At 59.1% G+C, this 54622-nt stretch carries 53 protein-coding genes, 2 pseudogenes and 2 riboswitches (1 of these 57 running past the window's edge); of the genes and pseudogenes, 20 read left to right on the top strand and 35 right to left on the bottom strand.

Features of this window, described 5'->3' with window-relative positions; genetic code table 11:
- Window positions 1-306 carry the start of a M23 family metallopeptidase gene (locus tag A7P95_RS12365; RefSeq protein ID WP_067594687.1) on the bottom strand. Its footprint begins 573 nt before the window's first position, so the window shows 306 of its 879 coding nt (coding positions 1-306); the start codon lies at window positions 304-306; its stop codon lies beyond the left edge, outside the window.
- Between the two features lie 307 nt (window positions 307-613).
- On the opposite strand from A7P95_RS12365, the gene A7P95_RS09800 reads away from it, so the two are divergent.
- From A7P95_RS09800 to A7P95_RS09785, 4 genes and pseudogenes are all read left to right on the top strand, one after another.
- Window positions 614-1144 (top strand): hypothetical protein, encoded by a 531-nt coding sequence (locus A7P95_RS09800; RefSeq protein ID WP_067594684.1) that lies wholly within the window; start codon window positions 614-616, stop codon window positions 1142-1144.
- A 90-nt stretch (window positions 1145-1234) separates the two neighbouring features.
- A complete protein-coding gene (gene smc, locus A7P95_RS09795) occupies window positions 1235-4717 on the top strand; it encodes a chromosome segregation protein SMC (protein WP_067594680.1) in 3483 nt (1160 codons plus the stop codon).
- Between the two features lie 112 nt (window positions 4718-4829).
- A complete protein-coding gene (locus A7P95_RS09790; RefSeq protein WP_067594677.1) occupies window positions 4830-5753 on the top strand; it encodes a LysR family transcriptional regulator in 924 nt (307 codons plus the stop codon).
- Window positions 5754-5886: 133 nt separating this feature from the next.
- Window positions 5887-6539: pseudogene (locus A7P95_RS09785) on the top strand (IS1595 family transposase).
- 126 nt (window positions 6540-6665) lie between these two features.
- Here A7P95_RS09785 and A7P95_RS09780 read toward each other — a convergent pair.
- On the bottom strand, window positions 6666-7649 hold the full coding sequence (locus A7P95_RS09780) for a phosphatidate cytidylyltransferase (RefSeq protein ID WP_067594674.1): 984 nt from the start codon (window positions 7647-7649) through the stop codon (window positions 6666-6668).
- A gap of 134 nt (window positions 7650-7783) precedes the next feature.
- Window positions 7784-8380, bottom strand: a complete 597-nt coding sequence (locus tag A7P95_RS09775; protein WP_067594670.1) for a phosphatase PAP2 family protein — start codon at window positions 8378-8380, stop codon at window positions 7784-7786.
- A 150-nt stretch (window positions 8381-8530) separates the two neighbouring features.
- Between A7P95_RS09775 and gloB the strand changes: the two genes are divergently transcribed.
- On the top strand, window positions 8531-9280 hold the full coding sequence (gene gloB / locus A7P95_RS09770) for a hydroxyacylglutathione hydrolase (RefSeq protein ID WP_067594667.1): 750 nt from the start codon (window positions 8531-8533) through the stop codon (window positions 9278-9280).
- Between the two features lie 244 nt (window positions 9281-9524).
- Here gloB and A7P95_RS09765 read toward each other — a convergent pair whose 3' ends face one another.
- On the bottom strand, window positions 9525-10100 hold the full coding sequence (locus A7P95_RS09765) for a TetR/AcrR family transcriptional regulator (protein ID WP_067594664.1): 576 nt from the start codon (window positions 10098-10100) through the stop codon (window positions 9525-9527).
- A 173-nt stretch (window positions 10101-10273) separates the two neighbouring features.
- On the opposite strand from A7P95_RS09765, the gene A7P95_RS09760 reads away from it, so the two are divergent.
- From A7P95_RS09760 to A7P95_RS09735, 6 genes are all read left to right on the top strand, one after another.
- Window positions 10274-11254, top strand: a complete 981-nt coding sequence (locus A7P95_RS09760) for an HlyD family secretion protein (protein ID WP_067594661.1) — start codon at window positions 10274-10276, stop codon at window positions 11252-11254.
- 9 nt (window positions 11255-11263) lie between these two features.
- On the top strand, window positions 11264-14020 hold the full coding sequence (rbbA, locus tag A7P95_RS09755) for a ribosome-associated ATPase/putative transporter RbbA (protein WP_067594658.1): 2757 nt from the start codon (window positions 11264-11266) through the stop codon (window positions 14018-14020).
- Between the two features lies 1 nt (window position 14021).
- Window positions 14022-15146 carry an ABC transporter permease gene (locus A7P95_RS09750; protein WP_067594655.1) on the top strand — a complete coding sequence of 375 codons (1125 nt, stop codon included), beginning with the start codon at window positions 14022-14024 and terminating at the stop codon, window positions 15144-15146.
- Between the two features lie 120 nt (window positions 15147-15266).
- Window positions 15267-16718, top strand: coding sequence for an efflux transporter outer membrane subunit (locus A7P95_RS09745; protein ID WP_067594652.1), 1452 nt, complete (start codon window positions 15267-15269; stop codon window positions 16716-16718).
- A gap of 168 nt (window positions 16719-16886) precedes the next feature.
- Window positions 16887-17330, top strand: a complete 444-nt coding sequence (locus A7P95_RS09740; protein WP_245636601.1) for an ankyrin repeat domain-containing protein — start codon at window positions 16887-16889, stop codon at window positions 17328-17330.
- 215 nt (window positions 17331-17545) lie between these two features.
- Entirely contained in the window at window positions 17546-17974 is a 429-nt protein-coding gene (locus A7P95_RS09735; RefSeq protein ID WP_067594649.1) for an SRPBCC family protein, read from the top strand.
- Window positions 17975-17991: 17 nt separating this feature from the next.
- Here the strand turns inward: A7P95_RS09735 and A7P95_RS09730 are convergent, their stop codons facing one another.
- Genes A7P95_RS09730 through A7P95_RS09720 form a run of 3 tightly spaced genes read right to left on the bottom strand, consistent with a single transcriptional unit; the run spans window position 17992 to window position 20429 of the window.
- Complete coding sequence (locus A7P95_RS09730) at window positions 17992-18660, bottom strand: lysophospholipid acyltransferase family protein (protein WP_067594647.1); 669 nt, start codon at window positions 18658-18660, stop codon at window positions 17992-17994.
- A gap of 4 nt (window positions 18661-18664) precedes the next feature.
- Window positions 18665-19045, bottom strand: coding sequence for a hypothetical protein (locus A7P95_RS09725; RefSeq protein WP_067594644.1), 381 nt, complete (start codon window positions 19043-19045; stop codon window positions 18665-18667).
- A 28-nt stretch (window positions 19046-19073) separates the two neighbouring features.
- The gene (locus A7P95_RS09720; RefSeq protein ID WP_067594714.1) at window positions 19074-20429 is read right to left on the bottom strand and encodes a phosphatase PAP2/dual specificity phosphatase family protein; all 1356 of its coding nucleotides are present in this window, start codon (window positions 20427-20429) and stop codon (window positions 19074-19076) included.
- A 263-nt stretch (window positions 20430-20692) separates the two neighbouring features.
- Here A7P95_RS09720 and A7P95_RS09715 point away from each other — a divergent pair, with 263 nt between their 5' ends.
- Entirely contained in the window at window positions 20693-21061 is a 369-nt protein-coding gene (locus A7P95_RS09715; RefSeq protein ID WP_067594641.1) for an ACP-like domain-containing protein, read from the top strand.
- Window positions 21062-21109: 48 nt separating this feature from the next.
- Here the strand turns inward: A7P95_RS09715 and A7P95_RS09710 are convergent, their stop codons facing one another.
- The 3 genes and pseudogenes from A7P95_RS09710 to A7P95_RS09700 form a co-directional block, all read right to left on the bottom strand.
- Window positions 21110-22852 (bottom strand): bifunctional alpha/beta hydrolase/class I SAM-dependent methyltransferase, encoded by a 1743-nt coding sequence (locus tag A7P95_RS09710; protein WP_067594638.1) that lies wholly within the window; start codon window positions 22850-22852, stop codon window positions 21110-21112.
- 81 nt (window positions 22853-22933) lie between these two features.
- Window positions 22934-23556, bottom strand: a pseudogene (locus tag A7P95_RS09705) (DUF2238 domain-containing protein).
- Between the two features lie 43 nt (window positions 23557-23599).
- Window positions 23600-24199 carry a CDP-alcohol phosphatidyltransferase family protein gene (locus tag A7P95_RS09700; protein WP_067594635.1) on the bottom strand — a complete coding sequence of 200 codons (600 nt, stop codon included), beginning with the start codon at window positions 24197-24199 and terminating at the stop codon, window positions 23600-23602.
- 275 nt (window positions 24200-24474) lie between these two features.
- On the opposite strand from A7P95_RS09700, the gene A7P95_RS09695 reads away from it, so the two are divergent.
- Window positions 24475-24840, top strand: a complete 366-nt coding sequence (locus A7P95_RS09695; RefSeq protein WP_067594632.1) for a diacylglyceryl transferase — start codon at window positions 24475-24477, stop codon at window positions 24838-24840.
- A gap of 330 nt (window positions 24841-25170) precedes the next feature.
- Here A7P95_RS09695 and secF read toward each other — a convergent pair whose 3' ends face one another.
- The 5 genes from secF to A7P95_RS09670 all read right to left on the bottom strand — a co-directional run bounded on the left by secF (window position 25171) and on the right by A7P95_RS09670 (window position 29639).
- A complete protein-coding gene (gene secF / locus A7P95_RS09690; protein ID WP_067594629.1) occupies window positions 25171-26112 on the bottom strand; it encodes a protein translocase subunit SecF in 942 nt (313 codons plus the stop codon).
- Between the two features lies 1 nt (window position 26113).
- Window positions 26114-27943 carry a protein translocase subunit SecD gene (secD, locus tag A7P95_RS09685; RefSeq protein ID WP_067594626.1) on the bottom strand — a complete coding sequence of 610 codons (1830 nt, stop codon included), beginning with the start codon at window positions 27941-27943 and terminating at the stop codon, window positions 26114-26116.
- Between the two features lie 67 nt (window positions 27944-28010).
- Complete coding sequence (yajC, locus tag A7P95_RS09680; RefSeq protein WP_067594711.1) at window positions 28011-28310, bottom strand: preprotein translocase subunit YajC; 300 nt, start codon at window positions 28308-28310, stop codon at window positions 28011-28013.
- Between the two features lie 240 nt (window positions 28311-28550).
- Window positions 28551-29285, bottom strand: a complete 735-nt coding sequence (locus A7P95_RS09675) for a UDP-2,3-diacylglucosamine diphosphatase (RefSeq protein ID WP_067594623.1) — start codon at window positions 29283-29285, stop codon at window positions 28551-28553.
- Between the two features lie 3 nt (window positions 29286-29288).
- Complete coding sequence (locus tag A7P95_RS09670) at window positions 29289-29639, bottom strand: arsenate reductase (protein WP_067594620.1); 351 nt, start codon at window positions 29637-29639, stop codon at window positions 29289-29291.
- Between the two features lie 88 nt (window positions 29640-29727).
- Between A7P95_RS09670 and A7P95_RS09665 the strand changes: the two genes are divergently transcribed.
- The 3 genes from A7P95_RS09665 (at window position 29728) to A7P95_RS09655 (ending at window position 32815) form a co-directional block, all read left to right on the top strand.
- Window positions 29728-30345, top strand: coding sequence for a hypothetical protein (locus tag A7P95_RS09665; protein WP_156503579.1), 618 nt, complete (start codon window positions 29728-29730; stop codon window positions 30343-30345).
- Window positions 30346-30849: 504 nt separating this feature from the next.
- Window positions 30850-32187, top strand: a complete 1338-nt coding sequence (locus tag A7P95_RS09660; RefSeq protein WP_067594613.1) for a sodium-dependent transporter — start codon at window positions 30850-30852, stop codon at window positions 32185-32187.
- Window positions 32188-32380: 193 nt separating this feature from the next.
- Window positions 32381-32815 carry a hypothetical protein gene (locus A7P95_RS09655; RefSeq protein ID WP_082890793.1) on the top strand — a complete coding sequence of 145 codons (435 nt, stop codon included), beginning with the start codon at window positions 32381-32383 and terminating at the stop codon, window positions 32813-32815.
- 200 nt (window positions 32816-33015) lie between these two features.
- Here A7P95_RS09655 and A7P95_RS09650 read toward each other — a convergent pair whose 3' ends face one another.
- The 3 genes from A7P95_RS09650 to A7P95_RS09640 are packed head-to-tail and all read right to left on the bottom strand — an operon-like array spanning window position 33016 to window position 34644.
- Window positions 33016-33921: a LysR family transcriptional regulator gene (locus A7P95_RS09650; RefSeq protein ID WP_067594607.1), complete on the bottom strand. Its 906-nt coding sequence runs from the start codon at window positions 33919-33921 to the stop codon at window positions 33016-33018.
- 6 nt (window positions 33922-33927) lie between these two features.
- On the bottom strand, window positions 33928-34230 hold the full coding sequence (locus tag A7P95_RS09645) for a hypothetical protein (RefSeq protein WP_067594604.1): 303 nt from the start codon (window positions 34228-34230) through the stop codon (window positions 33928-33930).
- A gap of 3 nt (window positions 34231-34233) precedes the next feature.
- Window positions 34234-34644 (bottom strand): DUF2251 domain-containing protein, encoded by a 411-nt coding sequence (locus tag A7P95_RS09640; RefSeq protein WP_067594601.1) that lies wholly within the window; start codon window positions 34642-34644, stop codon window positions 34234-34236.
- 125 nt (window positions 34645-34769) lie between these two features.
- Here A7P95_RS09640 and A7P95_RS09635 point away from each other — a divergent pair, with 125 nt between their 5' ends.
- Window positions 34770-35429, top strand: coding sequence for an NAD(P)-dependent oxidoreductase (locus A7P95_RS09635; RefSeq protein ID WP_067594599.1), 660 nt, complete (start codon window positions 34770-34772; stop codon window positions 35427-35429).
- 161 nt (window positions 35430-35590) lie between these two features.
- On the opposite strand, the gene A7P95_RS09630 is transcribed toward A7P95_RS09635, so the two are convergent.
- From A7P95_RS09630 to A7P95_RS09580, 11 genes are all read right to left on the bottom strand, one after another.
- Complete coding sequence (locus tag A7P95_RS09630) at window positions 35591-36121, bottom strand: hypothetical protein (RefSeq protein WP_067594596.1); 531 nt, start codon at window positions 36119-36121, stop codon at window positions 35591-35593.
- 66 nt (window positions 36122-36187) lie between these two features.
- A complete protein-coding gene (locus A7P95_RS09625) occupies window positions 36188-36856 on the bottom strand; it encodes a hypothetical protein (protein WP_067594592.1) in 669 nt (222 codons plus the stop codon).
- A 151-nt stretch (window positions 36857-37007) separates the two neighbouring features.
- Entirely contained in the window at window positions 37008-37367 is a 360-nt protein-coding gene (locus A7P95_RS09620) for a hypothetical protein (protein WP_067594588.1), read from the bottom strand.
- 194 nt (window positions 37368-37561) lie between these two features.
- Complete coding sequence (locus tag A7P95_RS09615; protein WP_067594586.1) at window positions 37562-38659, bottom strand: 5-methyltetrahydropteroyltriglutamate--homocysteine S-methyltransferase; 1098 nt, start codon at window positions 38657-38659, stop codon at window positions 37562-37564.
- 283 nt (window positions 38660-38942) lie between these two features.
- Window positions 38943-39791 (bottom strand): ABC transporter ATP-binding protein, encoded by an 849-nt coding sequence (locus A7P95_RS09610; RefSeq protein WP_067594583.1) that lies wholly within the window; start codon window positions 39789-39791, stop codon window positions 38943-38945.
- Window positions 39781-40641 carry an SDR family oxidoreductase gene (locus tag A7P95_RS09605; protein ID WP_067594580.1) on the bottom strand — a complete coding sequence of 287 codons (861 nt, stop codon included), beginning with the start codon at window positions 40639-40641 and terminating at the stop codon, window positions 39781-39783. The genes A7P95_RS09610 and A7P95_RS09605 overlap by 11 nt, the downstream gene beginning before the upstream one ends.
- 116 nt (window positions 40642-40757) lie before the next feature.
- Complete coding sequence (locus tag A7P95_RS09600; RefSeq protein ID WP_067594577.1) at window positions 40758-41711, bottom strand: zinc-binding dehydrogenase; 954 nt, start codon at window positions 41709-41711, stop codon at window positions 40758-40760.
- 42 nt (window positions 41712-41753) lie between these two features.
- Window positions 41754-42281 carry a DinB family protein gene (locus tag A7P95_RS09595; RefSeq protein ID WP_067594574.1) on the bottom strand — a complete coding sequence of 176 codons (528 nt, stop codon included), beginning with the start codon at window positions 42279-42281 and terminating at the stop codon, window positions 41754-41756.
- Between the two features lie 144 nt (window positions 42282-42425).
- Window positions 42426-43952 (bottom strand): ABC transporter permease/substrate-binding protein, encoded by a 1527-nt coding sequence (locus A7P95_RS09590; RefSeq protein ID WP_067594571.1) that lies wholly within the window; start codon window positions 43950-43952, stop codon window positions 42426-42428.
- A gap of 281 nt (window positions 43953-44233) precedes the next feature.
- The gene (locus A7P95_RS09585) at window positions 44234-46402 is read right to left on the bottom strand and encodes a heavy metal translocating P-type ATPase (protein WP_067594568.1); all 2169 of its coding nucleotides are present in this window, start codon (window positions 46400-46402) and stop codon (window positions 44234-44236) included.
- A gap of 214 nt (window positions 46403-46616) precedes the next feature.
- The gene (locus A7P95_RS09580; protein WP_067594565.1) at window positions 46617-46826 is read right to left on the bottom strand and encodes a heavy-metal-associated domain-containing protein; all 210 of its coding nucleotides are present in this window, start codon (window positions 46824-46826) and stop codon (window positions 46617-46619) included.
- Between the two features lie 108 nt (window positions 46827-46934).
- On the opposite strand from A7P95_RS09580, the gene cueR reads away from it, so the two are divergent.
- Window positions 46935-47327 carry a Cu(I)-responsive transcriptional regulator gene (gene cueR, locus A7P95_RS09575; RefSeq protein ID WP_067594562.1) on the top strand — a complete coding sequence of 131 codons (393 nt, stop codon included), beginning with the start codon at window positions 46935-46937 and terminating at the stop codon, window positions 47325-47327.
- A 162-nt stretch (window positions 47328-47489) separates the two neighbouring features.
- Here cueR and A7P95_RS11265 read toward each other — a convergent pair whose 3' ends face one another.
- A complete protein-coding gene (locus tag A7P95_RS11265; RefSeq protein WP_082890791.1) occupies window positions 47490-48584 on the bottom strand; it encodes a porin in 1095 nt (364 codons plus the stop codon).
- A gap of 372 nt (window positions 48585-48956) precedes the next feature.
- Between A7P95_RS11265 and A7P95_RS09565 the strand changes: the two genes are divergently transcribed.
- Together A7P95_RS09565 and A7P95_RS09560 are read left to right on the top strand one after the other, a co-directional pair.
- A complete protein-coding gene (locus A7P95_RS09565) occupies window positions 48957-49931 on the top strand; it encodes a PhoH family protein (protein ID WP_067594557.1) in 975 nt (324 codons plus the stop codon).
- A 98-nt stretch (window positions 49932-50029) separates the two neighbouring features.
- The gene (locus A7P95_RS09560) at window positions 50030-50620 is read left to right on the top strand and encodes an LURP-one-related/scramblase family protein (RefSeq protein ID WP_067594554.1); all 591 of its coding nucleotides are present in this window, start codon (window positions 50030-50032) and stop codon (window positions 50618-50620) included.
- A gap of 124 nt (window positions 50621-50744) precedes the next feature.
- Here the strand turns inward: A7P95_RS09560 and gcvH are convergent, their stop codons facing one another.
- The 5 genes from gcvH to gcvT all read right to left on the bottom strand — a co-directional run bounded on the left by gcvH (window position 50745) and on the right by gcvT (window position 54342).
- On the bottom strand, window positions 50745-51131 hold the full coding sequence (gcvH, locus tag A7P95_RS09555; protein ID WP_067594551.1) for a glycine cleavage system protein GcvH: 387 nt from the start codon (window positions 51129-51131) through the stop codon (window positions 50745-50747).
- Window positions 51132-51325: 194 nt separating this feature from the next.
- Complete coding sequence (locus A7P95_RS09550; RefSeq protein WP_067594548.1) at window positions 51326-51517, bottom strand: YqaE/Pmp3 family membrane protein; 192 nt, start codon at window positions 51515-51517, stop codon at window positions 51326-51328.
- Window positions 51518-51589: 72 nt separating this feature from the next.
- A complete protein-coding gene (locus A7P95_RS09545) occupies window positions 51590-52426 on the bottom strand; it encodes a hypothetical protein (RefSeq protein ID WP_067594545.1) in 837 nt (278 codons plus the stop codon).
- 54 nt (window positions 52427-52480) lie between these two features.
- Window positions 52481-53140 (bottom strand): DUF8095 domain-containing protein, encoded by a 660-nt coding sequence (locus A7P95_RS09540; protein WP_067594542.1) that lies wholly within the window; start codon window positions 53138-53140, stop codon window positions 52481-52483.
- Between the two features lie 101 nt (window positions 53141-53241).
- Window positions 53242-54342, bottom strand: coding sequence for a glycine cleavage system aminomethyltransferase GcvT (gcvT, locus tag A7P95_RS09535; RefSeq protein ID WP_067594539.1), 1101 nt, complete (start codon window positions 54340-54342; stop codon window positions 53242-53244).
- A 32-nt stretch (window positions 54343-54374) separates the two neighbouring features.
- Window positions 54375-54468, bottom strand: a riboswitch (glycine riboswitch).
- A 45-nt stretch (window positions 54469-54513) separates the two neighbouring features.
- Window positions 54514-54605: riboswitch (glycine riboswitch) on the bottom strand.
- Between the last annotated feature and the right edge of the window lie 17 nt (window positions 54606-54622).

Raw genomic sequence — 54622 nt, 5'->3', positions numbered from 1 at the left:
TACGGCTTTTTCCGATTGCGCCAGCTGGTTGAGTTTGGCGGAAACTTCGGCGGAACGCGCTTCTTTCAAGTCTTCGATTTCTTGGGCGAGCTGTTGCGTTTGCGCCTGCTGTTGGGCAAATTGATGGTAGCTTTGGTAGTAGCGCCAGCCTAGCGCCAGCAGGCCGGCCAGTAGCGCTGCCGTGGCGAGGGAAAGCCCGATAATGGTGGGTTTGATGGCACGCAGCCGTGATTCTTCGATCACAAAGGTTTCGGTGTGCTGTTCGTCCAGCACCATTACGGTAACGAGTTTCTTTTGCTTATCCATTGATTTCAATAGTAAATGAGTTGTTACTCAAGACGGGGCATTGTATTACAAAATGCTATCGTTTGGCAAAAACAAATCTATCGTTTGGCGGACGGTTTTGGGTTGGTCAGTCGGCAGTTTTCAGGTAGCCTTAAGCCCATGCATGGTTTATCTTGCTTGTTTCGCTATACAATTTGGCTGCTGAAATACAGGAGGCGGGATGGGCAATTTTTTTCACACCATACGGCAGATACAACAGAACAAAGAGCGACTGAACCGCGATTTTGCGAAGATTCAATTCAGCCTGCCTTGGCTTTAGCTGAGCGGCATGTTGGTAGCCGCAGGCGTGGGTATGGGCGCCTTGGTGTCGGCGGCGGAAAACCACAAGCGCTGGCAGCATTTGCGCACGCCCGTATCCTATGTGCGCTATGGCAGCGGCGAACTGACGCGGCGCCAATGGTATGACGATGACGACAATCCGCATATCGCCGGCACCATTCGTACGGCAGAGACGGCACGCAGCTCAATCTGGATTGCCGCAACCCGGCCGACCCGCTCTGCCAATACGATGAAGAGCTGTGGCAGCGGGAAGAGCGCCTGCCGATGCAGCGCGTGGTGCGGGCCGGGGCTGAGCTACCGCGTGATCACCGAGCTGGACTACACCAAAGACGGCATCGTGCGCCAATACCGTGCCGAATTCAGCCCGCAGCAGGAAGCCGAGCAGTGGCGGTGTTATGCGCGCGGCTGGACACGCGCTGCCTTGGTGGCTTGGGGATTGTGGCTGTGGCTGAGCATCGCCTGGTATCGGCGCGCCCGCAGGCAGCGTTTGCGCCGCAAGAAACAGCAAAAGGCTACCTGAAAACTTATCCGTAAAGCAGCGGATGTTTTCAGGTAGCCTCTCCCACCCGCTTCCGATAAAATACCGCGTTCCGTTTTTTCCACACCCTTCATGCGTTTAACCCACATCAAACTGGCCGGCTTCAAATCCTTCACCGATCCCACCACCATCCACGTTCCCGGCCAGCTCGTGGCCGTGATCGGGCCTAACGGCTGCGGCAAATCCAACGTCATCGACGCCGTGCGCTGGGTGCTGGGCGAAGCCTCCGCCAAACAGCTGCGCGGCGAAAGCATGCAAGACGTCATCTTCAACGGCGCCGCCACCCGACGCCCTGCCCCCCGCGCCTCCGTGGAGCTCGTATTCAGCAATGCCGACGGCAGCCTGCAAGGCGCATGGGGGCAATACGGCGAAATCAGCATCCGCCGCCAGCTCAACCGCCAAGGCGAATCCAGCTACTACATCAACGGCCAGCTAGTGCGCCGCCGCGACATCACCGACCTCTTCCTCGGTACCGGCGTGGGCGCGCGCGGCTATGCCGTGATCGAACAGGGCATGATTGCCCGCATCATCGAAGCCCGCCCCGAAGAGCTGCGCGCCCACATCGAAGAAGCCGCCGGCGTATCCAAATATAAAGAACGCCGCCGCGAAACCGAAAACCGCCTGCGCGACACCCGCGAACACCTCCAGCGCCTCGGCGATCTGCAAGCCGAGCTCGGCCGGCAAGTGGAAAAACTCCAACGCCAGGCCGCCGCCGCCGAACGCTACCGTAGCCTCACCGCCGAGCTCAACCACGCCCAAAACCAGCACGACTTCACCCAATGGCGGCACACCCTTGCCGCCGCCGACCAAGCCGCCGAAGCCCACGAACACGCCCGCGCCCGCCAAGACGAGCTCGCCCGCCAAAACCAAGCCCTCGGCGACGCCGTGCACATGCTGCGCCAAACCGAGCAAAACCAGCAGGCCGAGCAATACCGGCTGAACCAGCAACACGCCCTCCTGCGCGAGCAAAGCGCCCGCCTCGAAGAACAAATCCGCTCCCGGCAAAGCCAGCGCCAGCGCCTCGAGCGCGAGCAGGCCGCCGCCCAAGCCGCCATCCAAAAAATCGACAGCGAACACAGCGAGCTCCAGCAGCAACACCGCGCCGCCGCCCAAGCCGCCGCCGAACAGCAAGCGCAGCTTGAGCTCCTCAGCGCCGAAGCCGACGCCCTCGAAGAACAACTGCCCGCGCTTGAAAGCGCCGGCCGCCAAGCCGCCGAGCAGCAGCAAAGCCGCCGCGACGAAGCCGACCGACTGCGCCGCGAGCTCGCCCTCAAACAGCAGCAGCTGCAACACAGCCGGCAAAATATCGGCCGGCTGCAAGAGCGCCAAGCCAGGTTGCAGCAAGAAACCGCCGCCCTCGCGCCCGCCGACGGCGCCGCGCCCGCTGCCGCCCAAGTGCACACCGAAGCCCTTGCCGGGCAATACCAACGCGGCGAGCAGCAGCTGCAACAACTAGAAGAGCAAACAGGCTACCTGAAAACCGCCCTGCAAGCCGCCCGCGAACACGAGCAGGAACAGGAACGCCGCATCCTAGCCGCCCAAGCCGAGCAGCACACCCTCGCCGCCCTCCTGGCCGAGCAGGCCGGCCACGACTTCTGGCAGGGCAGCGGCCAAGCCGAAACCCCCGCCCTGTGGCAGCACATCCGCGTGCCCGAAGCCTGGCAGGGCGCGCTGGCCGCCGTGCTCGGCGAGCGGCTCAACGCCCGCGCGCTGCCCGCCGATTTCCGGCCGCCTTCTCCGCTGCCCGAAGCCGCCGCCGCCTGGTTCAGCCGCGAAGCCCATGCCCACCGCACCGCCAGCCCCGCCCAAGCCCTAATCCACCAAATCCAGGCCGAGCCGCCTTTTCAGGTAGCCCTCGCCCATTGGCTCGAAGGCATCCTGTGCGCCCCCGATTTAGACTACGCCCTCGCCCACCGCAGCCGCCTCGAGCCCGGCCAAGAATGGCTCACTCCGCAAGGCCACCGCATCGACCGCCTCGGCGTGCTGCTGCACCATGAAGCCGGCGCCGGCCGCCAAATGCGCCTGCACAGCCGCCACGACGAGCTCGCCGCCCAGCTGGCCGAATGGCAGCCGAAATTTCAGGTAGCCCAAGCCGAAGCCCGCAAGCTGGCACAGCAGCAGGCCGAAGCCGAAGCCGCGCTGCGCCAAGCGCAAAGCGAACAGCGCCGCCTTGCCGCCGAGCTCGCCGCCGCCCGCCAGCAGGCCGGCGAACAGGCCGCCCGTGCCGCCCAAGAGCAGCAGCGCCGCCAGCACATCGCCCAAGAGCAGGCGCAATTGGCGCAGGAAATCGAAGAACTGAGCCTCGCCGCCGAACTCTTGGCCGAAGAAAATACCGCGCTCAAAGAAGCCCTGTCCGAGCTGGAAGAAGGCAGCCGCGAGCAGGCCGAACACAGCCGGCAGGCGCAGCAAGCCCTGCGCCAAGCCCAGCAGGCCGTGCTCGAAGCCGCCCGACACCGCAACGCCGCCGAAATCGAAGCCCAGCGCCAGCAACAGCAGCTGCACTATCTCGGCAGCCGCATGGCCGCGCTGGTGCAGCAGAAAGCCGACTGGCAGCAGCGCCAGCACGAGCTCGCCCTCACCTACGCCGAAGACAGCGAAGACGAACAGCGCCTTCAGCTGGAAGCGCTTGCCGAATCCGCCTTCGCGCTGGAAGAGCAAATGCAGGCCGCCGCCGCCCAGCTGGCCGCCACCCAAGAGCAGGGGCGCGAGCAATACGCCCGCCAGCAGGCGCTGGCCGCCGAACTGCCCCAATGGCAGGCCGCCGCCCAAACCGCCCTGCTGCAACAGCAGGAAGCCCTGCTCAACGCCAAACACTTCCACGACAATTTATTAGCTCGCCAAGCCGATTTGCCCGCACTCGAAGCCGAGCAGCAGGCAGGCTACCTGAAAAAAGACTGGCCGCAGCAAATCGACAGCCTGTCCCGCCGCATCCAAGCCCTCGGCGCCGTGAACCTGGCCGCGCTCGAAGAGCTGGCCGAAGCCCGCGAGCGCGACGGCTACTACCAAACCCAGCGCCAAGACCTGCAATCCGCCATCGAACTGCTGGAAGAAGCCATCGCCCAAATCGACGGCGAAACCAAGCAGCGCTTCCAAACCACCTTCGATGCCGTAAACGCCAAAATGCAAACCTTCTTCCCCACCCTGTTCGGCGGCGGCGAAGCCGCGCTGCATATGACGGGCGACGACTTGCTCAGCGCCGGCGTTTCCATCATGGCGCGCCCGCCCGGCAAGAAAAACAGCACCATCCACCTCTTGAGCGGCGGCGAAAAAGCCCTCACCGCCATGAGCCTCGTATTCGCCCTGTTCAGCCTCAACCCCGCCCCCTTCTGCCTGCTCGACGAAGTGGATGCCCCGCTGGATGACGCCAACACCGGCCGCTTCTGCAAGCTGGTGAAAGAAATGAGCGCGCAAACCCAGTTTCTGTATATTTCCCACAACCGCCTCACCATGGAGATGGCCGAGCAGCTCATCGGCGTGACCATGCAGGAAAAAGGCGTGTCCCGCATCGTGGCCGTGGATATCAAGCAGGCGCTGGAAATGGCGGAAACCGATTGAGCGCAAATTTTCAGGTAGCCTCCGCACACGGCAAAGGCTACCTGAAAACTAAAAAATGCAAACAAAACAAAACGCCGGCACAATGCCGGCTGAGCAAAAGGCTACCTGAAAAATGGAATCCATCATCGAACTGCGCCACCTCAAAACCCTGCTCGCGCTGGCCGAAACCGGCAGCGTGTCGCTGGCCGCCAAGCGCGTGTTCCTCACCCAATCCGCCCTGTCGCACCAAATCCGCGCGCTGGAAAACTACTACGCCACGCCGCTGTTCGAGCGCAAATCCAGCCCGCTGCGCTTCACCCCCGCCGGCGAGCGCCTGCTCCAGCTGGCGCGCGAAATCGTGCCGCAGGTGGCCGCCGCCGAGCGAGACATGGCGCAGATTGCCGGCGGCGGCAGCGGCGAATTGCGGCTGGCGGTGGAGTGCCACACCTGTTTCGATTGGCTCATGCCCGCCATGAGCGACTTCCGCCCGCTGTGGCCCAAGGTGGAGCTGGATATCGTGTCCGGTTTCCAGGCCGATCCGGTGGGGCTCTTGCTGCAACACCGCGCCGACCTCGCCATCGTATCCGAAGCTGTGCCGCAGGCCGGCATCCGCTACCAGCCGCTGTTTGCCTACGAAATGGTGGGCATCTGCGCGCAAGATCACCCGTTGGCCGCCAAGCCGGTGTGGCAGGCGCAGGATTTTGCCAATGAAACGCTGATCACCTACCCCGTGCCCGACGATATGCTCGACCTGCTGCGCAAAATCCTGCTGCCCGTGGGCATCAACCCGCCGCGCCGCCACAGCGAGCTCACCATCGCCATCATCCAGCTGGTGGCCAGCCGGCGCGGCGTGGCCGCCCTGCCTTATTGGGCGGTGATCCCCTACTTGGAAAAGGGCTACATCGCCGCGCGCACCATCGGTAGCCCGCCGCTCACCAGCGAGCTCTACGCCGGCATGCGCAGCGACGACGCGCACAAAAGCTACCTCGATAATTTCTGCCAAATCGTGCGCGAGCGCGGCTTTGCCGATTTGCCCGGACTGAGCGTGCTGGAATAGCGGCACGGGCGGAGGCGTGTCGGATTTTTCGGCACAAGCGGTATTCGGAGAGATATGGGAAAGGGTTGGCTCATGCGCCAAGGCGATTTTTTAAGGGGCTGTACTAGATTAGCAGTGATGTTACCCTCAAAATATGAAGATAACTCACTGCAAATTAAAGAAGAAAGCACAAAAAGAACTGCTCCGTTTTTTGTGTTGGAAGTTACCGCCCGTTCCTCTGCCGATATTTTAGGCATACAACCCAACTCTGCTATCCTGTTCTACCACAAAATCCGCCAAGTCATCAGCCATCATCTGGCACTGGCTGCCGATGAAATTTTCGCCGGCCCGGTTGAACTAGACGAAAGCTATTTCGGCGGACGCCGCAAAGGCAGGCGAGGACGCGGTGCGGCAGGCAAGGTAGTGGTATTCGGCATCCTGAAACGACAAGGACGGGTCTATACCATTGTGGTGGATAACGCCAAGTCTGAAACGTTACTGCCTGTCATCAAAAAGAAAATCATGCCGGACAGCATTGTTTATACCGACAGCCTGAGCAGTTACGACAAGTTGGACGTGAGTGGTTTTATCCATCACCGTATTAACCATTCCAAGGAATTTGCAGACCGTCAAAACCACATCAACGGCATTGAGAATTTTTGGAATCAGGCAAAACGTGTCTTACGCAAATACAACGGAATCGACCGCAAATCTTTCCCGCTGTTCTTAAAAGAATGCGAATTTCGGTTTAACTTCGGCACACCGTCCCGACAGCTTAAAATCCTGCGGAGATGGTGTGGAATTTAGGGCTAATCTAGTACAGGCCCTTATTTTTTCAAAATACGGGAAAACAAAATAAATAATCCATATTTTTAAGCATATTATGCCAGAAATCTTTTTTCAGGTAGCCTGCTATCGCTTTTTTTCCCACCTTCAGCCGTGCCAGAAATAGCGGACGATGTGGAAAAACACGGGTGCGGCGAAGCAGATGGAATCTACGCGGTCAAGCATACCGCCGTGTCCGCGTATCATGTTGCCCCAGTCTTTGACACCGTAGTCGCGTTTGATGGCGGACATCACCAGCCCGCCGAAGAAACCCATCAGGCAGACGACGAAGCCGATTGCGGCGGCCTGACCGTGGGTAAAGGGGGTAATCGGCGACATCAGTGCGGCGAGGACGGTGGCGGACAAAATGCCGCCGACCGTGCCGGATACTGTTTTGGACGGGGAAAGCGAGGGCATGATTTTGGCTCCGCCGACGAGTTTGCCCCAAACGTATTGCAACACGTCCGAAGCCTGCACTACGCCTATCAGGAAAATCAGCAGGAGGATGTTGCCGCCGCTGTCGAAGCCGTCCAAGTTCAGGAACATCAGGGCGGGGACGTGTGAAAGGCAGAAGATGCAAATCATAGCCATCCACTGCGTTTTGGCGGCGCGTTCGAGGAAATGGGCGGTTTGCCCGCTCAGGCTGGCGATAATCGGCAGCAGCAGAAAGCCATAGACGGGGATGAAAATGCTGAACATGCCGTACCAGCCGTCATAGACGAAATAATACTGCACGGGCAAAAGCAGGTAGAAACACGCCACCATGCTGTAATAGTCGCTGCGGCGGCGGTAAACGAGGGTCATAAATTCGCGCAGGGCGGCAAACGAAATTAGGAAAAACAGCACGACCGTCCCCGTTTTGCCGAACCAGAATGCCGCCAGCAGCACCAGCGTCATCAGCCACCAGGCGTAGATGCGGGCGTTGAGGTTGGCGATGGTGGCATTGCCTGCGCCGTTTTTGCGTTTGAGCCATTGCCCGATGACGCTGGCGAAAAGCAATACGGCAAAGACGCCCATAAAGATATAGCCTGCCTGCGGGGCTAAATGGGCGGCTTGGGCGGCGACGGGCGGGGAAGAAAGGGCAAGGCTCATGGCGGGGTCCTTTTGGGGTTTGCCTGCTGGGGCGGAATTTGCTGCGGGCGTGTTTGCTGCGTTGAAACCGAATTTTAGCTCCAAGCAAGTGGATACACAGTTTTCAGGTAGCCTGTCCCCTGCCCCGTCCGGCATCAAACCAGCATCAGCCAGCCATACAGCTTAAACACCAGCCAGCCCAAAAACGCGCCCGCCGGCAAATCAATCAGATAGTGCTGCTTGGTAAACATGCACGAGAGCGCAATCAGCAGCGGGAAGGCAAATGCCGCCGCGCCCATGCTCGGGTAGGCGTGCATGGCGGTGAGCATCGCCACGGAAACGTGCATGCTCGGGAAGCAGTTGGTGGATTGGTCGAACTTCTGCACAAACAGCAGAAACTTCTCCGAAGCCGTTTTGCCCGTGTTGATGCTGCGCCAGTGCGGCGGCGTGGACACCGGCCACAGCCAGAAAAACAGCATCTGCGCAAACAGCAAAATCAGAAAGCTGAACGCCGTCATCACAAACTGCCGCGAATCCGCCATCAGCCAGTTTAAATACAAAATCGCCGGGTAATACAAAAAGCTATACACCCAAGACCACCAAGCCACAAACGGAATTTTCTCATCCAGCCGCGAATTCATCACCTTCGCCGCCCGCCGCGGATGGCGCTGGGTGAAAAAGTAAAACTGATACGCCCCCACAATCAAAATCGCGCTCAGCACCAGATTAACCACATAATCAACCGCAGACATCCGCACCCGATCCTTTGTAAAATGCCGTAAAGGCAGGCATTTTGGCAACCCGCCCCCCGTTTGTCAATTCATTCACCCCCGTACTTCCCAGCAACAGCCATCACCGCTTAAAATCCCAGCACATCCAGCACTCTTTATTCAAAACAAGCCATGCAAATCCTCCCCATCCCCGCCCTCGCCGACAACTACATCTGGCTGCTGCGCCACGGCAGCGAAGCCGTGTGCATCGACCCCGGCGAATCCGAGCCCGTATTAGGCTACCTGAAAACTCAGCGCCTCAGCCTGCGCCAAATTTGGATCACCCACCACCACGACGACCACACCGCCGGCCTGCCCGAGCTGCGCCGCCACTTTCCCGACTGCGCCGTTTATGCCCCGCCCGGCATCCCCCACGCCACCGACACCGTCGGCGAAGGCAGCGGCTGGACGCTCTGGCAGCACCCCGTGCGCGTGTGGCACACCCCCGGCCACACCGACAGCCACCTCAGCTACCTGCTGCAAACGGGCGGCCGGCTGCACGTATTCTGCGGCGACACCCTCTTTTCCGCCGGCTGCGGCCGCGTGTTCACCGGCACCCCAGCCCAGCTCTTCGCCTCCCTGCAACGCTTTGGCAGGCTACCTGAAAACACATTGTTCTATCCCGCCCACGAATACACCGCCGCCAATCTGCGCTTCGCCCAACACATCGAACCGCACAACCCCGCTGTCGCCCGAGGCCTGCAAGATGCCACGCACACCCCCACCCTGCCCGTATCCCTCGCCCACGAACGGCAAATCAACCCCTTCCTGCGCACCGATCATTTTCAGGTAGCCGACCGCGCCGCCGAGCTCGCCGGCCAAACCCTCGCCAACGAAGAGCAAGTCTTCACCGCCCTGCGCGAATTGAAAAACCGCTTCTGAGTTTCCCGCTCTCCAAACGCCAAAGAGGCTACCTGAAAAATTTCAGGTAGCCTTTATTGATACGGCGGATGAACAGGGCAGCCGAAAAACCGCCGCACGCCAGCGCTCTTTTTCAGGTAGCCTGTTTGGATAAACCAATCATGCAATCTGAGAGCGCTCGTTCGGGCTGAGATAACGCTTGCTTTAACTGGCTTCAACCAGACAGCTATTTTTCAGGTAGCCTTTTCCTTGCCAGCAAACGCGCTTACGGCAGCAGCAGCTCGCTCATCTCCGCCCAGGCTTTGCGGATTTCGGGCAGGCGCAGGGGCAGGTCGCGGCTGAAGAAGTAGTCCATGCTGCCCAGGATCATGGTGGCGAGCATATCGGCCTGGTAGTCCCAGTCTTTGTTTGGGTCGGCTTTGGGGTGGCGGCGCACGAAGCGCAGGAATTGCTGCTTAATCAGGCCGTGCATGTCGCGGTAGAGGTGGTGGCGGCGGGTATCGACTTTCCACAGGGCGAGAATGAGCCGCCGCCGGCTGTGTATCCACTCCGAGGCTTCGGGCATCACGCTCAAAAATACATCGAAACTACTCGCCTGAAATCGGGTAAGAATAATGACACTGTATTCGGCTTTGAAATCGGCAATCATCTTGCCGGCCAAATCGCTTTTGCCGGAATAGTATTTATAGAAGGTGGAGCGGTTTACCGGAGCGCGCTCGAGGATGTCCTGCACGCTAATCTGGGCGAAGGGCTTTTCGTGCAGCAGCTCGATAAAGGCTTCACGGATGGCGCGGTGGGTTTTGATGATGCGCGGGTCGGTGCGGGTTTCGGTGTCGGCCATGATGTTTCCTCAGGGTGTTGCCCGAGGCCATTTTGCATTTTTCCATGCGCTTAAGCAACGGTTTTGTCGTTTCCGTATGCTTAGTGGCACGGCCAATCGTTTTTTAGCGGTTTGCAGCGCCCGGCCGCGCCTTTAGAATTATTCCTATTCACGCCTTGCTTTGAGGGATTCCCATGAAACTGCCTAAACGTTTATTGCTCCTGCTGCCGCTGGCCGCCATTGTTGGTATCGGCGCACTTGTGTTCCGCCAATACGGCGCGCCCGACCCGCTCGCGGGCATCGCCCATGCCAACGGGCGGCTAGAATTTGCGCGTATGGATGTGGCCAGCCTGTATGCCGGGCGGGTGGAGGAAATGCTGGTGAAGGAAGGGCAGTATGTGGAGGCGGATACCGTGCTGGCGCGGCTTTCTTCCGATACGGCGCAGGCGCAGCTTTCCGAAGCGCAGGCCGGCAAGGCGCAGCTGGAGCAAACCGTGCGCCGCGCCCAGGCGCAGGTGAGCGCGCAGCAGCAGCAGCTGAAAACCGCGCAGATGGAAGCCGACAATGCCCGCCAGCTGTTCCGCGACAATTTGATTTCCCAAGCCGAGCTCAATACGCGCCTGGCGCAGCGTGATGCCGCCCGAGCCGCCGTGCAGGCCGCGCAGGCCGCGCGTAACGAAGCGCAGGCCGGCGTGGGGCAGGCGCAGGCCAAGATGGCGCAGGTGTCTTCCGTGATTGGCGACTTGTCGGTGCGCGCGCCGCAGGCCGGGCGGGTGGAATACCGGCTGGCCGAGCCGGGCAACGTGCTGCCCGCCGGCGGCAAGGTGGTGAGCCTTTTGAACTTGAACGACGCTAGCATCAGCCTCTTCCTGCCCGCGCCCACGGTGAACCAAATCCCGCTGGGCAGCGAGGCGCGCATCAAGATGGACGGGCTGGACGCAGTATTCCCCGCCACAGTTACCTATGTTTCCGCCGAAGCGCAGTTCACGCCCAAATTTGTGGAAACCGCCGAAGAGCGCACCAAGCTGATGTTTCGGGTGAAGCTGCAAATTCCGGCTGATGTGGCCGCCAAATACCAGGGCTACCTGAAAGGCGGCATGACGGCCACCGGCTTCGTGCGCACCGATGCCAAGCAGCCCTGGCCGGCCGAGCTGCACACCCGCCTGCCGCAATAGGGCAAAGCCATGCCAAACGCCATCGAAATCAGCCAACTCTCGCACGCCTACGGCAAACGGCAGGCCTTGCGCGGCGTGTCGCTCACCATCCCGCGCGGCACCACGGTCGGCCTCATCGGCCCCGACGGCGTGGGCAAATCCACGCTGCTTTCGCTGATTGCCGGCGTGCGCACCATCCAAAGCGGCGAAGTGCGCGTGCTCGGGCACAACGTGGCGCACAAAGCCGAGCGGGAGGCGCTGTTGCCGCGCATTGCCTTTATGCCGCAGGGCTTGGGCAAAAACCTCTATCCCACGCTTTCGGTGTATGAAAACATTGATTTCCACGCCCGCCTGTTCGGCCTGAGCAAACCGCAGCGCCGGCAACACATCGCGCGCCTGATGCAGTCCACCGGCCTTTCGCCTTTCGCCTCTCGCGCCGCCGGCAAGCTCTCTGGCGGTATGAAGCAGAAGCTCAGCCTGTGCTGCGCTCTGGTGCACAATCCCGACCTGCTGATTTTGGACGAGCCCACCACCGGCGTGGATCCGCTGTCGCGCCGGCAATTTTGGGAGCTGGTGCGCGAGCTGCGCGCCGAAAACCCCGGCATGACCGTGCTGGTGGCCACGGCTTACATCGACGAAGCCGAGCAATTTGAGCAGCTGCTGGCCATGGACGACGGCCATATTTTAGTGAACGGCGGCACGCAATCCATCCTCGCGCAAAGCGGCTGCGCCACGCTGGAGCAGGCCTATATCCGGATGCTACCTGAAAGCAAACAAACCCATTGGGACGACGCCCAACTGCCTCCCTTCCTCCCCGACGATTCCCTGCCGCCCGCCATCGAAGCCGAAAACCTCAGCAAGCGCTTCGGCAATTTCACGGCGGTGGACCACGTGAGCTTCCGCATCCGCCAGGGCGAAATTTTCGGCTTCCTCGGCTCCAACGGCTGCGGCAAAAGCACCACCATGAAAATGCTCACCGGCCTCTTAGACGCCAGCGAAGGCGAAGCCACCCTCCTGGGCGAGCCCATCGACGCCGGCAGCGCCGCCGTGCGCCAGCGCGTGGGCTATATGTCGCAGGCCTTTTCGCTGTATGAGGAGCTGAGCGTGCGGCAAAACCTGGTGCTGCACGCCCAGCTCTACCAGCTCGGCGAGAACAGTGAAGCCGCCATCGCCGCCGTGTTGCAGCAGTTTGAACTCTCCGATTTGGCCGGTGCCACCCCCGCCGCCCTGCCGTTGGGCGTGCGCCAGCGCCTGCAACTGGCCGCCGCCTGCCTGCACCGCCCGCAGGTGTTGATATTGGACGAGCCCACCTCCGGCGTCGATCCCGCCGCGCGCGATATGTTTTGGCAATACCTGTTCCGCATGGCGCGGGAAGAGCGTGTGACCATTTTCGTGTCCACCCACTTCATGAACGAAGCCGCCCGCTGCGACCGCATCTCCCTGATGCACCGCGGCCGCGTGCTGGCCGTGGGCGAGCCGGAAGAACTGCGCCGCCGCCAGCACGCCGACTCCTTGGAAGAAGCCTTTATCCGCTACTTGGAGCAAGACGAAGCCGCCGAACAGCAAAGGCTACCTGAAAAATCTGCGGCCACCCCCGACGCCCCAACTGCCCAAGAAAGGCTACCTGAAAAACCTGCGGCCACCCCCGACGCCCCCTCCGGCCTGCGCTACTGGCTCGCTTCCGTGTTCACCTTTGCCCGCCGCGAAGGCAGAGAGCTGCTGCGCGACCGCATCCGCCTGATGTTTGCCCTCATCGGCCCGCTGGTGTACCTCCTGGCCGGCAGCCTTGGCGTATCGTTCGACGTAAACGAAATGGACTTCGCCGTGCTCGACCAAGACCAAAGCCAATACAGCCGCGAGCTGGCACAAGCCTTCGACGGCTCGGCCTATTTCCGCCAAACCGCCGAGATCGCCTCCCGCGCCGACATCGGCGCCACCCTCACCGCCGGCCGCGCCCGCATGGTGCTGGAAATCCCGCCCGATTTTGGCAAAAACCTGCAATTGCAGCGCCGCCCGCAGCTCGGTTTCTACATCGACGGCTCCTGGCCCTTCGTGGGCGAAAACATCAGCGGCTACGCCCAAGGCATCCTCAGCCAATACGCCGCCGGCCTCTATCGCCAACACGGCATCCGCCTTGCCGCACCCACCGAAATGCAAACCCGCTTCATCTACAACCCCACCTTCAAAAGCATCAACGCGCTCACGCCGGGCTTCCTCATGCTCTCGCTGATGATGATTCCCGCCATGCTCACTGCGCTCTCCGTGGTGCGCGAAAAAGAAATCGGCTCCATCATGAACCTGTATAGCTCGCCCGCCTCGCCCTTTCAGTATCTGCTGGGCAAGCAGCTGCCCTATGTGCTGCTTTCCATGCTCAGCTATCTGTTTTTGCTCGGCGTGGTGGTGTTCGGGTTGGGCGTGCCGCTGAAAGGCTCGTTTGCCGCGCTCACCGCGGGCACGCTGTGTTTCGTGCTCGCCTCCACCGGCTTCGGGCTCTTGGTGTCCACCTTCGTGCGCACGCAGGTGGCGGCGATTTTTGCGGCGGCGATTTTGGCGATGATTCCGGCGCTGGATTTCTCCGGCATGATCTACCCGGCTTCCACCCTGAGCGGCGCGGGCAAATGGATCGGCATCCTCAGCCCCACCAGCTGGTTTCAAACTATCAGCCTGGGCACCATCACCAAAGGCCTGGGCTGGTGCGATGTGGACACGCTGTGTGGCACGCTCTTACTGTTTTTCGCCGTTTATTGGCTCGCCGCCGGGCTGCTGCTGAAGAAACAGGAGAAATAACATGCGCCAATGGCTGAAAAACGTGTGGTATTTGGGCGGCAAGGAAATCCGCAGCTTCTTCACCGATTACGCGCTGTTTGCGCTCTTGGTGTTTATGTTCACATTCAGCGTGTATTCCGTGTCGAAAAACGTGACCACCGAAATGAAAAACGCGGCGGTGGCGGTGTACGACCAAGACCGCAGCGCGCTCACCTACCGCATCCGCGACGCCATGCTCGCGCCACAGTTTAAACAGGTGGACAACATCGAGGCCGGGCAAATCGACCGTGCCATGGACGTGGGCGAATATAGCTTCATCCTCTCCATCCCGCCCAACTACACCGCCGACCTCCTGGCCGGCAAACGCCCGCAGCTGCAATTGTTGGTGGACGCCACCGCCATGTCGCAGGCCGGGGTGGGCTCGGTGTATATCGGTCAAATTGTGAACCGCGAAGTGGGCGATTATTTGGGGCCGCACCATGCCGCCGCCGCGCCCTTCGAGCCGGTGGTGAACGTGCTGTTCAACGAAAACCTGCGCAGCGAATGGTTTATGCCACTCACCCAGCTGGTGGGCAACGCCACCCTGCTCACCATTCTCTTGGTGGGCGCGGCCGTGATCCGCGAGCGCGAGCACGGCACGATTGAGCATTTGCTGGTGATGCCGGTGGGCGCGGGCGAAATTGTGATGGCGAAAATTCTGGCCAACGGGCTGATTATCCTCATTTCTTCCGTGCTCTCGCTGCTCTTGGTGGTGCACCGTGCCGTGGGCGTGCCGATTCACGGCTCGCTGGCGCTGTTTATCGTCTGCCAGGCGGTGTACCTTTTTTCCATGGCCGGGCTGGGCGTGCTGCTGGCTACGCAGGCGCCCACCATGCCGCAGTTCAGCCTGTTGTGTATCATTGTGTATATCGCCGTGTTTCTGCTCTCCGGCAGCTCTTCGCCCATGGAAAATCTGCCGCCCGCCGTGCGCTCGCTCTCCGAGCTCTCGCCGATGACCCAGTTCGTCGCCATCAGCAAGGAAATCGTCTTCCGCGGCGCGGGCTGGAGCATCATCCGCCACCGCGTGCTGATTACCGCCGTTGCCGGCGCCCTCTTCACCGCCCTGGCCGTGATCCGCTTCCGCCGGATGCTGGCGCAGCAGAATTAGCCAAATAGAAAGGCTACCTGAAAAAGTATGTTTTACTTTTCAGGTAGCCCAAGATGCCCGAAAGTCTGCCTGAGCCCACCTCCCTTCTGTTTTCAGGTAGCCCACCCCAAGGAAACCACCATGTCCGCCTCCAAACTCCTCCCCATCGCCCTGGCCCTCCTTCTCACCGCCTGCACCGCCACCCAAATCAACCGCCAGTCCAACATCACGCTGCCCGAACACTTCCAGCACACCGGCCAATCCAACCCCGCCCCTGGCCCCGACCGCTGGTGGCGGCAATGGCCCGACCACCAGCTCGCCCGCCTCATCGAACAAGGCCTGCAACACAACCACAGCATCGCCCTCGCCCAAAGCCGGCTCGAAGAAGCCCGCGCCACCGCCCGCCTCGCCGAAGCCGACCTCCTCCCCAGCGCCGGCCTCGCCGCCAACGCCTACGGCTACCGCAACCACCGCCGCGACCCCTACCTCGGCAACGGCGGCCACCTCGCCTCCGCCAGCTTCAGCGCCGCCTGGGAGCCCGACATCTTCGGCCAAAAAAGCAGCGACGCCGATGCCGCCCGTGCCGCCACCCTCGGCGCCCAAGAGCAGCTCCACGGCAGCCGCCTCCTCATCAGCGCCCAAATTGCCGAACACTACCTGCGCGCCGCCCACATCCAGCAGCAGCAAACCCTCATCGCCCAACAGCTCGCCACCCTGCGCGAACTGTCGCGCTACATCGCCGGCCGCTTCCAAGCCGGCCACGCCACCGCCCACGACACCGGCGCCATCGCCGCCCAAATCCAAGCCCTGGAAGCCCGACAAAGCACCCTGGCCGCCCAGTTCGATGCCCAACAGCGCAGTATCGCCGTGCTCATCGGCCAAACCCCGCAAAGCTTCCGCCTCGATAGCGAAGCCATGCGCCGCGCCGCGCTCCTGCAACACCTGCCCGCCCCGCCCCAAGGCATCCGCCCCGCCGAGCTCCTCAGCCAGCGCCCCGACATCCGCGCCCGCGCCGCCGAAATCCAAGCCCGCAGCGCCCAGCTCGCCAGCGCCAAAGCCGACCTCCTTCCCCGCTTCAACATCCAATTCCTCTGGCAAACCGGCCGCATCGAGCTCAACAGCGACCTCGCCCCCCTCAACCGCGCCCGCAGCGGCAACGGCGGCCTGCTCAGTATCGGCGTGCAGCTCCCCCTCTTCACCGCCGGCCGCATCCGCGCCAACATCCAAGCCGCCGACGCCCGATTGCAATCCGCCCTCATCCAATACGACCAAACCCTGCTGCAAGCCCTCGCCGACGTAGACAACGCCTACCAAGCCCAACACGCCCTCGCCGCGCAACAGCAGCAGCTTCAGCAAGCCGAGCGCACCGCCCGGCAGCAAGTGCGCAACGACCAACAGCTCTTCCGCTACGGCCGCAAAACCCTCGATACCCCCCTGCAATCCCGGCTCACCGCCGCCGACTACAGCCAGCACCTCCTCGACAACCAGCTCGCCGCCGGCCTCAACCTGCTCAACCTCTACAAAGCCATCGGCAGCGGCTGGCAGCAGGAAGGCAGCCAGCCCGCCGCAGCGGAAAGCGCAGCCAGGCCGTAAAATAGGCTACCTGAAAAATCTAGCTTCGCAGACACTTTGCTGCGCTGCGTTTTAACTTCATTGAAACTCACGTTTTCAGGTAGCCATAATAGAAAATGAATGGAGAAATGGCTGCGTTAGGCAGCATTAAGACCAGATGCTATTCTCTTGAGAACAGGAAAATAAATAATGACAGACCCATATGAAAACGATATTGGAATGCAGATAGCCCGTGCAAACCGAGAAGGTAATATCATTTTTCTGGAGGAAATGAGTGATACAGGTAAATTTGATCCGCTTTATATTACTGATCCTGAAAAATGGAACTATTTACATAGAGTTAATAGAAATGCTCATAACCCGGCTCCTCTCTCCACTGTCCTCTTCTATTTGGGAAAAGGCGTAGAGGTAAACGCCCAAGATGGCTACGGCATGACCCCGCTGCATTACGCCATGCTGGCTGAGAACGGCGATGCTGCCCTAGCCCTATTGGAAGCGGGCGCTAACCCCAATATACCCAATCGGGACAATGTGATCCCCTTGGGCATGATGGGCGCCATGCCGCATCGGCTGGATGTGTTGAAAAAAAATGCTGGAAAACGGTGGGGATGTGCACTACCCCAATGCCAATAGCGGGATGGAACTGCTGGCTTTTACCAAGCACTATCGTTCCGAACGAGATGGCTTTAAAGAAATTATTGAACTGATGGAGCAATATGCTTAAATCACCATCGCAGCCGATGGATTGCCAAATTAAGGCTACCTGAAAAATTTCGCTTCGCAGACTCTGCTCCAAAACTCACATTTTCAGGTAGCCTCCACAGCCCTAGCCCCGAAGCTAAAGCATCATGCCCATCCAATCCCGAATCCGCCGCACCGTTCCCGCCGACATCCAAACCGTATGGCGCACCGTTACCTCGCTCACCGACTATGCCTGGCGCAGCGACGTGCAAACCATCGAGCCGCTCGGCGCCGCCTGGTTTTGCGAATGCAGCACATCCGGCATCCGCACCCTGTTCACCGTCATCCAATCCCAGCCGCCGCACCTGTGGGCGTTCGATATGGAAAACGAGCTTTTCTCCGGCAGCTGGGTCGGCCGCTTCACCGCGCTGGGCCAGGGCCGCACCGGGCTGGATTTCACCGAATCCGTTACCCTGAAGCAATGGCGGCCGCGCTGGCTGGTGCGGCTCTACCTGCGCCGCCAGCAGCGCCGCTACTGCCGCGATTTATGCCGCAAATTGCAGCAAACCCTGCCGGAAACCGAAAAGGCTACCTGAAAAATGCCGCCACATTTTCAGGTAGCCTTTTCCTGTTCCCGGCCAGTTTGCGGCTTTAACGCCAGCAGGGCTTCGCGGGTGCGCGTGAGGAAACTTTCCTTGTCTTCGTTATCGCGCAGGGTCAGCGGTTCACCGATGTGGACTTCGCACAACAACGGTACGGGCAATATCTTGCCTTTGGGCAGGACGCGGTTGATGTTGTCTATCCATATCGGCACAAACTCGGTGTCGGGTTTGCTTTTTGCCAGATGGTAAATGCCTGATTTGAAAGGGAGTAGGATGGAGTCGTCGTCCGTGTTGCGCGTGCCTTCGGGGAAGATGATCAGCGAATCGCCCGCTTGGAGCGCGTGGTTCATCTGTTCGGTAATCGCCTGCGGGTTGTCGCTGTGGCGCGGAATCAGGAGGGCATTGAAGACGTTTTGGATGATGAAGCGTTTGAGTTTGCCGGTCAGCCAGTAGTCCGAACCGGCAACGGGGCGCGTGGACTGCCGCCAGCGGCGCGGCAGGGAAATCCACACCAGCACGAAATCGCCGTGGCTGCCGTGGTTGGCGTAATACACTTTCTGCTGCGGGTTGAACGCCAGCTCGCGCGGGCTTTTGGGGCGCACGCCGGTGAGGAAGGATACCGACAGGGATAAGAGTTGGTCGGTCAGCCAGGCAAGTTGTTTTTTAAGAAAATTTTTCATGGCATCAGAGGATTTGGATAAGGAAGGCTGAGGATTGCGCGGCGGTCAGATACAGGCTTTTGCGCCACAGGGCAAGTGCGCCAGATACGCAGCGCGGCATGGAGGGGTCGTCTGAAACGCGGCGCAAACCGCTTTGCCGCAAGGATTGGTCGAAGGCTTCGGGCGTGTATTTCCCTTCTGCAAAATCTTGGAACACGCGGCGGTCGAACCCGATGCGGATGTGGCAGTACAGCAATGCCGCCGCCAAGACAAGCTGCACCGCCGACCACGCGCCGCCGCGCTGCGCGGAGAGGGCGAACAGCAAGGCGTTGAACACGGCGGTGCAGCGGGCGGTGGCGAGCAGGCGGGCGGCAATCAGGCTGTCGGTTTCGGGTGTTGTGTTCATGTTTGTCCTTTTCGTTTCCGCAAAATTTTCAGGTAGCCCGTTTCAGACGACCTGCCGCGTTTTCCACTGCTTTTGCCGTTTCTTCGGGCAGCACCGTCTGCGGGCGCACCTGTTTCAGTTCCGCCGCCGCCTGCGCCAAATCGCGGCAGCCGCCGTAAACCAGCAGCCAAGTGAGTATCACCGCCGCGCTGCGTCCGTAGCCCAGCGCGCAACAGACCAAAACCTTGCCGTGTTGCCGGCGCAATGTTTCCAGCAACGAAGCCGCCTTCATCAAATCGTTTTCAGACGGCGCAACCATGTCCAATAGCGGCAAAGCGCGGTATGCGCCGCGATAACGGGGGCGGGGATATTCGGCGCATACGTCCAATACGGCGGGAAGGTCGTCTGAAATCCCTAACACACTGCCGATTGCCACATCATCGCGCACCCGAGCCGTTTTCGCCTTGCCGCGCAGCCAATAAGCCATGTTCAGCCGCACGCCCGCCAGATAAGGCAGCAGCAAAACCGTTGCCGCCGCCGACAACCTGCCGTCCGCCTGTTTTTGGAACACCGCCGCGTTGCCCGTCAAATAGGCAAACGCCACCAACGACAGCGAAACGCCGACCCACAAAACCCACAACCACGCGCCGCCAAGCAGGACGGGCAAGACCGTCAACATCGCGCCCGCCAGATACAGCATGGCGGTTTTGCGTTCGTGGGAACGCGTTTTCGGAGTTTTAAGCCCGCAAACACCTGCATTTCCTGCTTTCAGACGACCTTGTGTTGCAAAAGGTCGTCTGAAACCTAAAGGCGATACGCCGTGTTGCGGGATTGCCCACAACACCAGCCAACCCAGCAGCGCGCCGGTCGGCACGTCGATAAAATGGTGTTGGTACGTCGTCAATACCGACAAGGCAATCAGGCTCTGCCACAGTAAAAGCGGCACGCGGATTTTGGGAAACCGCGTCCAATAAAACGCACCGACAATGACCGCCAGCGCGATATGCAGCGACGGAGCCTGGTTATACGGCAAATCGAATGCCGCCAGCGAATCAAAAAGCCAACCCCACAACCCGTCGGTAGGCGGCTTCGGCCAGCCGAAATGCAGCGGAAACAGCATGAAGCAAATGGTAGCGACGATTTGCGCCGTCACCAGCCGTGCGACGTAGCGGTTTTGTTCGCCCGCATCTCGGCAAAGGAAAAATGCCGCTGCATACATCAAATTCAACGACCAATACGGCACAATCGTCCACGCCCAAAACGGAATGTTGCGCTCCCACGCAAAAGCGATTTCCGGCACATAGGCCAGCGATGCCGCGTAGCGGTTGGACAGGCCGTAGCTGGTGTAGAACAGTGCGCCGACCAAGGCAAGCTTGAGTAGAGAGGTTTTCAGGGTGGGTTTCATGGAGTGGATTGTAAACGTTCGGTGCAAATCAGATGAAATCTGCTTTTAATACAAGGCATGCTGATGTGGTGGCAGAAAGTAAGTTAAATTTCCATATCGGAAGCATAATATTATTTTACTGTTATGTTAGTTGCATATTCTTGCCGGAGGAATACAATAGCGCCCGCTGTTGGGCAGATTATTCATTTGCTTTAGAAGCAGCGCAGGCAGCTTTGAGGCTACCTGAAAAATTTCTTGATGCTCAATTAGGAGTCATAACTATTATGAAACTATTATCTGTTGTTACTGCGGCTGCACTGGCTGCCGTTTCCCTGAGTGCTGCGGCTGCGCCCGGCGGCATGGTTTCCTACACCTGCGACAACGGCAAACAGTTGAACGTGTTGTATGAGTTCAACCGCCAAGGCAAGCCGGTAAGCGCTGCGGTTAATGCCGCCGGTACGCAGGTAAACCTGGCTTATAACAGAAGACAGTCCGACAGCACCGGTACCACCTTTACCAACCGTCGCGGCTACTCTCTGTCTGCCGGCTACATCGACAGAAACACCCACACCACCTCCGATGTGGTGGGCTTGACCGCTCCTGGCGGCCGTTTCGTGGTGAAAAACTGCTCACCTGTGAACGCCAGCAACTAAGATTTTTCAATAAAAGGTCGTCTGATTTTCAGGCGGCCTTTTCTTATTTTATTTTTTCACCGCCAGACTTACGGTGAAAATACCGTATTCGTCTATCCATTGGCGGATTTTTTCAAAACCGGCTGTTTCAACCAGCTGATCCATTTCCCACTGGCTGCGGCGGCGCATTACCCAATTCGGGCTGCCTGCTTTGTGGCTGGTCAGCGCGCGGGCAATCATTTCGAGCTGCGGATGCCATGGCTGTCCGGTGTAAATCAGGTAGCCGCCTGTTTCAATCGCATCGCCGAAGCCGTAGAGCGAGTTCAAAATCAAATCGTTGTCGGCAAACAATTCATGCAGGCCGGAAACGATACCCAGTGTGGGGCGGGGCTGCAAATCCTGATAATTAGCGCGGTCGTAGGCATTAACTTCGTTAAAAGTAACCGTGTCTTGCAGGCCGCGTTCGGCAATCAGCTTGCGTCCGGCTTCGACGTTAATCGGGCTGTAATCGCGCAGGCGCACGGAATCGGGCAGCGTGTCGGCAGTCAACGCGTCGAGCACATAGCGGCCGTGCCCCGAGGCAATATCGAGAACGTGTACCGGTTTGCCCGCTTCGCGCAGCTTGGCAAATGCCGTCTGAATCGCTTTGCCGATATTGATTTTGCGTTGGCGGATGCCGCGCCAGCCGATGACGTTGAGATAGTGTTTGTCCACTGCCACACCAAAGGCATTGCTGCCCTGCGGCTGGTTGCGATAGACGTAATCCAGCGTGTTGCCCGAATCGAATCCCGTTTCCTTGCCGATTTTCAAGCCTTCACTCCAGCGTGTGCCGAGGTCGAGGGAGGCGCGGTAAGCTGCCCAGAATGCACCACGCGGCGACCAGACGGGCAGGGGCGTTGCCAGTTCGTCGGCTTCGCGGCGGCTTTCGCCGTGTAAGTGGGCTTGGGTCAAATCGACTTGATATAAAGGCTGATTGAAACGTTCACGGATAAAGCGGCGCATTTCGACAAAGGCAATTTCGCGGTTTTGCTCGCCCAATGTGTCGTGATAGAAGCCGGGCAGGATATGGCGTTCTTTGATGCGGCTGCCCAAGCGGTTGTAGAAATCGTGTTGCGGTTTGTGGTGGACAACCCAGTCGCTGCCGGAAATCAAAAGCTGCACGGGCGTAGTAATCGCCTGCGCGTCGGCGACGACGCGTTCGGCGGCTTCGTACAAACCGAGCAGGATGCGAACGGAAATGGCGCGGGCGATCAGCGGGTCGTTGTCGTAGTTGGTTTGGCGTTCTTTGTTGTGGGTCAGGTAATGGGCTTTGACGTAGCTGTTGACAAAGAAATTGCCGCGCCATTTCTGCATGATTTTCAAGCCGGTGCGGGCGAAGGGGACGTAGAGTTTGACTTTGAACGCGGGCGATGCCAATACGGTGCAGCGGATTTTCGGCGCGTAGTCGTGCAGCCAGGCGGAAACCAATACCGCGCCGACGCTTTGCGCGATGACGCAGATGTTTTCAGGTTTGATACCGTATTCGCTTTGGATGTGGCGGATGAAGTCGTCCACGTCGGCAACGGAAGTGCTGATACTGGGGCTGTCGCCGCGCTCGCCCGGGCTGTGTCCATGACCGCGCGCGTCCCATGCGAAATAGGCAAAATCGTCGAAACCGAGTTCGTCGGCAACAAACATCATCCGTCCCGAATGTTCATGTCCGCGATGGAACAGGATAATGGCTTTATCCGCCGAACCGTCGGCAGCGGGTCGGTAACGGTAGAAAAGTTCGGTACCGTCTTGGGTGGCGAAGTGTTTTTGCATTTCCTGCATGGGTCGTACTCCTTGGTGAAATACATTTTAAAGAGGCTACCTGAAAATCGGTTTGATGCGTTTTCAGGTAGCCTTTAACAGTTAAGATTGGCTGCCCAAACGCTTGTCGGGGCGGGTGAATAGGAAAATACACAGCAAAGTCAGTGCGCCCAGTGTGTCGGCGAGCATATCTTTTTGCGCGTCCCAAATGTCGCCTTGCGAGCCGAGCACTTCCAAGCCTGCTTCGCCGCCGTCGATGACGGCATATTGCCACTCGATGATTTCGTATGCCGCCGCCACGCTCATGATGAAGGACAGGGAGAAAAACAGGGCGAGGGTAGGGCGGCAGAGTTTGCGGCGCAACAGCCATTCTGCCATCGGATAGGCGTAGAAACCGATGATGTAGTGTCCGACGCGGTCGAAGTGGTTGCGGTTTTCGCCCAAGAACGGGGCAAGCAGGCGGTTTGCCCAATCGAAGGGGCGTCGGCGAAGGTGTAGTGTGCGCCGACGGTGTGCATAATCAGCCAGAAACTCATGAATATGTACGCCAGATTGCTGAAACGGAAGCGGCGGTAAGTGGCAATCAGTGCGATGAATACGGCGGAAACGGGGAGGATTTCGGCGTACCAGACGACGCGGTCGGACGGGTTGATGCCCGACCAGACGATGAGTGCGGCGATGAAAATGGTGAGCAACAGGGGGATGGTGTGCAGGTTTTTTTGCATAAGGTTTTCTTTTATTGAGGGAAGAGAAGACGGGGAACGGGTTTCAGACGACCTTTAAGCCGTTGGCGATGCGCTTGTAGCAGGTGTAAGCCAGTGCTGCGCAAGCCAGCCACATGACGGCGTAGAAAACCGCATGGAAGCTGCCCGCCGCTGCGTACCAAACCGCCAGTGCGCCGATAAAGAACGCGCGGTCGCTTTTGCCGAAGGGTCCGTCATAACGCCTGCCGTTGCCGTGTACCTGCCCCAATGCGCCGCAAAATTCGGTCATTGCAGCAAGCCAGACAAACAGGGCGATTTGTGCGCCGCCAAACGGGGCGATGAAGGCGAAAGGCAGATAGAGCGCGGCATCGGCGGCGACGTCGGTGATTTCGTTCAGGTAGCCGCCCAGTGCCGACTGCTGGCCGAACTCGCGCGCCAGCATTCCGTCCACCGCGTTCAATGCCATGCGGACAAACAGCCACACGGGCAGCAGCCAGAACAGCGTCGGGATATGTGCAAACACGGACAGCAGCAGCCCGAGCGCGACGGATATGGCGCAGGCAAAAAGCGTTACCTGATTGGCGGTAATGCCTCTTTGGTAAAGACGCCGCACCAGTGGGCGCAGCAGGTTTTGGAATTTGGGTTTGAGGGCGTAGATGCTCATGGCCAGGAGCCGGGGCGGGATGATGGCGGCATTATAGTGAAAAAATGAATAATTGGATGCGCTTAGGCGGCGAAACCAGAAGAGGGCAGGGCGTTTTTGATGCGCGGGATAAACAAACCGGGCGTTGGCCGGATTTAGGAATTGTCAATAAATTGTAGGAAAGGGTAAAATAGGTAGGATAAATTTAACGCAAAAGTCGGCCGGTTTGCCGGAAACCGATATTCGTAACAAACAGATTTTTAGATTTTGAACAGCACCGCTGGAAAGGGAAAATTATGTTGATGGCCTTTGTTTTGGGGTTTTGGTGTATTTGGATGGGCGAGCGCGAGCCGAGCGTGGCGCTGGAAGGCCTGTTCTTCACCATCATGGCGATTGTTGCCAACAGTTTTATGCATTGGACGATGCCGGAGCCGGATACCGTGTGGGCCTTGCAATGGGGCTTGGTGTGGGCTTGGGCTGTGCTGATGATGTTTTTGGTGGATAAGTTTGGCGAGAACGGCTTGATCAGGCTGGTGATTGCCTTGGCGGCTGGCGGCGGTTATTTCTGGCTGGAACGGAACGGTTGCGGCTTGGCTGCGGGCTGGCTGGGCACAGAAGCGGAATGCGTGAAAAGCGTGGCCAATGCTGCTCAGTTCCGCTAGAGCCGGCGCTTGAGGATTGAAGCCGGGCATGGCATCGCCAAACTGATTAGATTGTAAAAGGCTACCTGAAAATTTTAGCTCCACGAGTGGCGGCGGGGTTAAAGTTTTCAGGTAGCCTTTTTGTGCGGTATGGCATGGCTGCTGTGTGCGGTTTGCTGCGGTTTGCCGAAAAATGGCTTGGCTTGCAAGCGGCGGGAGGCTACCTGAAAAATGGTTTCGGGCATAGTTAAGCCTTTTGTTTTGCCGGGGAAGGCGGATGATGCCGTGCAAAAAACAACACAGAGGTTTTCAGGTAACCTCTGTGTTGTTTTGTTTGCATGGCTGCCGGGTTTACACCACGGCTTCTTCTTTCTGTTTCTGCGGCTTGTGGATATTCTCGCGGGTGAGGCCGAAGAACAGCAGCAGGGGGCTGGCCACCAGCACGGAAGAATAAATGCCGAATACGATGCCGATGGTGAGCGCGATGGAGAAGCCGTGCAGTGCGGCGCCACCAAAAATCAGCATGGAAATCACCATGGCTTCGGTGGAGCCGTGGGTGATGATGGTGCGGCTCATGGTGGCGGTGATGGCGTTGTCGATCACTTGCGGGATGGTTTTGCCGCGCATGGCGGGCTTGTGGATGTTTTCGCGGATGCGGTCGAACACCACCACGGATTCGTTCACCGAATAGCCGAGCACGGCCAGGATGCCGGCCAGCACGGTGAGCGAAAACTCCCATTGGAACAAGGCGAAACAGCCGAGAATCACCACCACGTCGTGCATATTGGCGATGATGGCGGATACGGCAAAGCGCCATTCGAAACGCATGGAGAGGTAGATGATGATGCCGATTACTACCATAAGCAAAGCGAATATGCCGTGCTGTTTCAGCTCCTCCCCAACTTGAGGTCCGATAGATTCTACTTTTCGTAGGGTGACATCTGAACGATCTTGCTTCAGCAAATTCATTACACGATTTGATACTTCAGCAGTAGAAACGTTATCTTTATTAGGCAGGCGGATCAGCATCTGTTTGTTAGTACCAAGAGTCTGCACTTGAGCCTCGCCCATGTTGAGCGTGCTTAAGCGGTCGCGCACCTGGTTCGGATCGGCGCCTTGTTGGCTGTATTGCACTTCAATGATCGTGCCGCCGGTGAACTCAACCGAATAGTTCAGCCCTTTGGCAAACAGGAAAACCACGGCGGCGATGAAGGTGAGCAGCGAAATCAGGGTGGTGATTTTGCCGTAGCTCATAAACGGGATGTCGTGTTTCAAACGGTGGAAAAAATCCATCTCAGTGCTCCTTGACCGGCAGGGTGATGCCGATGGACAGGTTGCTCAGCTTGCGGCGGCGGCCATACCACAGATTCACAAAGGTACGGGATACCACCACCGAAGAATACATGGAAGTGAGGATGCCGATGCAGTGCACCACGGCAAAGCCGCGCACCGCGCCGGAGCCGAAAATCAGCAGGGCGATGCCGGCAATCAGCGAAGTGATGTTGGAATCCACGATGGTGTCCCAAGCGTGGTGGTAGCCCTCGCTGATGGCCTGCTGCGGCGACATGCCGTCGCGCAGCTCTTCGCGGATACGCTCGTTAATCAGCACGTTGGAGTCGATGGCCATGCCGAGCGTGAGCGCGATGGCCGCGATGCCGGGCAGGGTGAGCGTGGCTTGCAGCAGCGATAAAATCGCAATCAGGAACAGCAGGTTGGCGGTGAGCGCCAGCACGGAGAAAATGCCAAACAGGCGGTAGTACACCACCATGAAGCCGGCCACCACGAGGAAGCCCCACAGCGTGGAATGGAAGCCTTTGCTGATGTTTTCCTTACCCATAGACGGGCCGATGGTGCGCTCTTCGATGATTTCCATCGGCGCGGCCAGCGAACCGGCGCGCAGCAGCAGCGCGGTATCGTTGGCTTCGGCGGTGCTCATGCTACCTGAAATCTGCACGTTGCCGCCGGGAATTGGCTCGTTGATCACCGGCGCGGTTACCACTTCGGCCTTGCCCTGGTCGATGAGGATCATGGCGGTGCGGCGGCCCACATTATTGCGGGTGAGGTCGGCGAAAATGGAGGTGCCGGCACTGTCGAGTTTCAGGTTTACCGAAGGCTTGCCGTCTTGCGTGAAGCCCGGCTGGGCATCGTTGATGTTATCGCCGGTGAATTCCACCTGCTTGCTCACCAACACCTGCGCGCCATCGGAAGTGGGCAGGATTTCATAGCCGGCGGGCACGTTGCCGGCGGCGGCCTGCTGCTCCAGCACGGGGTCGTCGGCCACCATGCGCACTTCCAGCGTGGCGGTGCGGCCGATGATGTCTTTGGCTTTGGCGGTGTCCTGTACGCCGGGCAGCTGCACCGCGATGCGATCAGGACCAGCTTTTTGGATCACTGGTTCAGCCACACCCAATTCATTCACGCGGTTGTGCAGGGTGGTGATGTTTTGCTTCACAGCATCGCCTCGGATTTGCTCCCGCGTGCTTTCCGGCAGGCTCACCACCAGGTTGTTGCCATCGGCTCGCAGTTCGGCGTCGTTGGCGAGTTCCTTCAGCTTGGGCAGCGCGGCCTGGAGGCTGGCGGCGTCTTGGAAGGGGATCACCAGCGTATCGCCGTTGCGGCGGATGGTGCCGGTGCGGATTTTGTCTTTACGCAGCTGGCGTCGGAAATCGCCGGCGATGCGGTCGAAGGTTTTGTCGATGGCCGCGTGCATGTCCACGCGCATGGTGAAATGCACGCCGCCGCGCAGGTCGAGGCCGAGGAACATCGGATTGGCGCCGAGCTTGGTCATCCAATCCGGGGTGTTGGCGATGAGGTTGAGGGCGATGATGTAGTTGTCGCCCAGTTTGTGTTCGATGGCGTCGCGGGCTTTGCTCTGCACTTCTTCGTTGGGCAGGCGCACGCGTAGGCTGCCGTCGGCGATAAACATGCCGTTGTGCGGGATGCCGGCCTCTTTCAGCGCCTGTTCCACGGCCTGCTCGGTGGTTTGGTCGATGGCAACGGATTGGCGGTTAGTGGACACCTGCACCGCGGGGGTTTCGCCGTAGAGGTTGGGCAGGGCATACACGGCCGATACGATGACGGTGAGCGCCACCAGCAGGTATTTCCAAAGCGGATAACGGTTCATAACGGGCTTTCAGAAACGGAAAATGCGCAGCGTGGCCGGAAGGCTGCTGCGCCGTGCGGGATTCGGTTTAGACGTCCAGCTTTTTGAGGATGGCGTCGCGGTGGAATTCGATGACGGTGTCGGGAGAAACTTCCAGGCCGATGATGTCTTCACCGATTTTGAATACTTTGCCGAGCATGCCGGAGTTGGTCATGACTTTGTCGCCTTTTTTCAGTTCGGTGAGCATTTGGCGGCGGCGTTTTTCTTCTCTCTGCTTGGGGCGGATGATCATGAGGTAGAGCATGCCCATCAGCAGGAGCAGCGGCAGAACGTTCTTGACGAAGTCGGCGGGGGTGGCCACGCCGTCGGCAATGATGAAGTGGAACATGGGGTAAAACTCCAAAAAGAAACAAAGGAAACGAAAGGCCGCCATTGTAAACGCCCTGTGGGGTTTTTCCAACCCGTCGGGCGGATTTTTCGCAGAGCCGGGCGGCGTTGATTTTTTCAGGTAGCCTTATTAGGAGGGGAAAGAGGCTACCTGAAATTTGCTAGGGCTCGGCATGCGGTTTGCGGAATGGCATACCTGCATGAGGCTACCTGAAAATTTCGGTTTTCAGGAAGCCTCAATTTAATCCAGCGCAAAATGCTGTGTGCTCACGCCTTCGGGGGAAACGACGAGGCAGCCGCCTTCTTTGCCATACCAGTCTTGCAGCACGAAGCGGGTGAAGCTTTGGCCGTTGGGCAGGGTGTGGCGGTGGGCGGCGGGGCGGTGGGTGTGGCCGTGGATGAGGTCGGCGCCGGGGTGCTGCGCCATGAGGGCGAGCACGGCTTCTTCGGTTACGTCGGAGACGGCGCTTTTGCCGTTTTCGGCTTTGCCTTGTTCGCTCATTTGGCGGATTTGCCGGGCGAGCACTCGGCGTTCGGCCAGGGGCTTGGCGAGTACGGCAGCCTGCCATTGGGGATGGCGCGATTGGGCGCGGAACTGCATATAGGGCAGGTCGGCGGTGCAGAGTTCGTCGCCGTGGGTGAGCAGGTAGGGGCGGCCGTAGAGGGTGAGCGCGTGCTGCTCAGGGAGGAGGGTCATGCCGCTGCATTGGGCGAAGTCTGGGCCGAGCAGGAAGTCGCGGTTGCCGTGGGCGAAGTAGAGGGGGGTGTGTTGGGAAAAGCTGTGTAGCTCGGCGGCGATGCGGTCGGTGAAGGGGTTGCGGTCGTCGTCGCCGATCCAGGCGTCGAAGAGGTCGCCGAGGATGTAGAGCGCGTCGGCGCTGCCCTGCCATTGGTGCAGCTGGCGCAGGAAGAGCTCGGTGAGGGCGGGGGCTTCTTCGGAGAGGTGGAGGTCGGCGATAAAGATGGTGTGCGGCATGGTTTAGGCGAAGATTTCGGAATAGAGTTCGGGGGAAAAGCCAACGTGGATGCGGCCTTGGTGTTCGAGCACGGGGCGTTTGATCACGGAGGGTTGGGCCTGCATCAGGGCGATGGCGCCTTCGCGGCTGCCGGCGGCGGCTTGCTCGGCGGGGCTGAGTTTGCGCCAGGTGGTGCCGCGGCGGTTGATGAGGGTGTCTTCGCCCACGGCATCGAGCCAGCGGGCGAGCTGCCCGGCTTCGGGGGCGGCGGTTTTGAAGTTGGCAAAGGTGTAGGGCTCTTGCCGCTCGTCGAGCCAGGCGCGGGCTTTTTTGACGGTGGTGCAGTTGGGAATGCCGTATAGGGTAGTGCTCATTGTGTATAATCCGTGATATGGAGAAGCGGCCGTATTGTACGGGTTGCGTATTTTTTTGTCATGATGGCAAACTGAAGGATTGGAGCGAATGATGGATAAACGGATGCTAACGGCCTTGGCGGCCATCGGGCTTTTGGCCGGCTGCGGCGGGCAGGAAGCGGGCAAGGGCGCGTTTCAGGATGCGGTGGAGCGCTATGTGGGGCAGCACGAAATCTGCCTGCCGGTGGCGCTGGACACCGACGGCGGCGCGCCCGTGTGGCTCGGCGCGGAGCGGATTGTGCTGCCGCTGCGCGATGCCGCAGGCGAGAAAACCAATGCGGCGGCACTCAAGCAGCTGCGCACGCTGGCCGATGCCGGGCTGTATGACAAGCTGGACACGGAAAACGACGACGCGCCGGTGTTCGTGCTCACCGCCGAAGGGCGGCAGCATGTGCGCGTGAGCCCGGTTGCCCCGCTCTTGTGTATCGGCCACGAACGCGTGGAGAAGGTGCGCTACTACACCGAGCCGGCCACCACCGCCGACGGGCTCACCGTGTCGCGCGTGGTGTATGAGGCCAGGCTGGGGCCGTCCGGCTGGGGCAAACGCCTGCTGCGCCACGGCCGCGACGAATGGCGGCAGCGCCTGCCGCTGGAGCGGGTGGAACAGGCCACGCTGGTGAAAACCAACGACGGCTGGCGCGATTTGCGCGAACTGCCGCCGCAGTAAACCAAGTTGGCACAAAAGGCTACCTGAAAACTGGAAAATCGGTTTTCAGGTAGCCTTTTATCCGTATCGGATGGCTGGCAATATTTTTATAGTGAATTAACAAAAACCAGGACTACGTTGTCTCGCCTTGCCGTACTATCTGTACTGTCTGCGGCTTCGTCGCCTTGTCCTGATTTAAATTTCATCCACTATAACTCCGCAGAAGCTCCGCCTTGGCTGCGCCAAGACATTATTTTCAGGTAGCCTTCTGGCGGAGCAGCAGGCAATAAGCCGCTGGATTAGCGGTTAATCCGGTATTTATATGCAATTAAATTTCTATTTATAAAAATATAAGGTATTAAATTCCAATATTAGGCTAAAATGCCGTCTGCTGCGCCAAGCCGTCGGTGTTTCGGGCAGGAAAACTGCGTAATCGTGGGCCCGGCGGCGCGGGGCGGCTTGCCGTGCGCTAAATTTTGTTAAAATCGTGCCTTTGTTTAATTTGCTTGATTGGCGGTAAACGCTATGAAAACTCCTGCTTCTTGGTCGTCTAAAATCGGCTTCATCCTGTCTGCGGCGGGCTCCGCCATCGGTTTGGGCGCGATTTGGAAATTCCCCTACACCGCCGGCACCAACGGCGGTGCGGTGTTTGTGTTGATGTTTTTGATTTTTACCTTGCTGGTGGCGCTGCCGGTGCAGCTGGCCGAGTTTTATATCGGGCGGCGCAGCGGCAAGAATGCGGTGGATGCGTTTAAAACGCTGGCGCCCAACAGCCTGTGGCCGTGGATTGGGCGCATGGGCGTGTTTGCCTGCTTTATCTTGCTGTCGTTTTACAGCGTGGTGGGCGGCTGGGTGTTGAATTATGCGGTGCACGCCTTCGACGGCACCATCCACGCCGGCTCGGATTTCTCGGCGCTGTTTGGCCAAACCATTGCCAGCCCCGCAGGCTCGATTGCCTATCAGGGCTTGTTTATGCTGATGACGGTGTGGGTGGTGAAAAGCGGCATTGCTTCGGGCATTGAGCGGGCCAACAAATATATGATGCCGGCGCTGTTTGTGCTGCTGCTGCTGTTGGCGGTGCGCTCGCTCACGCTGCCGGGCTCGCTGGCGGGCGTTTCCTTCCTGCTGAAGCCGGATTGGTCGCATTTCACGTCGCAAACCATGCTCACGGCGCTGGGGCAGGCCTTTTTCGCGCTCAGCTTGGGTGTGTCTACCATGATTACTTATGCCGCTTATTTGGATAAGAAACAGGATTTGTTCCGCTCGGGCAATAGCATTATGTGGATGAATCTGCTGGTGTCTTTGCTGGCGGGCTTGGTGATTTTCCCTGCGGTGTTTGCTTTCGGCTTCGAGCCGGGGCAGGGGCCGGGGCTGATTTTTGTGGTGCTGCCGGCGGTGTTTATGAAGCTGCCGCTGGGCAATCTGCTGTTTGCGGTGTTTATGCTTTTGGTGGTGTTTGCCACGCTCACTTCGGCTTTCTCCATGCTGGAAACGGTGATTGCGGCCGTGATCCGCGAAGACGAGGGCAAACGCAGCAAAACCACTTGGATCATCGGCACGGCCATCTTTATCGTGGGCATTCCTTCCGCGCTCTCTTTCGGCGTGCTCTCGGATTGGACGCTGTTTGGCAAAACGCTGTTTGACCTGTGGGACTACATGATTACTGCGCTGATTATGCCCATCAGCTCGCTGCTGGTGGCGATATTCGTGGGCTGGATTCGGCAGAAGAGCGATGTGTTCGAGCACATGCGCGAGGGCAGCAGCGTGCCGCAGGCGGTGATTGCGCTGTGGCTCACCGCGCTGCGCTTTTTGGCGCCGGTGGCGATTTTGCTGGTGTTTGCCAACACCTTGGGCTGGTTGTAAGACGGCATGAATGTTTTCAGGTAGCCCCAAGCAGATGAGGGGCTACCTGAAAAAAAGAGGGGATGATTTCCCCATAGTTTATAGCGAACCAACTTAACTTTCGCTACGGCGTTAGCTCGCCTTGCCGTACTCCTGTACTGCCTGCGGCTCGCTGCCTAGTATCGAAAGCCAATTTGATTCGCTATAGGAGAGAATGATGAAAAAATTAGCCTGTTTGCTGCTGTTGGGCCTGGGCTGCCTGCCCGCTTATGCGCTGGATGCGCAAGACCAGGGCGACTATGTGATTCTGCACAGCCAAACCCAGCAGCCCACCGGCATGCAGATGCGCTTTTATTTGCAGGGGCGGCAGTGGATGATGGACGGCCGTCAGCTGCCGGAAGCCCGCTGGGAGCCGGTGTGCCGCGGCACGGGCGAATGCCGGCTGGCGGCTGCTTCGGCGAGCGATGTGGCGCAATGGAAAGCCACCCTGCCCGCATCTTGGCAGGCGCACCGCTTCAGCTGCATCAAAAACCAGGCGCTGGGCTTCTGCCACGTGGAAGACCGCAACCACCCTGGCCGCCGCGCCTATTGGATGTTTGCGCTGGTGAACGGCTATCCGCAGGCGATGATGGTGAACCGTTTGCGCTAGGCTGATGGGCGGTATCGAAAGGCTACCTGAAAATGTTTCGGCATTTTTCAGGTAGCCTTTCTGTTGTTGGGCAGGCCGGAAGGCTTTGCCTTGCGCGGCAGGGGATAAGGTTTCAGGTAGCCTTGGCACTGCGCTTGGGGCTACCTGAAAAATATCGCGTATTGCGGGCTGCCTGTATTGTCCGTGCCGAAGCTGATTTTTCAGGTAGCCTTTGCGGCGGCGGCGGTCGGCTCGGCGAAGCTTTCCTGCAAAATGCGCAGCACGGCGGCGATGCGGGCGGATTGGATGCGGTGCGGGGTAACGGCGTGGATGGCGATGGCGGGCAGCTGCCATTCGGGCAACACGATTTGCAGGCTGCCGCGCTGCACGGCGCCGGCGGCTTCGCCTTCGATGATGAGGGCAAGGCCGAGGCCGGCTTCGCACAGGCCTTGCACGGCGGCGATGTGGTTGCAGCTTAAGCCGCTGCGGATGCTGAGCAGGTGGCGCTCGCGGCCGCGGGCAAGCTCGAAGTGCGGCGGCTGGTGGTATACCCATTGGTGGGCGTCGAGGCGGGCGGGGTGGGTGAGGGGCGGGGCGGTTTTCAGGTAGCCGGGAGCGGCGCAGATGCGCCACGGCCATTCGGCGAGCTTGCGGGCGATGAGGTCGGGGGCGTCGAGGGCGTGTTCGCCGCCGCGCAGGGCGATGTCGATGCCGCCTTCGCGCAGGTCGGCCAGGGCTTCGCCCAATTGCAGCTCGATTTGCAGGGCGGGGTGTTCGCGGGCGATGCGCAGCAGGGCGCGGCGGAAGGCGGCGGCGTTGGCTAGGCCGGTGGGCGCGGCAAGGCGCACGCTGCCGGCAATGTCGGTTTTGAGGGCGGAGAGTGCGAGACGGGTGTCTTGCATGGTGGCGAGCAGGCGGCGGCAATGGCCGGCGAGCGCCTGGCCGGCGTCGGTGGGGGCAAGGCGGCGGGTGCTGCGGTGCAATAGCTTCACGCCGTGCAGTTTTTCCAGCCGCCTGATGTGCTGGCTCACGGCGGAGGGGGTCATGCCCAGCGCTTGGGCGGCGGCGTTCATGCTGCCGTGTTCGAGCACGGCGGCGAAGGCGAGGAGGGGTTTGAGGTCGTCCATAACAGTTTATTTAAACAAGTTTTTTGTATTCACCGTATAAGCGCTGCCTTCAAATACGCGTATTTCAAACTCGAGCCGTGTGCATATGCTTTCCAAGGGGCGGCGTTTTTTGGCGCTGAGCGTGAGGCTGTCTTGCTCTACGGCGAGCTCGACATTTTTGATGTTTTCCTCCCGCAAGATGCGGCGGATGATTTTGGCCAGCTCGTGACCGGTTTGGGCGTGTTGCGAGAAAAAGCAGTGTTCGTGGCCGCCTAAACCGGCAAACGACAGGCTGAAACGGTTGCCTGCTTGAACAATTTGATTGTGCATGATTTATACGCCCAGCAGCCGGTCGAGTAGCTCGTCGGTGAGCAGGCGGTTGGGCTCGCGCAGCCAGCTGCCGTAGGGCTCGGGGAAGGCGTTGCGGCAGTAGCCGGCGTGGGCGGCGAAGTCGAACACGGCGTGGATATAGCCGTTGATGTCGAGGGCGGCAAGGCCGAGGTCTTCGCTCCACAGAATGCTGATTTCGGAGGGGATATGGCGGTCGGCCACGTCTTCCACGTCATAAATGTGCAGGGCGTCGAGGATGCCTTCTTCTTGGTGCACGGCGTAGAAATAGCCGGTGCCGCAGTCGTCTTCAAACACCACGCCGTAGGGGCTTTGCTGGAAAAAGGATTCCAGCACCAGCTCTTGGCCGGGGGTGAAGGTTTGCGGCTCGCGGCCGAGATACAGGGTTTTGGGCATGGCACATCTCCGATTGTTTAGCTGGGCTTCACAGAGTAAACAGCTTTGGGCGGATTATCAAGCGCGGCGGCTGCACTTACAATGCGCCGCATCGTGATTGATTGATTCAACGTAAGGAGCTAAATATGAAATTCGCTGTGATTGGTGCCACCGGATATGTGGGCAACGCTGTGGTGCGCGAGCTGGCCTCGCGCGGGCATGAGGTAACTGCGTTTGCACGCAACACAGGCAAGGTGTTTGCCGCGCCGAACGTGAAGGCGGTGCAGGCCGATGTGCTGGCTGCCGATTTTGCCGAGCGCCTGGTCGGCTTCGATGCGGTGGTGAGCGCGTTCAATCCGGGCTGGGCCAACCCGAACATCGGCCGCGATTTCACCGCCGGCTATGCGGCGATTTTGGCGGCGGCCAAGGCGGCGAAGGTGCCTTATCTTTTGGCCGTGGGCGGCGCGGGCAGCCTGTTTGTGGCGCCCGGCGTGCAGCTGATCGACACGCCCGTGTTCCCGAAAGAGATTTTCGACGGGGCAAACGCGGCGCGCAACCTGCTGAACGATTTGCAGGCTAAGCACGCTGATGTGAACTGGGCGATGGTGTCGCCGCCCGCCTGCCTCGGCGCAGACGGCGGCTTCAGCGAAGAGCGCACCGGGCAATACCGCCTGGGCGGCAACGAGCTTTTGATGGCGGGCGAGGCGCCGGCCGGCATCAGCGTGGCCGATTTGGCGGTGGCGATGGCCGATGATGTGGAGAAGAAAGCGCATTTGCACCAGCGGTTTACCGTGGCATCGGTGTAAACGCGGCGGAATGGTGGAAAGGCTACCTGAAAATTTTCAGGTAGCCTTTTGTGTGTTTGAGGCTACCTGAAAGTGCTGGCTGCCATGTAGTGAAAATATAACGCGGTGAGGTTGAGGCGAGATTTTTCAGGTAGCCTTTTTGTGCGGGAGAGGGCGGGCGCTTATTGCCCGTGTTTTTCGTGCAGCTGGCGGATTTCGTTTTGGAGCCATTTGTGCCAATCGGGGCGCAGGCGGCAGAGGGCTTCGCTCCAATAGAGGCAGTCCCGGGCGATGCCGCGCGCGGCTGGGGTGTTGCGGGCGAACATTCGGGCAACGAAGGGCTCGAGCGTTTCTGCGCTGTGCCGCATGCCGCCGTGGTCGCCGTAGGTGCGGCAGGTTTCGGGGTGGAGTACGTCGAGTAGGGCTTCGATTTCGGGCTGGAGGGCGAGCCATGAGCCGTTGTCGTCGTCGAGGAGGAGCACGTCGTGCAGCCACCATTTGATGTTTTCCAAGCCTTGGAAGCGCGGGTCGTGCCAGAGCAGGCGCAGGGCGGCGAGCTGTGCTTCGGTTGCCAGCGTGCCTTGCGGGTTGTGGTGGTCGAACAGCCAGACGAGCTCGTAGAGGGCGCGGTTACGCTTTTTCTCGGGCAGGGCGAGCAGGATGTCGCGCACTTGCTCGGGTGTGTGCCATTGGGGGAGGGGGAGTTGGGTCATGGGCGGGGTTTATCTTTGGTGTGTCGGGCGCGGCAATGTTGGGTTGGGGGCGTTTTCAGGTAGCCTTTAATGGTGGGGGACGAAGCGGCTGCCGTTGAAGCGGTAGCGGAGGCGGTGTTGGGTGGGGGTGTGCGTGTGGGGGCTGATGTGGGGCTGGCTGATGGTGTGGCTGCCGGGGTCGTAGAAGAAGTAGTTGTTGGCGTGGCGGCCGCGGTAGCGGAAGTGCAGGCGGTGGGTGGGCTCGGCATCGGGGGTGGTTTGGATGAGGGGCAGGGGCTGGAATTGCTCGGCGGCGAAGTGGAATAGGTGGAGGGATTTTTCGGTGTGTTCGCCTGCGCTGTGTTCGGCGAGGAGGAGGTAGGCGTTGCCGTGCGGGGGGAGACGGGCGGTGTGCAGGCGTTCGATTTGGCCTGCGGGGATGAGGGCGGGGTGGATTTGGGTGTGGCCGCCGGGGCTGCGGGATTGGAGCAGGGTGTGGCGGCTGCCTTGGTGTGCCCAGGAGAAGCTGCGCAGGCGGCCGTCTTGGCTGGTGTGGAGGATGAGGCCGGCGGCGCGGGCTTTGGGGAATCGGCAGGACCAGGATTCGGGGTTTTGCAGGTAGGCGCTGAGGCTGGGGGCGGGGTCGAGCCCGGCGGTGAGGCTGGCGGCGGTGTGGGCGTCGGCTTGGGCGGCGCGGCGGGCGCGCAGGGGGGTGGCGAGCAGGGTTTGCAGGGCGATGAGGGCGTGGCAGAGCATGGCGGCGGGTTTTGTTGGGGGGAGGTGTTTTAATGTCGTTGCAGCTTACGTTTTCAGGTGGCCTTTAGGGGGTGGGAAGGCTACCTGAAAAGGTGGCTTTCATGAGCTTTCTGCGGGGATAAAATGGGTTTGGCGATTGCTTTGGCTTGGGCTAGACGATGCCGTCTTCGCGGTTGTATTCGATCATGTCGTTCACGGCTTGGGCGAGCCATGCCCAGCAGGCGGGGAATTCTTGGCGCTGCTCCCAGCCGGGGCGGGCGAAGTCGTGGATGAGCTGGACTTTGCCGCCTTTGCCGATTTCGAAGCAGGCGGTGTCGTCGCAGTCTCCGCGTTTGGCGAAGGGGATGAGCTGCCGCTCGGGATAGCGGGTTTGCAGGCCTTGGTGCAGTGCGGCGGCCCAGTCGGCGTCGAGGAGGTGCCAAATGTCGAAATCAATTAGCTTCAGCTCGATTATTTTTTTAAACGATTCGGGGTATTGGAAGGAGGGAATGTTGAGCATATAGCTTTTCATGGATTGGCTCCTTATGCGGGGCTACCTGAAAATCAGGATGGCGGGAAGGCGGCTTATTTTTCAGGTAGCCTTTGGCACGGCGGATGAAGGCTACCTGAAAATGTGGGCTTCAACAAAGTTTCTGCCCGGCAAAATATCCGCATCGGCCGGGGCGCAAAAAACAGCAGGGCGAGCCTGCTGTTTTGGTGTGCGCATCAGTCTTCGCCCCACACTTCTTTGGCGATTTCTTCCACCAGCCGCACTTTCGCCCACTGCTGCGCTTCGGTCATGATGTTGCCTTCCTCGGTGGAGGCAAAACCGCATTGCGGGCTCAAGGCCAGTTGTTCCAGCGGCACGATTTGGGCGGCTTCGGCAATGCGCGCTTTCACGGCGGCTTTGTCTTCCAGCTCGGGGAATTTGGAAGTAATCAAGCCCAGCACGATGCGGCCTTTGTGCGGGTTGTCGTTGAAATATTTCAGGGGCTCGAAGCCGCCGCTGCGCTCGTTGTCGTATTCGAGGAAATAGCCGTCATACGCGGTTTTGCCGAACAAATCGGGAGCCACGGGGTCGTAGGCGCCGCTCAAAAGGTAGGACGATTTGTAGTTGCCGCGGCAAACGTGGGTGGTGATGGTCATGCCGGCGGGTTTGTCGGCCAGAATGGCCTGCACGTTTTCCAGCGCGTAGCGTTTGCTGTCTTCAAAATCGAAATCGGGCTTGCCGTAGTTGTTGCACAGCGTGCCCCAATACACGTCGTCGATTTGCAGGTAGCGGCAGCCGGCGTCATAAAAGGCGCGGATGGCATCTTTGTAGGTTTGGCGCACGTCTTCGGCAAAGGCCTGTTTGCTTTCATACACGCCGGTATCCCAAATAAACGGATACATCAGTTGGTTGGGGCTGGGGATGGTGTATTTCACAATGCCGCGCCCGCCCACGATTTTTTCAAGCGATTGATAATGTTGGATAAACGGGTGGTTTGGATTCCACGATACTTTGCCGTTGCAGCGGGTGTTGTATTTGCGGACTTCGGTGTCTTTGAAGGCGTAGGCCTGCTCGGGGATGAATCCTTCGATGCCGTTGAGGTTTTCGAGAAAGTCGATGTGCCACCACGAGCGGCGGAATTCACCATCGGTGATGATTTGGATGCCGGCATCAAGCTGGTCTTGCACCAGTTTGGCGATTTCTTGGTCTTCCACGCGGGTAAGCGCTTCGCGGCTGATTTTGCCTGCGGCAAAGTCGGCGCGGGCTTGTTTGAGCGCGGCGGTGCGCAGATAGCTGCCGACGGTGTCGGCGTGCAGGGGGAGGGTTTTGCTCATGGGATGTCCTTTTTGAAGAGGGAAGGGGAAGGCGTAATGCTAACGGGTGGGGGCGGGGTTGTGCAAATCGGCGGAAGGGTTGGTCTGTGCGGGAGCCGGTTTCAGGTAGCCTGGGTGGGCGGGGAAGGCTACCTGAAAAAAGGCTTGGCGTTTTGTTGGCGCTTTGTTTCATTCCGTTGAGGCGGGTGTTTCAGGTAGCCTTTGGGGAAACAGGCTACCTGAAAACGGGTTGCTGCGCAGTGAAAAATATTGGGCAAGCCCAAGCCGCAGTTTCAGGTAGCCTTCAGCGCCCGCCGCCCTGTTCCAAATATGCCCGCACCCGCGCTTTGCCGTTGGCATCCAAATTGAGGTAGCGTTCGATAACGGCTTCGGCGGAATCGGCAGGCTGTTGCGCCGCCGCGCCGAAGAGGGAGCGGACGTAGCTGTCGGCAGGGGTGTTTCGGATTTGGTCGGGCGTGCCGACCTGCACGAGCCTGCCTTCGTGCATGACGCCGATGCGGCAGGCGAGTTTGGCGGCTTCGTTCATGTCGTGGGTAACGAAGACGATGGTCGTGCCGAGTTTTTTGTGAATCAGGGATACGGTTTCCTGAAGGGAGGCGCGGGCGAGCGGGTCGAGGGCGGAGAAGGGTTCGTCCATCAGGAGGATGTCGGGTTTGGCGGCGATGGCGCGAAGGATGCCGATACGCTGCTGTTCGCCGCCGGAGAGTTCGTGCGGGTAGCGGTCGAGGTAGGTGTCGGGCGGCATTCTGACCAGCTCGAGCAGTTCGTTGGCGCGGGCGGTGCGCTGCGGTTTGCTCCAGCCCAAGATGTCGGGCATCAGCTCGATATTCTGCCGCACGGTCATGGTGGGGAACAGGGCGATTTGCTGCAAGACGTAGCCGATTCGGTGGCGCAGGGGGCGGATATCGTAGTCTTTGATGCGCCTGCCGTTGAAATAGACGTCGCCGTCGGTCGGCTCGGTCAGCGCGTTAATCATGCGCAATGTGGTGGATTTGCCGCTGCCGCTGCCGCCGACCAAGACGAAAAATTCGCCTTGATAAATGGTAAGGTTGAGATTGCTGACGGCGGCGCGGTTTTCGTAGAGCTTGCTGACGTTTTTGAACTCTATCAGCGGGATGCGTTCAGGCTGCATAAATTTCCTTTGCGGTTTCGGCAAAGCTGCGCGGCGCGTGTCCCAACAGTCGGCTAAGGTCGTCTGAAACGGCGGCAAGCTCGCCTTGGGCAATGGCGGTGTAGGTGGAAACCCAGGCTTCGATTTGCCAGTCGGGTGTGTCGGGGTAGTCGCGGCGGCGGTTGGCGAAGGCTTCTTCCACGGTTTCGTTGCGGTAACGGTGCGGTTTACCGGTGATTTCGGTTAAGGCGGCGGCGATTTCGGCGAAGTTTAAGGATTGGGAGCCGGTCAGGGTGTAGGTTTGGTTGTCGTGTTGCCCGCTGCCGCGCACGATGTCGGCGATGACGTTTGCCGCCGCTTGGGCGACGTCGCGCTGTGAAACGCAGGCAACGCGCCCGTCGGCGGCGGGGCCGGCAATCGTGCCGCCGGCATCGGCAATGGTTGCCATCATTTCGCTGTAAAAATTGTCGCGCAGGAAGGTGTGGCGCATGGCGGTTTGCCGGATTGCTTCTTCGGTAACAGCATGGGTGCGCGCCAGCGTGAAGGTGCTGTGCGGGCTTGCGCCTGCAAACGAGAGGTACACCAAATGCCCCACGCCCGCATCTGCGGCGGCGCGGACCAAGGTCAAATGCTCCTGCTCGCGCGTCGGGCTTTCGGCGGCGGACACCATAAACAATACGTCAGTGCCGTCCAATGCCTGTTTGGCAAGGGCGTAATCGCCGTAGGCAAAGCGGCGCGCTTCGCAGTCGGGCAGGTCGGGGGCTTTGGCGGGGTTACGCAAGGGAAGGACAAGCGGCAGTCCGAGTGCGCTCAAATGGCGGGCGACCATGCCGCCGATATTGCCGCTTGCGCCGGTGATGGCGATGTTCATGGGGTTTTCCTTGTGTGATGGAACGGATAGATAAAGGCTACCTGAAAAAAGGGGTTTTGGGGAGGGAGGGTTGGAGGCGGTTTTCAGACGACATTTTCAGGCAGCAGGCAGCAGGTTCATCCGTTCACCACCACCACTTTTCCAAACCCTTCCGCGCTTTGCAGGAAGCGGTGCGCTTCGGGGACTTGTTCCAGCGTGAATACGCGTTCAATCAAAATTTTCACGTCAAACCGGCGGATATGCTCAAAAAGCGCGTCCAGCTTGGCTTGCGACACATTGCCCGAATAAAACGCGGTGAGATAGCTGTTGTTTTTGAGTTCCATAATCGGGTCAAAATCGTTCACGCCCCAGACGTTGCCGAGCTGCCCCGTGTTGCAGACGATGCCGTATTCGTTGATGTGGGCGAAAGAATCGCGCAGGGTTGCCGGCCCTACCAGTTCCAAAATTTTGTCGTAGCTTTGGTCGGTTTGCAGCCTGCCGTCTGTTTCGATAACGGTTTCGTCGAATCCGACCGCCAGCAAACGGGCGGATTTGGCAGGATGGCGCGTCGAGCCGTGCAACACGGTATGCGGAAACTGCGCTTTGAGCAATCGGGCAAACGCCACGCCCACGCCGCTTCCTGCGCCGCGTACCAGCACGCGGTCTTGCGGCGCGATGCGAAGCTGCTGCAACGAACCGAACGCGGTGTAGTAGGTTTCGGGAATCGCGGCGAGGGTCGTCCAGTCCAAATCGGTGCGGACGGGGTAAATCTGCTCGTTGGGCAGCAAAACGTATTCGGCGTAGCTGCCGTCAAAAGCACGCCCCATTTCGCCCATAATGGAAACCGCCTTCTGCCCGACCGCCAGCGCGGGCGTGGAACTCTGCACCACTTCGCCCACGCATTCGATGCCTAAAATGCGCGGGAACTGCACGGACGGCGATTTGCCTTCGCGCGTGAAAATTTCGGAATGGTTGATGCCGAAGCCTTTGATTTTCAACAACGACCAGCCGTCTTTGATTTCAGGCAGCGGCACGTCTTGGTAAACCAGTTGCTCCGGCCCGCCGGCTTGGCGGATGACGATGGCTTTCATGGCGATTCCTTTTCTATGGGATGGGTGGGCAGGGTAATCCGTTTAATCGCTCAAACCCAGCAGCCGTCTGGCGTAAAACACCTGCCCCGAGTGCATGACCGCGTCGTCGATGATAGAAACCAAACGCACACCGCGAGTAACGGGCGGTGTCCAGTTTTCGTCCACGATGTCGTCGAGTTCGGTTTCGCGCAGTTTGGCGATATAGGCCGCCGCTGCGTCGGTGGCGGCTTTCAGGTAGCCCAGCAGTGTGCCGGTGTTGCCGGTGCGGATGCGTTGCGCCTGTTCGAGCGTGTGCCGCCAGTCTTGCTCGTCGTCGGCTACAGCGAAGGGGAAGCGGTCTTTCCAGCCTTGGCTGTGCCACAGCGGGGAGGTGCCGTTTAGGGCGGCAATCTGGAAATCCAGCTCGCGGGCGGTGTGCCACGCCAGCCATGCCATCGATTTGATTTGCGGCGCGCTGCCTGCGGCGGGAAAGGCGTTCGCCTGCTCTGCGCTCACGCCGTCAAAAGCGCGGACGAAGCGTTCGTAGGCGCGGTTGCAGGTATCAACCAGTAAATTGGGATAGGTGGTCATGTGAGACTCCTTGAATGGGCTTGGATGGAGTGATTTTCCGGCAGGCCGGACGCAACAGGCTACCTGAAAAACGGATTGGGTATTTTTAGCCTCGCAGAAACTCCGCTTTCTTCGGAAGCTCCGTTTTCAGGCAGTCCGGCTTGATTACCTTGCGCCGCCGATCAAGCCGTTTCTTTGCAAATAATCCCGCGCCACGTCGGCAGGTGTTTCGCCGCCGACTTTCACGCGGTAGTTCATTTCAATCATTTCTGCTTCGCTGATTCTGCCTGCCAGTTTGTCCAATGCGTTTACGATGTCGGAATGTTGTTCTGCAAACCCGGTTTTCATCAGCGGCGCGCCTTGGTAGGTGGGGAAGAGGGAGATGTCGTCTGAAAGTACGGCGAGGCGGTATTGGCGCAGTTCGCTGTCGGTGGAATAGGCTTCGATGAGGTCGATTTTGCCGTTGGCAAGCGCGGTGTAGCGCAGGGCGGGTTCGAGCGTGGAGAGGCGGGGGAAGCGTATGCCGTGCTGTTGCAGCCCTTTGTAGCCGTCGGCGCGGTCGGCAAATTCGAGGGTGAAGCCTGTGCGGATTTGGTTTTGCACGCGTTTGAGGTCGGATATTTTGTTCAGACTGTGCGCGGCGGCGTAGTCTTGGCGCACGGCAAGGGCGTAGGTGTTTTGGTATGCCATAGGCGGCAGCAGGGTCAGGTTGAACTGCTGCGCGAGCAGGGTTCGGGCGGCTTGGTAGGTCTGTTCGGGGGAAAGGCGGCGGTTTTGCTCTTCGGCGGGAACTTTAACCAGACTCTCGAGGACTGTACCCGTGAACTCGGGATAGATGTCGATTTCGCCGCTGTTTAGGGCGTTGAACAGGAACGAGGTTTTGCCGAAATTGGGTTTGAGCTCGACTTGGATGCGCGGATTGTTTTCTTCAATCAATTGTTTGTACATATTGATGAGGATGTCGGGTTCGCTGCCGAGCTTGCCTGCGATGGTGATTTTTTGTGCGGACGGGGTCGTCTGAAACATCGGGGCGAAGCCGAGTGCAATCATGAGGGCGAGCAGGACGGCGGTAATCGGCAGCCTGCGTTTGGATTTTTGCAGTATGCCGATCAGTCCGCTGACGGATACGGCGAGCAGGGCTGAGAGCAGCGCGCCGGTGAAGGTCATCGCCATGTTGTTGCGGTCTATGCCGAGCAGTATCAATTTGCCCAAACCGCCCGCGCCGATGAGGGCGGCGAGCGTTGCCGTGCCGACTATCATGACGGACGCGGTGCGTATGCCGGAAATCATGGCGGGCAGCGCCATCGGCAGCTCGATGCGCCACAATGCCTGCCAACGCGACAGGCCGAACGCGGTATGCGCTTCTTTGACGGCGGGGTCGATTTGGCTCAAGCCCAGATAGGTGTTCTGGAAAATCGGCAAGAGGGCGTAGAGCGTCAGCGCAATCAAAACCGGCGGCGAACCGATGCCGACAAAGGGAATCAGCAGACCGAGCAGGGCAAGCGACGGGATGGTTTGCAGGATATTGGTGATTTGCAAAACGCCTTCCGCCCAACGCCGCCGGTTTGCCAGCCATACCGCAGGCGGCACGGCAAGCGCAACGGCGCAAAGCAGGGAAATCAGGGAGAGGCGGAGGTGTTCGAGCGTCGCCTGCCAAAGCTCGGCGGGCGGAACGGGGAGAAAATCGGGCATAAGAGTTTGATAATATTGGAAAGCGGGTGTAGGCAGTATAACAGAAAGGCTACCTGAAAAACGGCCGGGCTTTGGGCTGCTGCGTCGGAGCGGCATTTATAGTGGATGAACAAAAACCAGTACGGCGTTGCCTCACCTTGCCGTACTGCCTGTACTGTCCGCGGCTTCGTCGCCTTGTCCTGATTTTTATTCATCCACTATACATAAAAACCGCTCCGTCCGTTTAACTCCGTTTAAGCCCATGCTTTCAGACGACCTCTTCCTCCATCCAGCCCAACATATCAGTCAATCTTCACCCGTTTCAACCTTAAAGCATTGCCCAACACGGAAACCGAGCTTGCCGCCATTGCCGCGCCTGCGATGACGGGGTTTAGGAAGCCGAGTGCGGCGAGCGGGATACCCAAGATATTGTAGAAGAAGGCGAAAAACAGGTTTTGCTTGATGTTTTTCAAAGTCGCCTGCGACACCAGCAGCGCGTCGGCGAGCTGGTTGACCGAATGCTGCATCAGCGTGGCGGAGGCGGTGTGTTCGGCAACGTCCGCGCCGCCTTTCATGGCGAAGCTGACGTTGGCGGCGGCAAGCGCGGGCGCGTCGTTGATGCCGTCTCCGACCATTGCCACGGTTTTGCCTGCGGCTTTGAGTTTCTGCACTTCGGCGGCCTTGTCGCGCGGACTCATGTTGCCGAAGGCGTGTTCTATGTCCAGTTGTTTGGCGACGTATCCGACCGTGCCTTGGTTGTCGCCGCTCATGATGTACACGTCGATATGATGTTTTTTCAGACGACGTATGGCTTCGGCGGTGTCGGTTTTCAACGCGTCGGCGAGTGCGAACGCGCCTGCGGGTTTGCCGTCAACAGATACGGCGACGATGGTGGCGATGTTCCAAACGTCGTCTGAAAGGTTTTCAGGTAGCCTTAATTCGGCAAAATCAAGTTTGCCCGCTTTTACCAAACCTATCCCTTCAACTTCGGCGGCAATGCCTGCGCCGACAACGGTTTGCGCGTTTTGTGCGGCGGGAATGTCCAAACCGCGCGCTTGGGCGGCGGAGACGATGGCGCGGGCGAGCGGGTGGGCGGCGGTCTGTTCGACGGCGGCGGCGGTGCGGAACAAAGCGTCTTCGTCCAAACCGCCCTCGGGTGCGAGCCAGACGGCGGCGACTTGCGGTTTGCCCTCGGTCAGCGTGCCGGTTTTGTCCAACACGACGGCATCGACGTGGGCAGCTTCTTCCATCGCCGCCGCGTCTTTAAACCAAATGCCGTGTTTCACTGCTTTGCCCATGCCGACCATAATCGCAGCGGGCGTTGCCAAACCGAGCGCGCACGGACAGGCAATCACCAGCACGGCAACGGCGTGCATCAGCGCGACCGTCCAATCGCCTTTCACCAGCCAAGTGGCAATGAAAGTCAGAAGCGCGATGCCCACGACGGACGGCACGAACACCGCCGCCGCCTTGTCCGCCACACGCGCAATCGGGGCTTTGCTGCCCTGCGCTTCGGACAGCGCGTTCATCATGTCGCCGAGCAGGGTTTGGCTGCCGAGCTGCGTGGCACGGTACACCACGCTGCCTTCGGTCATCAGCGCGCCCGCCAACACTTTGCCGCCCGCTTTTTTCTCTTCGGGATTGGATTCGCCGGTGAGGTGGCTCTCGTCTGCCCAGCCGCTGCCGCTTTCGATGATGCCATCGGCAGCGATACGTTCGCCGTGGTTGGCGCGGATAAGGTTGCCGATTTGCACTTGGTCGATGGGCAGCTGTTTCCACCCGCCTTCACGCTGCACGTTCACTTGCGCGGGCGTGAGTTTCAACATCAAAGACAGGCTGTTTAAGCTGGATTTTTTGGTGCGGTGTTCCAAAAACTTGCCCAGCGACACAAACCCGATGACCATCACGCCCGCTTCAAAATAAACGTGCGCCATGCCGCTGTGCCCCATCGCGCGGTGGTGGAACAGCATATAGACGGAATACAGGTAAATCGACACCGTGCCGACGGTAACGAGTACGTCCATATTCGCCAGCCCGCCCTTAATGCTCGCCCACGCGCTTTTGTAAAACGGCACGGCAAGCCAAAGCTGCACCACACTTGCCAGCACAAACTGCCACAACGGCGGCAGCATCCAATCGTGCCGACCGACCATCATCCCCGCCATACCGATAAGGAACGGAATATTGATGGCAAACAGAAGCCACAGCCGCCAGCCTATATGTACGGCTTCTTCGGCTTGCGGCAGCGCATCTTCCGTCTTCTCCTTCGCACCGTAACCCGTCTTCTCGATGATTTTGGCGATGTCGGCGGCGGAAGTTTTGCTGCCGTCAAACACGACCTGCGCCTCCTCGCTGGCGAAATTCACACCCGCCGATTCGACAAAATCCTTCTTATTCAATACCTTTTCAATGCGCGAAGCACAAGCCTGACAGGTCATGCCTTCGATTTGGAAACGGACTTTTTGTTGCATGGCGTTTGGCCTCTTGTGTGTGGTGGAGGCTACCTGAAAAACAGTTGGGCTGTTTGAGATTGGGCGAAGCTGGCGTTTCAACGAAATTCGCCCCGCTCATTTTAACTCCGTTGCAGCGCAGGTTTTAGCTTCGCAGAAACTCGGCTGCGCTGCGTTTTAGCTTCGCAGAAACTTCGCTGCGCTGCGTTTTCAGGTAGCCTTGGGTGCGGCAGGCTTACAGAGCCGCATCGTAGCCGCCGTCTTCCACGGCTTCAATCAGCGCGGCGGCATTGGTTTTCGCCGGATCAAACTCGATAACGGCGTTTTGCTTTTCCAGGCTCACCTCGGCTTTGGCCACGCCTTCGGTGTTTTCCAGAATGCGGGTAACGCTTTTCACGCAGCCGCCGCAGCTCATGCCGCCGATGTTGAGGGTAAGAGTTTGCATGGGGATTCCTTTCTATTTTTCAGGTAGCCTCAAACGATGGAATGCGGGCTTGTTTTCCCGCCGTGTGCCGCCACTATAAAGCTTCACCCCGAGTAAAGGTCAAGCGCCATGATGAACATTAGCCAAGCCGCTGCCGCCAGCGGCCTTTCCGCCAAACAAATCCGCGATTATGAAACACACGGGCTGCTCACGCCTGCCGAGCGCAGCGAAGCGGGCTACCGCCGCTACAATCAGGCAAACCTTGCCCGCCTGCGCTTTATCCGCCATGCACGCGAAGTGGGCTTTTCGCTGCCGCAAATCGGCCGACTGCTGCAGTTGCAAGACAATCCGCAACGTACCAGCCGCGAAGTGAAGGCGCTCACCGCCCAACACATCTCCGAGCTGGAAGCGCAAATCGGCAAACTGCAAAACATGGTGGCCGAGCTGCAACGCTGGCACGATGCCTGCGCCGGCAGCGATTGCCCGGAATGCGCGATTCTGGCGGGGCTGGAGGAAAGCTAGGCACTGCCGGCGGAATGGAAAAAGGCTACCTGAAAACGCAACGCAGTGAAGTTTCTGCGAAGCTAAATTTTCAGGTAGCCTTTTTGATGTTGCCAACAGCATAGAAAAAGGCTTGCCGAAGCAAGCCTTTTCGTTGGGTTACTAGACTAAGCTAGCCACAAATTAGAATTTGTGTACCAAGCCAGTACCAATGCCCCAAGAGTTCAAGTGTTCAGCGTCAGAGTTGACTTTGTCGCGCAACCAGCCTACAGATACCAAACCGGTAGTGCGGCGAGAGAAGGCGTAGTCAGCGCCAACGATGGCTTGCAGGTAGCGGGCGCCATCAGTACCTCTAAAGTTGGTATCAGCACGACCGTAAGCTACAGTAATCTTCGGTGTAACGGCACCGAAAGTGTAAGCTGCGGAAATTTGAGCCTCTTTGGTTTTAGCGTCAACTTCATTGCCCGCAGAGATAGCGATATCGTAGGGATCTGGGTTGACAGTAGGATCATTAAAGCTCGGGTTTACGTTTTTACCGTATTGGAAGGCACCGGCAACATACAGGTTGTTTGCATCATAGCCAACGCTCAGGTTGTGTACATGAACATCCTTCTGGTCGCCAGAAGCACCAGCAGCGCGGCGGGCATATTCAACAGCGTAACGACCGAAGAAGCCGCTGTTTTTGTAGCCCAAGCCCAAACCGAATACCGGTCTGCCGTCTTCGGTAGTGGTGTCGCCACCATGGGCGTTTTTACCGGGGGTCAGCTGGAAGCCGAAATCAAAGCCGCCGAAATCAGGAGAATGGTAGTTCAAGCTGGCACGGCGTTTACCGAAGCGGCCATAACGACTCAAGCCCAAATAGTTGCTGTTGTATTCCCAGTTGTCTTGGGCGTCAAGGGTTTCTTTCAGGGGAGAGGTTACATGACCCAGTTTGAAGGTACCGAAGCCGCCTTCCAAGCCGATGAAGGTGTCGCGTTTGCTGCTGTCAGAGCCGCTACCTTTATCAGCCAGATTAACTCGGTTTTCTACCTGCCAAATAACTTTCAGGTTGCCACCGAGGTCTTCCGAACCCTTGAAGCCGATGTAGCTGCTGTAGTCTACTACGCTCCAAGAATTCTTCTGGTAGTTTTCTGCGGAGCCGGCGGGCCCTTGATTTTTGCTTTGAGCACCGTCACGAGTAAATTCAACACCGCCACGGATTTTACCGTACAGAATCACTTCTGCAGAAGCGGCAACCGGCAAGGAAACCAATGCTAATGCAATCAGGGTTTTTTTCATGCTGCATTCCTTTATCTATGTCTAAACTAAAAAATACACACTTAAAAAAGAAACTTGTCTTTCTTTCTAAGCTCTCACGCAATCGCCGCATTAGCGATTTCATGGCTGCAATATAATTGTTTGGCGGCAAAAAAACAAATCCAATCGCAGGCAAAAGGGCAGATATGGGCGAAAGTGTATGCTTCATGCAACAATGTATCGCGGTGGCGGCGGGCGATTTCGGCTGCACGGCGCTTGCCGCTTTCAGGTAGCCTTTTATGCCACAAAAAGGGATTTGCCCCGCTGCGCGATACGGCCTATCATCTTATTAATTCTATGTGTTCCGGCTGCCCGGCAGGGCTGGGTGGCGGCTTAAACGAAGACTGGGAGCTTATGAGCCATACTGTACATTTGAAGTTTGACGACATCGACAACGCGGTTTTGCAGCGGCTGTGCGGGCCGCTGGAGGAAAACCTGGAAATGCTGGGCAAGGCGCTGTCGGTGGAAATCGGGCGGCGTTTTGCCGAATTCACCTTTATCGGCGCCAATGCCCACGCGGCGCGGCAGGCGCTGCTGAAGCTGGCGGATATTGCCGAGCGGCGCGATTTGGATAACGGCGACATCCAGCTGGCGGCGGTGGAAGCCAAAACCGCCGATGCGGAGTTTGTGCCGCAGAGCGAGCCGGGGCACCAATATTTCCTGCAAACGCGGCGCGGCAAGCTGGGCGGGCGCACGCCGCGCCAAAACGGCTATATCCGCGCCCTTTTAAACCACGATATCGTGTTCGGCCTCGGCCCGGCGGGCACAGGCAAGACTTATCTGGCCGTGGCGGCGGCGGTGGATGCCATGGGCAAGCACGAGGTGGAACGCATTGTGCTGGTGCGCCCTGCGGTGGAGGCGGGCGAGAAACTCGGCTTCCTGCCGGGCGATTTGGCGCAGAAAGTGGATCCCTACCTGCGCCCGCTGTATGACGCGCTGTATGACTTGATGGGCTTCGACCGCGTAACCAAGCTGTTGGAAAAGGGCACGATTGAGATTGCGCCGCTGGCCTATATGCGCGGGCGCACGCTCAACGGCGCCTATGTGATTCTGGACGAGGCGCAAAACACCACGCCCGAGCAGATGAAGATGTTTCTCACGCGCATCGGCTTCGGCGCCAAGGCGGCGATTACCGGCGACATCAGCCAAATTGACCTGCCGCGCAACATCAAATCCGGCCTGAAAGACGCGCGCGAGAAGCTGCAAGGCATCGAAGGCATTTATTTCCACACCTTTACCAGCGAAGACGTGGTGCGGCATCCGCTGGTGCAGAAGATTGTGGATGCTTACGATGCGGCAGATGCGGCGCGGGAAAGTGAAGAGGCTTAAGGCAGGTTTTCAGGTAGCCTGTTGCGGCATTAGGGCTACCTGAAAATGGTTTGACAGGTTTTTCAGGTAGCCCGAGTTATATATAGGAGAAGAATAGGATGCAGAATATCCGTTTCCCTTTGCGTTTTCATTTTAAGATTTTCACGCCGTCCAACGATTTCAGCGTGCTGGATGAGGGCGGGCAGGAGATTGCCTACACGCGCCAGAAGATTTTCAAGCTGAAGGAAGAAGTGGAGATTTTTCGCAGTGCGGATCGGTGCGAGCGGCTGTACCGCATCTGTGCCGACCGCATCATCGATTTCAACGCCTGCTATCGGATTTTCGGCGAAAACGGCGCGGAGCTGGGCTCGGTGCGGCGCGACGGGATGCGCTCGCTGTGGCGCGTGCGCTACCGGATTTTCGGCGCAGACGGGCAGCCGCTCTACCAAATCCAGGAGAAAAACCCGTGGATTGCGTTTTGGGACGGGCTGGTGGGCGAGATTCCGCTGATTGGCGCGCTCAGCGGCTATATTCTTAATCCGAGCTATGAGATTACCGATGCTTCGGGGCAGCAGGTGTATCTGCTGAAGAAAGAGCCTTCGCTGGTGGAGCGGCGTTTCAGCTTGGAGAAAACGGGCACGGCGGCGCATGATGAATTGGTGGTGTTGTCGCTAATGATGCTGATGCTGCTGGAGCGCTCGAACGGCTAGGGCGTGCAGGAGGCGGGCATGGCAAACCCGCCGGCCAAGCAAAAAGGCTACCTGAAAAATTTTAGCTTCGCAGAAACTTCGCTGCGCTGCGTTTTCAGGTAGCCTTTTTGTGTAACGCGGGCGGTTAGCCGAGCTCGGCGGCGTATTGCTCGGCGTTCATCAGGCCGTCTAAATCAGCGGGGTTGGCGGGTTTGAGGCGGAAGAACCAGCCTTCGCCATAGGGGTCGCTGTTTACGGTTTCGGGGGCGTCGGGCAGGCCTTCATTCACAGCCACCACTTCGCCGGCGATGGGGGAATACACATCAGACGCGGCTTTCACGGATTCCAGCGCGCCGGCTTGGTCTTCGGCGGCCAGGGTGGCGCCCACTTCGGGCAGCTCGACGAATACGATTTCGCCCAGCAGCTCTTGCGCGTGGTCGGTTACGCCAACGGTTACGCTGCCATCGGCTTCGAGGCGCAGCCATTCGTGGCTGGCGACATATTTGAGTTCGGCGGGGATGTTGTTGCTCATGGTTTTTCTCCGTAGTTAGAGGGTGGGAATGGTTAGGGTCATTCACATTATACAGGGTTTGCCTGTATGGGGTTTGCGCTGGCGCAAGGCTACCTGAAAAATCGGGCGGCCTGCGCGGCAAATTTGTTGTTGTGTGTGTGAATTGTTTGGGCTTTCGGAAGGGCTGCGTTTGGATTTGCAGTTTTCAGGTAGCCTCAACGCTCTTGCAGGGCGCGGCGGATTTTCTGGTCGGTTTTGTATTGGCTCAGGGCATACACCGACCAGATGGCGGCGGGCAGCCAGCCGATGATGGTGAGTTGCAGAATCAGGCAAATGGTGCCGGCAAACGGCCTGCCGATGGTGAAGAATTGCAGCCAGGGCAGGAGCAGGGCGAGGATAAGGCGCATGGTGGTTCCTTTCTTGATGCGGGTGGGTAAGGGGTTGGTTATGTTGAAGCTAATGTTTTCAGGTAGCCTAAATTATTGTTGCCGGACTTGCAAGGCGCGTTCGAGGGCTTGGCGCCTTTCGGCAGGCCAGCTGGCGGTATGCTGTTCTACCAGGGCTTTGATTTGCGGGTATTGCTGCATATTGGAGGCAAGCGACCAGCGGGCGGCGCCGTAGGTTAGGATGTTTTCGGCATCTTGCTGGGTGGGGTTGGCCGGTTTCTCGTCGAGCAGCTTGGTGTTGTCGGCCACATAATCGACGATGCGGTAGATGTATTCGGGCTGGCCGGTGGCATAGAAGCTTGCCCAGTGGATGTCGAGGGTTGCCGGCGCGAAGTTCAGGCTTAGGAAGTTTTCTGCGGTGGGGACGGGTCTAATCAATACTTCCCTGTATTCGGGCGGCAGTTCAAGCTGGCCTAGGCACTTGCCGCTATCCGGCGTACCGGAGAGTTTGAATATCAGGATGAGCTGATTATTGGGGTGTTGCTGCCGCAACTCCTGACACCACGCCATGGTTTGATCCGGATGTGTGGCCAAGATTTGCGCTGCCCAAACGGAGAAGTTGTTGAACGGGCCGGGCTTGGCTCCGGGCGTGGTCATGATTGGGTCGTTCAGTCCTTGATGCAGGATGGCGAGCGCACGTTTCAAACCGGGGTCGGGCGTTTGGTAATACACGGGCACGGCATCTTTCCACGAGCCTTCCAGCGCAACGGGTGCGGCGGCGGTTGGTGCCTCGGCAACAGGCGCGGGAGCGGAAGCGGCGGCAGGCGCGGAGGCGGCAGCAGTTGGCGTGCTTGGGCTGTTGTCCTGCGGCGAGCAGGCGGCCAAGCCGAATACGGCGAACAATAATGAAATCAGCAGGTTTTGGCGCATGGTGGGGAGCCTTTGCAAAATAGCGGAATCGGTTTTCAGGTAGCCTCTATGTTGTTATGGGCAGATGCCGACGGCAAGCAGCTCGTTTAAGCGGGCATGGTGTACTTTCGCGGCCTCGGCGATGCCGGCTTGGTTTTGGCGCCATTGTGTTTTGATGTTGTCCGGTATGCCGGTGGCGGCGGAAAAATCAAGCGTGGCAGACTGCACGGAGCGGTTGGCCGGGTTTTTCGCTGCTACGCCGCTACTGCGGAAGACAAAGCGGTTTTGGTTTTGATGCCTGCCTTGGTAGTACATATTGTCGGCAATTTTCACGGCCACGCCTTTGCTGCGGTAGTCAGTGCAAATGCCGTGTGTGGCGCGGACATGGTTTACTTCAATCGTGCCGGCATTTTTGCTGAACACATACGCCGTGAAGCTTTTGGCGTTGGCTAAGGCTTTCAGGTTTTCGGCGCGGCTGTTGCCTGCGTGGTCGCGGATAGCGATGCTCAAATCTGCATTCATGCGCACGATGTTGAGCGAAAATTGGTTGCTGATGGTAACTTCGCCGGCGATTTTGCCGTCGCCGCCATAGGCGGTCATAAAGGAAGCGGTGTGCAGCCGACCGTTTGTGTCGGAAAAGGGGATAGGCTGGGTATCGCCACTGCCAGCCAGCCCGGCGCAGCCTGTTAGGGCAAGGCAGAAGAATAGGGCTGCTGGTTTGAATTGGGATGTCATGGATGCGGTTTCCGTGGTGGGAAGCTGCTTTTTATTTTCAGGTAGCCTCTATGCCCGATTGGGCATCAGGCTACCTGAAAACTTTCTACACGGCCTGCGGTTTAATCAAACTGTTTTTGGCCGTTGCGCACGAAGGGCAGCTTCAGCACGCGCACTTCCACTTCGCGGCCGCGGATAACGGCTTTGGCGGTGCTGCCTTCAAAGGCTTTGGGCACGCGCGCGATGGCGATGGACTGCTTGAGGCTGGGGGAGAACACGCCGCTGGTGGTGATGCCTTTGCCGGCGTCGGTGATCACTTCCATGTGTTCGCGCAGCACGCCGCCTTTGGCCAGCAGGAGGCCGACTTGTTTGACGCTCACGCCTTTTTCTTTCAGCGCGAGGAGCGGGGCTTTGCCCACGAAGTCGCGGTTTTCGTCTTTCAAGTCCACCGTCCAGGCCATGCCGGCTTCGAGCGGGCTGGTGTCGTCGTCCATGTCGTTGCCGTAGAGGTTCATGCCGGCTTCCATGCGCAGGGTGTCGCGCGCGCCTAGGCCGCAGGGTTTCACGCCGGCTTGCTGGAGGGCTTTGAAGAAGGCCACGGCTTCGCCTGCGGGCAGGATCACTTCCACGCCGTCTTCGCCGGTGTAGCCGGTGCGGGCGACAAACCAGTCATGGCCCAAATCGGCGCCTTGGAAGGGTTTGAGGCCGTTTACGGTGTCTGCCCATTCGGGTTTCACGGTGAGCAGCTTGGCGATGGCTTTGGGGCCTTGCACGGCGAGCATGGCCAAGTCGTAGCGCGGGGTAAGCTTGATGCCGAACTCGGCGCCGATTTTCTGGAATTGGGCGGAGTCTTTTTCGCGGGTGGCGCCGTTGGACACGATGCGGTATTGCGTTTCGGCTTCGTTGCCGCGATACACGATGAGGTCGTCGATGACGCCGCCTTTGTCGTTGAGCATGGCGGAATAAAGCGCTTTACCCACGAAACCGAGCTTGGCCACGTCGTTGGCCAAAAGCTTGCGGAAGAAGGCTTTGGCTTGGTCGCCGGCCACGTCGGTAACCAGCATGTGCGATACGTCGAACATGCCGGCGTCGGTGCGCACGGCTTCGTGTTCGGCGATTTGCGAGCCGTAGTGGATGGGCAGCTCCCAGCCGGCGAAATCTACCAGCTTGGCGCCGGCGTCGAGGTGGGCTTGGTGGAAGGGGGTGGTTTTGATTGCAGACATGATTCGGAGTCTCCGTTGGCAGTAATGGGGAAGCCTCCCTATCTGTCCGGGGTACCTGAGATTTTCGGCAGGGGATGCCTTGTATCCTTCGGTGGGCAATGAATGCCGCTCTCCAGATGAGGCCGTTTCAGGTAGCCCGCGCGGGCAGGCAGGGGAAGATGATTGTTTTGAAACGGGCTTGCAGTCCTTTTACCTGAGCGATTTAAGGGGTTTTGCGCCTTCGGTGCCGTTGTTGTATTAACGGTCTCTCCTGCAAACGTCTTGATTATCGCTCGAAAGT

The organism is Eikenella longinqua, assembly GCF_001648355.1.
Taxonomy (GTDB): Bacteria; Pseudomonadota; Gammaproteobacteria; order Burkholderiales; family Neisseriaceae; genus Eikenella; species Eikenella longinqua.
The sequence above is the reverse complement of the archived record's forward strand: the minus strand, read 5'-3'. Positions and strand labels throughout refer to the sequence as shown.

What these genes read in the sequence shown, in the direction of transcription:
- A7P95_RS09800 (WP_067594684.1), top strand. Translation starts at nt 614, where the DNA reads ATGTTGGTAGCCGCAGGCGTGGGTATGGGCGCCTTGGTGTCGGCGGCG.
- smc (WP_067594680.1), top strand. Translation starts at nt 1,235, where the DNA reads ATGCGTTTAACCCACATCAAACTGGCCGGCTTCAAATCCTTCACCGAT.
- A7P95_RS09790 (WP_067594677.1), top strand. Translation starts at nt 4,830, where the DNA reads ATGGAATCCATCATCGAACTGCGCCACCTCAAAACCCTGCTCGCGCTG.
- A7P95_RS09780 (WP_067594674.1), bottom strand. Translation starts at nt 7,649, where the DNA reads ATGAGCCTTGCCCTTTCTTCCCCGCCCGTCGCCGCCCAAGCCGCCCAT.
- A7P95_RS09775 (WP_067594670.1), bottom strand. Translation starts at nt 8,380, where the DNA reads ATGTCTGCGGTTGATTATGTGGTTAATCTGGTGCTGAGCGCGATTTTG.
- gloB (WP_067594667.1), top strand. Translation starts at nt 8,531, where the DNA reads ATGCAAATCCTCCCCATCCCCGCCCTCGCCGACAACTACATCTGGCTG.
- A7P95_RS09765 (WP_067594664.1), bottom strand. Translation starts at nt 10,100, where the DNA reads ATGGCCGACACCGAAACCCGCACCGACCCGCGCATCATCAAAACCCAC.
- A7P95_RS09760 (WP_067594661.1), top strand. Translation starts at nt 10,274, where the DNA reads ATGAAACTGCCTAAACGTTTATTGCTCCTGCTGCCGCTGGCCGCCATT.
- rbbA (WP_067594658.1), top strand. Translation starts at nt 11,264, where the DNA reads ATGCCAAACGCCATCGAAATCAGCCAACTCTCGCACGCCTACGGCAAA.
- A7P95_RS09750 (WP_067594655.1), top strand. Translation starts at nt 14,022, where the DNA reads ATGCGCCAATGGCTGAAAAACGTGTGGTATTTGGGCGGCAAGGAAATC.
- A7P95_RS09745 (WP_067594652.1), top strand. Translation starts at nt 15,267, where the DNA reads ATGTCCGCCTCCAAACTCCTCCCCATCGCCCTGGCCCTCCTTCTCACC.
- A7P95_RS09740 (WP_245636601.1), top strand. Translation starts at nt 16,887, where the DNA reads ATGACAGACCCATATGAAAACGATATTGGAATGCAGATAGCCCGTGCA.
- A7P95_RS09735 (WP_067594649.1), top strand. Translation starts at nt 17,546, where the DNA reads ATGCCCATCCAATCCCGAATCCGCCGCACCGTTCCCGCCGACATCCAA.
- A7P95_RS09730 (WP_067594647.1), bottom strand. Translation starts at nt 18,660, where the DNA reads ATGAAAAATTTTCTTAAAAAACAACTTGCCTGGCTGACCGACCAACTC.
- A7P95_RS09725 (WP_067594644.1), bottom strand. Translation starts at nt 19,045, where the DNA reads ATGAACACAACACCCGAAACCGACAGCCTGATTGCCGCCCGCCTGCTC.
- A7P95_RS09720 (WP_067594714.1), bottom strand. Translation starts at nt 20,429, where the DNA reads ATGAAACCCACCCTGAAAACCTCTCTACTCAAGCTTGCCTTGGTCGGC.
- A7P95_RS09715 (WP_067594641.1), top strand. Translation starts at nt 20,693, where the DNA reads ATGAAACTATTATCTGTTGTTACTGCGGCTGCACTGGCTGCCGTTTCC.
- A7P95_RS09710 (WP_067594638.1), bottom strand. Translation starts at nt 22,852, where the DNA reads ATGCAGGAAATGCAAAAACACTTCGCCACCCAAGACGGTACCGAACTT.
- A7P95_RS09700 (WP_067594635.1), bottom strand. Translation starts at nt 24,199, where the DNA reads ATGAGCATCTACGCCCTCAAACCCAAATTCCAAAACCTGCTGCGCCCA.
- A7P95_RS09695 (WP_067594632.1), top strand. Translation starts at nt 24,475, where the DNA reads ATGTTGATGGCCTTTGTTTTGGGGTTTTGGTGTATTTGGATGGGCGAG.
- secF (WP_067594629.1), bottom strand. Translation starts at nt 26,112, where the DNA reads ATGGATTTTTTCCACCGTTTGAAACACGACATCCCGTTTATGAGCTAC.
- secD (WP_067594626.1), bottom strand. Translation starts at nt 27,943, where the DNA reads ATGAACCGTTATCCGCTTTGGAAATACCTGCTGGTGGCGCTCACCGTC.
- yajC (WP_067594711.1), bottom strand. Translation starts at nt 28,310, where the DNA reads ATGTTCCACTTCATCATTGCCGACGGCGTGGCCACCCCCGCCGACTTC.
- A7P95_RS09675 (WP_067594623.1), bottom strand. Translation starts at nt 29,285, where the DNA reads ATGCCGCACACCATCTTTATCGCCGACCTCCACCTCTCCGAAGAAGCC.
- A7P95_RS09670 (WP_067594620.1), bottom strand. Translation starts at nt 29,639, where the DNA reads ATGAGCACTACCCTATACGGCATTCCCAACTGCACCACCGTCAAAAAA.
- A7P95_RS09665 (WP_156503579.1), top strand. Translation starts at nt 29,728, where the DNA reads ATGATGGATAAACGGATGCTAACGGCCTTGGCGGCCATCGGGCTTTTG.
- A7P95_RS09660 (WP_067594613.1), top strand. Translation starts at nt 30,850, where the DNA reads ATGAAAACTCCTGCTTCTTGGTCGTCTAAAATCGGCTTCATCCTGTCT.
- A7P95_RS09655 (WP_082890793.1), top strand. Translation starts at nt 32,381, where the DNA reads ATGATGAAAAAATTAGCCTGTTTGCTGCTGTTGGGCCTGGGCTGCCTG.
- A7P95_RS09650 (WP_067594607.1), bottom strand. Translation starts at nt 33,921, where the DNA reads ATGGACGACCTCAAACCCCTCCTCGCCTTCGCCGCCGTGCTCGAACAC.
- A7P95_RS09645 (WP_067594604.1), bottom strand. Translation starts at nt 34,230, where the DNA reads ATGCACAATCAAATTGTTCAAGCAGGCAACCGTTTCAGCCTGTCGTTT.
- A7P95_RS09640 (WP_067594601.1), bottom strand. Translation starts at nt 34,644, where the DNA reads ATGCCCAAAACCCTGTATCTCGGCCGCGAGCCGCAAACCTTCACCCCC.
- A7P95_RS09635 (WP_067594599.1), top strand. Translation starts at nt 34,770, where the DNA reads ATGAAATTCGCTGTGATTGGTGCCACCGGATATGTGGGCAACGCTGTG.
- A7P95_RS09630 (WP_067594596.1), bottom strand. Translation starts at nt 36,121, where the DNA reads ATGACCCAACTCCCCCTCCCCCAATGGCACACACCCGAGCAAGTGCGC.
- A7P95_RS09625 (WP_067594592.1), bottom strand. Translation starts at nt 36,856, where the DNA reads ATGCTCTGCCACGCCCTCATCGCCCTGCAAACCCTGCTCGCCACCCCC.
- A7P95_RS09620 (WP_067594588.1), bottom strand. Translation starts at nt 37,367, where the DNA reads ATGAAAAGCTATATGCTCAACATTCCCTCCTTCCAATACCCCGAATCG.
- A7P95_RS09615 (WP_067594586.1), bottom strand. Translation starts at nt 38,659, where the DNA reads ATGAGCAAAACCCTCCCCCTGCACGCCGACACCGTCGGCAGCTATCTG.
- A7P95_RS09610 (WP_067594583.1), bottom strand. Translation starts at nt 39,791, where the DNA reads ATGCAGCCTGAACGCATCCCGCTGATAGAGTTCAAAAACGTCAGCAAG.
- A7P95_RS09605 (WP_067594580.1), bottom strand. Translation starts at nt 40,641, where the DNA reads ATGAACATCGCCATCACCGGCGCAAGCGGCAATATCGGCGGCATGGTC.
- A7P95_RS09600 (WP_067594577.1), bottom strand. Translation starts at nt 41,711, where the DNA reads ATGAAAGCCATCGTCATCCGCCAAGCCGGCGGGCCGGAGCAACTGGTT.
- A7P95_RS09595 (WP_067594574.1), bottom strand. Translation starts at nt 42,281, where the DNA reads ATGACCACCTATCCCAATTTACTGGTTGATACCTGCAACCGCGCCTAC.
- A7P95_RS09590 (WP_067594571.1), bottom strand. Translation starts at nt 43,952, where the DNA reads ATGCCCGATTTTCTCCCCGTTCCGCCCGCCGAGCTTTGGCAGGCGACG.
- A7P95_RS09585 (WP_067594568.1), bottom strand. Translation starts at nt 46,402, where the DNA reads ATGCAACAAAAAGTCCGTTTCCAAATCGAAGGCATGACCTGTCAGGCT.
- A7P95_RS09580 (WP_067594565.1), bottom strand. Translation starts at nt 46,826, where the DNA reads ATGCAAACTCTTACCCTCAACATCGGCGGCATGAGCTGCGGCGGCTGC.
- cueR (WP_067594562.1), top strand. Translation starts at nt 46,935, where the DNA reads ATGATGAACATTAGCCAAGCCGCTGCCGCCAGCGGCCTTTCCGCCAAA.
- A7P95_RS11265 (WP_082890791.1), bottom strand. Translation starts at nt 48,584, where the DNA reads ATGAAAAAAACCCTGATTGCATTAGCATTGGTTTCCTTGCCGGTTGCC.
- A7P95_RS09565 (WP_067594557.1), top strand. Translation starts at nt 48,957, where the DNA reads ATGAGCCATACTGTACATTTGAAGTTTGACGACATCGACAACGCGGTT.
- A7P95_RS09560 (WP_067594554.1), top strand. Translation starts at nt 50,030, where the DNA reads ATGCAGAATATCCGTTTCCCTTTGCGTTTTCATTTTAAGATTTTCACG.
- gcvH (WP_067594551.1), bottom strand. Translation starts at nt 51,131, where the DNA reads ATGAGCAACAACATCCCCGCCGAACTCAAATATGTCGCCAGCCACGAA.
- A7P95_RS09550 (WP_067594548.1), bottom strand. Translation starts at nt 51,517, where the DNA reads ATGCGCCTTATCCTCGCCCTGCTCCTGCCCTGGCTGCAATTCTTCACC.
- A7P95_RS09545 (WP_067594545.1), bottom strand. Translation starts at nt 52,426, where the DNA reads ATGCGCCAAAACCTGCTGATTTCATTATTGTTCGCCGTATTCGGCTTG.
- A7P95_RS09540 (WP_067594542.1), bottom strand. Translation starts at nt 53,140, where the DNA reads ATGACATCCCAATTCAAACCAGCAGCCCTATTCTTCTGCCTTGCCCTA.
- gcvT (WP_067594539.1), bottom strand. Translation starts at nt 54,342, where the DNA reads ATGTCTGCAATCAAAACCACCCCCTTCCACCAAGCCCACCTCGACGCC.